Below are 57,671 nucleotides of genomic sequence, written 5' to 3'. Positions count from 1 at the left end.
GCGAGAGTGCGTTCCGCTTCGGCCCGAACCGTGACGCATCCGGCGCACCAGCCGACCCGCTCGGTTTGAAGGACCCCTTCCGGACTCCGCTTGGCGCGGATCAGGATCGTGGTCCGGGTCCGCTTGGCCAGCGCCGTCGGACCGGCGGGCGTCGGTTCATGCCGCCCGCACCGTCGCCAGGAAGCGGGTCACCTCCGCGGAGAGCTGCTCGGATTGCCGCGACAGATCGGACGCCGCGCTCAGGACCTCCCCGGCGGCGGCCCCCGTCTCCTCCGATGCCTGCGCGACGCCCGAGATGGTGCCGGTGACCTCGCTCGTTCCCATCGCGGCATGGCCGACATTCCGCACGATTTCCTGCGTCGCCTCGCCTTGCTGCGTCACGGCTGCCGCGATTGATGCCGTCATGCCGTCGATCTCGCGGATCCGGCCGGTGATGCCGCCGATCGCCGAGACGGCGAGATCGGTCGCGCTCTGCGCCTCGCCGATCTGCCGGGTGATGTCCTCGGTCACCTTGGCGGTCTGCTCGGCCAGTGCCTTGACCTCGGCGGCCACCACGGCGAAGCCGCGCCCTGCCGCGCCGGCCCGGGCCGCCTCGATCGTGGCGTTGAGCGCCAGCAGGTTGGTCTGCGCGGCGATCGACGAGATCAGGCCCACCATGTCGCCGATCTTGGCCGAGCTGGACCGCAGGGTCTGCACGAGCGCCGTCGTCTGGTCGGCATCCTCGACCGCCGACCGGGCGAGCTGGGCCGAGCCGCCGACCTGCCGGCCGATCTCCTGCACCGAGGCTCCCAATTCCTCGGCCGCCGCCGCCACCGTGTGGACGTTGGAGGCTGCTTCCTCGGCGGCTGCGGCCACCGTGGCGGACTGGCTCGCCGTCTCGGTCGCCGTGGCGGTCATGGCCTGGGCCGTCGCTTGAAGGCGGTTTGCGGAGGACGATACGCGGCCGACGATGCCGCCGATCGCCTGCTCGAAGCCCCGCGCGATCTCGTCCATCGCCTGCCGGCGCCGGGTCCCGCTCTCCTGACGGGCCGCCGCGTCGCGGGCCAGTTCTTCGAGGGCGCGGGACCGCAGGCCGTCGCGCAGCGAGACGACCGCCGACGCGATCTGCCCGACCTCATCCCGGCGCCCGGCACCGGCGATCTCGGCATCGAGTTCGCCGCGGGCGAGACGCTGCATGGAGAGGGTGAGACCGCCGAGCGGCTTGGCGACGCTCCGGCCGATGACGACGGCGAGGAGCACGAACAGGACCGCCGCAGGCGCCAGCTTCATGCCGAGATGCGTGATCTGCTGCCACAGAAGGGCATCGACGTCGTACAGGTGCAGGCCGGCCAGTACGAAGATGCGCCATTCCGGGATGGCGATGGTGTACGAGATTTTGAGCGTTTCCCGATCGTCCCCGGGCTTCTTCCAATAATATTCTGTAAATCCAGCGCCCGGACCCGAGGCCACCTTGATCATGTCGCGGATGATCGGCGTGCCGAATTTGTCCTTGAGATCGATGTTGTTCTTCCCCTCCAGATCCGCGCGGATCGGGTGCATCAAGGTCGTGCCGTCGAAAGCGTACATCAGGAAGTAGTTGCCGCCGTCGAAGCGCGCCGACTTGAGGACTTGCGCCGCGCGCATCCGTGCCTCCGCCTCGGTCATCTCGCCCGACTTGGATCGTTTCAGGTAGGATTCCGTGATCGTCGCCGCAGCCTCGACGCTGTGGCGAATCTCCTCGCGCTTCTGGTCCAGCATGATGGTTCGGATCTGCCAGAGTGTGAGCCCGAGCGATCCAAACGCCAGAACAAGACCCAGGATCGCCAGAGCGGCGACGCGATGCGTGATGCGAAGGTGCCTGAACATGTCCGTCTCCGGAATTTGCCGCCAGGCTTTCACATTATAGTTAATAATCACTTGCCACGTATGCAAACCACTGCTACTTGAACGTCAAATAGAGAAAAATAGACGCATTGTCGGGTCGTCAGTCAAGTCAATCCGGATTGTCCGGCGCAAATGCAGTGACTCGATGAGCGAGAGATATCTGAAATCAGAGACCGGGATGATATTGGATACCTGATGCGTTGGCATCTCAGGCCACCGGTAACATACGCTTTCCGGTCGATCCCTTCGCGATGCGCAAATCGGCTTCGTGCATGCGCCGCGCGGGCTGGTGGTACGCTGTCGGGAAGGACTCTTCCGGAAGTCGCATCGCAGGTCGTCGTCGACGACCGTTAGTCTGATGGAGCCTCCGGACGATCCGGTCGAAAACCAATCAGCAAGCCTGAACGGTGGAATGGGAGGCGCTGCCCGCATCCGCGAACCTGAATCCCTCCGCGCGCGCCGATCGGGCCGACAGCGGATGACGGTCCCCGATTGGGTCGGGCGACAAAAAAGCCCCGCCCGGTCGGGCGAGGCTCGTCGCGGTGTTCAGGTCGCGGCACGTCGCGCCGGGGCGATCAGACGAAGTGCTGGCCGCCGTTGATCGTCAGCGTCGAGCCGGTGATGAAGCCCGCCTGCTCGCCGGCCAGGAACTCGACCGCGCGGGCGATCTCCTCGGCCTCGCCGAGGCGACCGACCGGGATGTGCGGCAGGATCTTGGCCTTCAGCACCTCCTCGGGGATCGCCTTCACCATCTCGGTGGCGATGTAGCCCGGCGCGATCACGTTGACGGTGATGCCCTTGTTGGCGTTCTCCTGCGCCAGCGCCTTGGCGAAGCCGATCACGCCGGCCTTCGCGGCCGAGTAGTTGGTCTGGCCCATCTGGCCCTTCTGGCCGTTGATGGACGAGATCAGGATGATGCGGCCGAAGCCGCGCGCACGCATGCCGTCGATCAGCGGACGGGTGCAGGTGAACATCGAGTCGAGGTTGGTGCGGATCACCGCCTGCCACTGCTCGAAGGTCATCTTGTGGAACATGCCGTCGCGGGTGATGCCGGCATTGTTGACCAGGATGTCGATCGGGCCAAGCTCGGCCTCCGCCGCCCGGATGCCGGCCTCGCAGGCTGCGGCGTCACCGACGTCGAACTTGAAGACGGGGATGCCGGTCTCGTTCTTGAAGGCTTGGGCGGCGTCGTCGTTGCCGCCGTAATTGGCCGCAACCTTGTACCCGGCGTCCTTCAGACCTTTCGAGATCGCAGCGCCGATCCCGCGCGTGCCCCCGGTGACCAGTGCGACGCGTTCTGCCATGTGCCCTCTCCTTGATGAGCGTTCGAGCGATCCGTCCCTCGGCGCGTTTCCGTGGATACTTTACGGAAAGCGGCCGTTCCACCGTGAAGGCGGGCTTAGTCCCGCTTCTTTTAGTCCTAACTGCAACGGAGCGGCCGGGCTCCCGGCCGCTCCTCGGTTCAGGCGTAATATTTCAGCGGAACCGAGCGCACGTTGCGCTGAGCGCTCGAGGCATCTTACCGCTCAAGGCACATGGCGACGCCCATGCCGCCGCCGATGCACAGGGTGGCGAGGCCCTTCTTGGCGTCGCGGCGCTGCATCTCGTGGAGCAGGGTGACGAGGACGCGGGCGCCCGAGGCGCCGATCGGGTGACCGATGGCAATGGCGCCGCCGTTCACGTTCACCTTCGAATCGTCGAAGCCGAGGTCCTTGTTGACCGCGAGCGCCTGGGCCGCGAACGCCTCGTTGGCCTCGATCAGGTCGAGGTCGGAGGCTTTCCAGCCGGCCTTCTCGAGGGCCTTGCGCGAGGCCGGGATCGGGCCGGTGCCCATGATCTTCGGGTCGACGCCGGCGGTGGCCCAGGAGGCGATGCGGGCGAGCGGCTTCAGGCCGCGCTTCTCGGCTTCCGCCGCCGACATCAGCACCAGGGCGGCGGCGCCGTCGTTGATGCCCGAGGCGTTGCCGGCGGTGACCGTGCCGTCCTTCGAGAAGGCGGGCTTCAGCTTGGCCATGCCCTCGACCGTCGCACCCTCGCGGATGTACTCGTCGGCATCGACCACCACGTCGCCCTTGCGGCCGGGCACCGTGACCGGAACGATCTCGTCCTTGAAGCGGCCTTCCTTCTTGGCCGCCTCGGCCTTGTTCTGCGAGCGGGCCGCGAAGGCGTCCTGCTCCTCGCGGGTGAGCTGCCACTGCTGGGCGATGTTCTCGGCGGTGTTGCCCATGTGGTAGCCGTTGAAGGCGTCCATCAGGCCGTCCTTCAGCATCGTGTCGATGAGCTTGAGGTCGCCCATCTTCTGGCCGCCGCGCAGGTACTGCGCGTGCGGGGCCATCGACATCGATTCCTGGCCGCCGGCCACGATGATGGTGGCGTCCCCGTTGGCGATCTGCTGCATGCCGACGGCGACGGTGCGCAGGCCGGAGCCGCAGAGCTGGTTGAGGCCCCAGGCGGTCTTCTCCTGCGGGATGCCGGCGGCCATGGCGGCCTGGCGGGCCGGGTTCTGGCCCTCGCCGGCGGCGAGCACCTGGCCGAAGATCACCTCGTCGACCTCCTCGGGGGAGACCTGGGCCCGCTCCAGGGCCGCCTTGATGGCGACGGCGCCGAGCTTGTGGGCCGGCACGGTGGCGAAGGCCCCGTTGAACGAGCCCACCGGGGTGCGGGCCGCCCCCACGATGACGATATCTGCCTTCTCGGCCATGCGCCTCTCCTCTCGATCCGCTCCCGGCGTCGCGGCATGCCGGCCGGCACCCCCGCGCGCTTTGGCGTGGATGAAAGCGTTGCCCCGCGCGAAGTCAAGGCGTGCACGGCCGGTTCTCGCACTGGCAGCGCGGCCAGTTTGCGTGGACGGCGCGCAGATAGCTATTTTCGCCAGCGCACGAACGCCTTAAGGTTCGATCATGAGAACCGGTAACAATTCGGCTCGCCCGGCGCCGCCCAGTTCCCGCCGGGCTGGCCAAGAGGTTGGCAAAGTGGGAGGCCACACACCGATGGCGGAGAGCGGCAAGTCGACACCCACCGTCATCAAGAAGTACGCCAACCGGCGTCTCTACCACACGGGCACATCGACCTACGTGACCCTCGAGGACCTCGCCGCGATGGTGCAGGCCGGCGAGGATTTCGTGGTCTACGACGCGAAATCGGGCGAGGACATCACCCGCTCGGTGCTGACCCAGATCATCTTCGAGCAGGAGAACAAGGCCGGCGCCGAGAACCTTCTGCCGGTGGCCTTCCTGCGCCAGCTCATCCGCTTCTACGGCGACAGCATGCGGGCGATGGTGCCGAGCTTCCTCGAATATTCGATGAATCACCTCACCCGTGAGCAGGACGGCCTGCGCGAGAAGATGTCCCAGACCTTCGGCCCGACCGCCTTCCAGCACGCCATGGAAGAGCAGGTGCGCGCCAACATGAGCTTCTTCAGCGAGGCCATGCGGATGTTCTCGCCGTTCGGTCCCGGCGGGCAGCCGGCCACGGGCGACAAGCCGGCCGAGGCGCCGGTGCCCGTCGCCACCGCCCCGAAGGCTCCCGTCGCCGCTCCCAAGGGTGAACTGGACGATCTCAAGCGCCAGATGGCCGAGATGCAGAGCCGGCTTGAGGCCCTGGCGAAGAAGTAGCGGCCGCGGGGGAGGGGATACGGCAGGCGGCTTGCGACGTTGGTCCGAGATCGCCGCCCGGAGCCGCCGCCATGTCCCAGCCCGACACGCCCGTCCCGGACCCGGCTTCGCCGGGACGGGCCCTCGTCCCGATCGAGGTCTCCGCCCCGGCTCGTGCGGTGCCGGCCCGGCCGCTCGCTCCGTTCCTGGTCCAGCTCATCGACGGGCCGGACGGGGATCTGCGACCCTCCCGCCGCCACCGCTCGCAGATGGCGTCGGCGCGGTATGCTGCCGGTGAGACGATGGTCGTTCGGCGGTAGGCCCCGGTGGGCGACCACGCATCGTCTATCCGGTGCCAGGCTGATCTTGACGCCCCTGAGCATAGCCCCGCTGCGACACGGAAGAGGGAAGCAGCGCCCTTGGTCTGTCCCGGACGGCCATGGACGGTGCGGGACGAGGAGGGCGCGGCCGTCGGGCCAGCCCGTCCCGTTGCGCCACGCCCTCACCACCCGGCATGCGGCGTCGAGCCCCGCACCCGCGCCACCGCCGCCTCCAGCCCCGGCCATTCCGGCGCATCGGGCGCGTAGCGGGCGCGGGTATAGGCGACGACCTCCGCCACCTGCCGGTCGGTGAGGGTGTCGCGGAACGCCGGCATCGCGGCGGGCGGCGCCGAGGGATCGGGGTTCGGGAAGCGCTCGGCCGCCGCCGCGACGCCGTTGAGGACGGCCTGGATCAGGTTGGCCGGATAGGCGCTGTGCACCGCGGTGACGAGGCCGAGGGGCACCAGTTCGCCCCCGGCCCCGCCTTCGTGGCAGGAGGCGCAGGCGCCCTGGAACAGGGTGGCGGATCCGCGCGGGGCCGCGACGGCGGCAGCGCGGCGAGGGTGGGGCGACGGCGCCTCGCCGACGAGGCTCGCGAGGTAGACCGCCATGGCGCGGATGTCGGCATCCGGCAGGGGCGCCAGGGAGGCGACCACGGCCGCCATCGGGCCGGCGGCGCTGCCGTGGCGCGGCGAGCGGCCAGTGCGCAGGTAGGCGTAGAGATCGTCCTCGGTCCAGGGCAGGGGCGCGCGGGACAGGCCGGTCAGGGCCGGCGCCTCCCAGCCATCGGCGAAGCCGCCGGCCAGGCGCGCCTCGCCCCGGCGCTCCGCCCCGAGGGCATTGCGGGGGCTGTGGCAGGCGCCGCAATGGCCGAGCGCCTCGACGAGGTAGGCGCCGCGGTTCCAGTCCGGGCCGCGGGCCGGATCGGCGAATGACACGGGGCGGTGGAACAGGGCGTTCCAGCCCGCCATCAGCGGCCGGATCCCAAAGGGAGGCCGCAGGCGGGTCTCCGGGACCGGGTTCGCCACCGGCCGCTGCGCCATCAGGTAGGCGTAGAGCGCCTGAAGGTCGCGCTCCCCGATGCCGGAGAAGCTCGGATAGGGATGGGCCGGATAGAGGTGGTGCCCGTCGCGCGACACGCCCTCGCGCATCGCCCGGGCGAAGGCGGGATAGGACCAGGCGCCGATGCCGGCCGCCGCATCCGGGGTGATGTTCGAGGCGTAGACCGTGCCGAATGGCGTCTCGAGCCCGCGCCCGCCGGCGAAGGACCGGCCGTCCGGCCCGGCATGGCAGACGAGGCAGGCGCCCGCCGCCGCGACGAGGCGCCCCTGGGCGATCGTGGCGGCGGAATAGGCCGCAGGGTCCGGCCGCTCGATCGACGGATACGCCGGGCGCCAGGGCAGGAGGGTGAGGCTGAGCGCGAGCGCCCCGGCGCCGGCCCCGAACAGCCCCGCGAGAAAGCCGCGGCGCCGGCGCGTCGGCGCGTCGGGGCCGGCGATCCGCGGCGGGTTGAGGGCGGCGCGCACCGCCTCGGCGGTGAGCGGCAAGTCCCGGAAGCGGATGCCGGTGGCGTCGAACAGCGCGTTGGTGATCGCCGCGGCGCTCGGCACCGAGGCCGATTCGCCGGCCCCGAGCGGCGGATCGTTCGGCCGCGGCACCATCAGCACGTCGATGTCCGGCACCTGCGGGAAGGCGAGGATCGGATAGCTACCCCATTCCCGGCTCGTCACCCCGGTGGCGTCGAACCCGACCGATTCCTTCAGCACCCGGCTCGTCGACTGGATGACGTTGCCGTGGATCTGGTGGCGCACCCCGTCCGGATTGATCATCAGGCCGGAATCCTGGCCCACCACCACCCGGGTGACGGCGACCTCGCCGGTGACCCGGTTGACCGCGACATCCGCCACCCAGGCGGCCCAGGCGGCGGCCTTGCCGGGAAACGGCCCGTGGACATAGACCGCGTAGGCAAAGCCCCGCCCGTACAGGATGTCGCCGGAGCCGCCATGGGTGCCGGGCCGGGTATGCGGCACCCAGGCGGCCCGCTCGGCGACCGCGCGCACGAGATCGGCGGCGCGGGCATCGGGCAGGTAGCGCAGCCGGTAGGCGATCGGGTCGACGCCGGCCGCACTCGCCAGCTCGTCGATGTAGGATTCGTGCGCGAAGGTGTTCGGCAGGGCCGAGACGCCGCGCAGCCAGGAGGCGCGGGCGATCGGCGGCATGTCGTGCACCGTCACCCGGGCATGGCCGAAGGCGTAGGGCGGCACAGCCGTCCGGTCGCCCATCGGGTACACTGCCGGCTGGCTCGCGACCTTGCCGGTGAGGATCAGCGCCAGCGTCGGCGCGCCGTTCGAGGGATAGCGGGTCTCGAAATCGTAGGCCGCCGGGCCGCCCTCGGCATCGAGGCCGCCGCGCACGTCCATCACTTGCGCGGCGCCCTTCGGCTCCCAGGCATGTTCCTGCTCGCGGGTGAGCTGCACCCGCACCGGCCGGCCGACGGCGCGGGCCAGCAGCGCGGCATCGGCCGCGACGTCGTCGGCGCAGTTGCGGCCGTAGCAGCCCGCCGCCTCGTGGCGCTCGATCGCGATCCTCTCCTCCGGCATGTCGAGGAGGAGCGCGAGGTCGCTTTGCAGGACGTGCGGGTTCTGGGTGCCGGACCACACGACCAGAGTGCCGTCCCGGAACTCCGCCACGGCGCAGGACGGTCCGATCGAGCCGTGCATCTGATAGGGCCAGACATAGGTGCGGTCGAGCCGCTCCTGCGCATGGGCCAGCGCCCGCTCGACGTCGCCGCGGTCGAGGAGCCGGCGCGCCGTCGCGGGGTTGTCGCGGAGCGCCGCCTCGGGCCGGTTGAGATCGGGGAGCCCCGCCCAGGGGCGCCACGTGACGGAAAGGCAGCGCGCCGCCTCGGCGGCGTTCTCCTCGCGTTCGGCGACCACGCCGACGAAGTCGCCGATCACCACCACCGCGACGAGGCCCGGGATATGGGCGACCGAGGCGTCGTCGATGGCCGCCAGCCTCCCGCCGAGGGCGGAATCGACCCCCGGAACCGGCGGCCGGACCACGCGGCCATGCACCATGCCGGGCACCCGCACGTCGTGCACGTAGGTCCAGGCGCCGGTCGCCTTGGCGGGGATGTCGACCCGCGGCACCGGCCGGCCGACGATGCCATAATCCGCCACCGGCTTGACGGGGGCGTCGGGATCGAGGGTCAGCTCGGTGCGTGCGCCCCGCACGAGGTCGCCGTAGGGAATGCCGAGATCCGGCTCTGCCGCGACCCGGACGGTGCCGGACGCGACGACCAGTTCCGCGATGCCGCGGTTGAGCCGGCGCGAGGCCGCCTCGACGAGGTGGCGGCGGGCGGTGGCGGCGGCCTGGCGCAGGGGCACGGCCGCGATCTGGATCGTCTCGCTCGCGATGGTGCCGCCCTGGTCGGGGGCCGTCGCGGTGCTGCCGAGGTCCATCGTGACGTCGGCCAGCGGCACGTCGAGTTCCTCGGCGACGATCTGGGCCAAGGCCGTGCGGATGCCGGTGCCGAGATCGACATGGCCGTTGAAGGCGGTGACCCGGCCCTCGCCGTCGACCACGAGGTAGAGCGCCCGTTGCGGCCCCGCCGCCAGGGCGGCCCCCGGCGCGTCGCCGAGGCGGGGCGGGCGGCCGATCGTCTCGCGGTAGACGAGCAGCACGTCGCCCGTCTCCTGCCAGTGCCGGCGGCGCGCGGCGGGATCCGGTCTCATGCCGCGTCTCCCCGGGACCGCATCCGCGCGGCGGCGGCCCGCACCGCGCGCAGGATCTCGACATGGGTGCCACAGCGGCACAGGTTGCCCTGGAGAGCCGACCGGATCTCGGCCTCGCTCGGGTCCGGGTTGGCGGAGAGCAACGCCACCGTGGTCATGATCATGCCGTTCAGGCAGTAGCCGCATTGCGCCGCGTTCTCGGCGATGAAGGCGTCCTGCACCGGGTGCAGCCGGTCGCCTTGCGCCAGCCCCTCCAGGGTGGTGATCCGGCGGCCGATCGCGGCGCGCAGCGGAATCGCGCAGGAGCGCAGGGCCCGGCCGTCGACCAGGACCGTGCAGCTGCCGCACTGGCCGAGGCCGCAGCCATATTTCGGGCCGTTCAGCGCCAGGTCGTTGCGCAGCACGTAGAGGAGGCGGGTGCCGGGCGCGGCCTCCACCGCCACGCTCCGGCCGTTGACCGTGAGCACGTGTCGCGAAGCCGCAAGCCGCGCGGTGGTGGCGATCGGCCGCCGATCGTCCTGCATGTGGTCCTGTCCCGCCCCGCCCCGGCTGTCCCGCCGGCTGGCTTGAGTTCTCACAGATTTCGGCCGGGACCGTAAACCCCGCCTGCGCGTGTCGTGGCTTGCAAGAGCGTGGCCAGAGGCGTTTGGCCGTGCGGAACGGGACGCATCGCAGCCCCCCGACGCTTGCAGTGCGGCCCGACTCCGCTACCTCCCTGATACTTGGGGGGAGTGACCAATGCAGCAGCGCTGGCCGGACCGGATCTGGATCGTGCGGCACGGCGAGAGCGCCGGCAACGTCGCCCGCGACGCCGCCGATGCGGCCGGGCACACCCATATCGACATTGCCGAGCGCGACGTCGACGTGCCGTTGAGCCCTCTCGGCGAGCGCCAGGCCGCGGCGGTCGGGCGGTGGTTCTCGGAGATGCCCGCCTCCGCGCGGCCCGACGTGGTGCTGACCTCGCCCTATCGCCGGGCCGTGTCCACCGCCCGGCTGATCCGCGCGGCCGGAGGCGTCGCCGAACCGCTGCTCGACGAGGTCGCCGACGAGCGCCTGCGCGAGAAGGAGTCCGGGATCCTCGATCGGCTCACCCGCGAGGGCATCACCCGGCTCCACCCCGACCAGGCCGAGTTCCGCCGCCTGCTCGGCAAGTTCTACCACCGGCCGCCGGGCGGCGAGAGCTGGTGCGACGTGATCCTGCGGCTGCGCAGCGCCCTCGACACCGTTTCGCTGCATTACGGTGGGCGGCGCGTGCTGGTGGTGGGGCACCAGGTCGTGGTGCTGTGCCTGCGCTACCTCATCGAGGGCATGACCGAGGACGAGATCTTGGGCATCGACCGGGAGGGCGACGTCGCCAATTGCGCGGTGACCGAATACGCCTTCGATCCGCATCGCGGCAGCAGCGGCAAGCTCGTCCTGAAGCAGTACAACTTCGTGACACCGCTGACACGCGCCGGTGCTCCGGTGACGGCCGAGCCCGACGCCACGGGAGCCGCCCGATGACCATCGCGATCACCGCCGACACCTTGCGCGGCCTGCCCCTGCCGGATTCCGGCAACGGCAGCAAGGAGGCGCGCGGCAGCGCCCTCGTCATTGCCGGCTCGGTCGAGGTGCCGGGCGCCGCGATCCTGGCCGGCACCGCGGCGCTCCGGGCCGGCGCCGGCAAGCTCCAGATGTCGATTGCCGCCGGCACCGCCCCGCACGCCGCCCTCGCGGTGCCGGAGGCCCTGGTGGTGCGGCTGCCGGACGGTGAGGACGGCCATGTCGATCACCGTGTCGCCGCCGAGGTGCTGCTGCCGCGCACCGAGCGGGCCGCCGCGATCCTGATCGGCGCCGGCATGGCGTCGGGCGAGCCGACCCGCGCATTGACCGCCGCCCTCCTGACCGGCCCGGCCCAGGCGCCGTTCGTCCTTGATGCCGCGAGCATCGACGGGCTGTGCGCGCAGGCCGAGGCGGTGCGGGCGCGAGGAGGCCAGGTGGTGCTCACGCCCCATGCCGGCGAGATGGCGCGCTGCCTCGGCTGCGACCGCGACGCGGTCGAGGCCGATCCCCTCGGGGCGGCGCGGAAGGCTGCCGAAATCCTGGGCGCCGTCGTGGTGATGAAGGGGGCGGAGACCTGGATCGTCGATCCGGCGGGTGAGACCTGGCATTATGCGGGTGGGGGCGCCGGCCTCGCCACCTCGGGCTCGGGTGACGTCCTCGCCGGCCTCATCGTCGGACTGCTCGCCCGCGGCACCACGCCCGCCGCGGCGGCGGCCTGGGGCGTCTTCCTGCACGGCGAGGCGGGACGGCGCCTCGCGCAGACATGCGGGCCGATCGGGTTCCTGGCCCGGGAGCTGGCGGGAGAGGTGCCGGGGCTGATGCGGGATGTGGCGGACGCGGTGTTCTAAGCAGACTTGCGTTGGCAGGCCAACGCTTCGTCCGCTTAGGGCCTTATTTGATTGCAGATTTTGCCTCCGAACCGGTGACCCCTTCGGCGAAATCGGCTTAGGGCACTGCCCGGTCACGTTGCACTCGGGCAGTGCTCAGGGTCTTTGATTTTGCCGCAGTCTCTGCGACCAACCGGTGTACACTTGGTCTGAAAAGTCCTCATTGATGAGTTCAAGCACCATCTGCCGCAGCAACGTAAGACATAATGGAGTAATCTGGTCTTCTGGTGGCCACGATGCTGGAAGTCCGTAGCGCCAACCGGATGGATCCGGCAGCGTCTCGGTTCTCGCCGGCTGGAGCGGGTCTCCACGGCGCTAAGCAGATTTCGCCGACGTGGTCACCGGTTCGGCGGCTCGTCGGCGGCATTGTCGGACAGGTCGCGGCCGCCGCCACCAAGCTTCAGGCCACGGCCGCGAACATGACCGATGGTGCCACCCAGACCGCCGGACGCTCCACCGCCGTCGCCGTTGCCGCCGGCACTGCCGGCCACATGTGCGCGCTGAGCGAGGCGGCCCGCGCCGGAGCGGCGGCCACGCAGGTCCTGGCGGCCTCCTCCGAGCTGTCGCGGCAATCCGAGCAGCTCTCGGCCGAGCTGACGCGGTTCCTCGCCACCGTCCGGGCAGCCTGATCGCTCACCCGGTTCGCTGAGGCGCGTCACGGTGGCGAGGCAAGGACGGGCGCCTCGTCGAGGCGCCCGTCGTCGTCAGAACCGCGTGCCCGGGTTGGTCGGGCCGCCCGGCAGGTAATCCGGCTCGGAGCCCGGCCCGGCCGGGTCGGTGATGCCCGGGTCGTTCACCGGATAGGGCGAGCGCGGCCCGGTCGGGCCGATATCGGGCAGATCGTCGGGGGCGACCGGCGGCGGGATGTCACCCGGGATGCCGCCGCCCGGGGTCGGCTCGTGGCCGGGCAGGCCGGGATTGGCCATCTCCTGATGGGCCATGTCGTGCCTCCTCTCGGGTTGGGGTGTGGCAGGTCAACCGGCCCGAGCCACGGCAGTTCCGTGGCGGCTGGGCGCCGGAACCGGCCAGATGCCGGGTCGTTGCCAGGGCATCCGGACCCCCAACTGTTCCCTTGGAGAACAACCCGATGCCCGACATCACCCAGGCCAAGATCCTCATCATGGCGACCGACGGCTTCGAGCAGTCCGAACTCGACGTGCCGAAGGCCAAGCTCGCTGAGGCCGGCGCGCAGGTGACGGTGGCGGCGCCCCGGTCGCGCCAGACGCCTGACAGCATCCGTGGCTGGGACAAGACCGATTGGGGCCGGCCGGTGGCGGTCGATGCCGATATCGAGAGCATCGATGCGACGGCTTACGATGCCCTCGTGCTGCCCGGCGGCCAGATCAACCCGGACAAGCTGCGGCTGGAGCCGAAAGCACTCGAGATCCTGCGCAGCTTCCTGTCGAGCGGCAAGGTCGTCGCCGCGATCTGCCACGCGCCCTGGCTGCTGGTCGAGGTCGGCGCCGCCAAGGGCCGCAAGATGACGTCGTTCGCCTCGATCAGGACCGACGTGATCAATGCCGGCGCCGAGTGGCACGACCTGCCGGTGGTCACCGACAAGGGCATCGTGACCAGCCGCAACCCCGGCGATCTCGACGCCTTCTCGGCCAAGATCATCGAGGAGGTCCAGGAAGGCCGCCACGGCCGCGCCGCCGCCTGACCGGCCGCGATCGACGGACACGGTGCCAACGACAAAGACCCGTGCGGCTAATGCCGCACGGGTCTTTGTCCCGAGGGGGCGACCCGGGAGAACCCGGGCCGCGTGGTGTCGCGAAGCGGGCTTACCCGACGTTGAGGGCGCCGAAGGTGGTGTCGCCGAAGGTCGAGCGGCCCTCCGTCGCGCCGTATTGCAGGTAGTGCTGCATCGGGTCGAGCCGAGCCTGCGCCACGTCGCCGTAGGCCGCCAGATACGCCGTCGAGTCGAAGCGCGTCGACGGATCGCGGCCTTCCTTCCAGCCATACTGGTCGTAGTGCATCAGCGGGTCGATCCCGGCCGCCCGGACGTCGCCATAGGCGTTCAGATAGCCCTTGGTGTCGAACACCGCGTTGGGGTCGCGCCCCTCCTTCCAGCCATAGGTCTGGTAGTGCTCGTAGGCATAGGCGAAGGGGTTCTTGCCGGACGCCGTCGCGGCGCGCGCCACGTCGGCATACGAGAGCAGGTAGAACTCGGCGTCGAAGCCCGGATGCGCCGCGAGGTCGGCGGTCTTGCCGATTGCCGCGTAGATCTGCCGGCCCTCGCCCTGGCCGTACTCGATATAGTGCTTGAGCGGGTCGATACCGGCGGCCTTCACGTCCGCGTTGCGGGCGAGATACTGCTCGTTGTCGAAGGCCGCCGACGGGTCGCGGCCCTCCTTCCAGCCATACTGGTCGTAGTGCTGGAGCGGGTTGAGGCCGGCAGCGCGGACATCGGCATTGGCGGCGAGGTAGCCGGTGGTGGAGAACAGCGCGTTGGGATCGCGGCCTTCCCTCCAGCCATAGGTGGCGTAGTGGGTGTCGGCGTCCTGGCCGGCGGCGAGCACGTCCTTGTTGTTCGCCAGGTAGAACAGGTCGTCGACGAGCGGGGCGCCGTCCGCCACCGTCACGGTCGTGTCGGTGAACTGGTAGCGCTCGAAGCCGGTGACCCGGTCCTGGCCCTCCGGCCCGACGATCAGCGTGTAGGCGCCGTCGCGGGTGACGGTGGTGTCGGCCAGCCGCGAGTTGAACACCAGGGTGTCGATGCCGGTCGAGCCGTCGGCGTTGCGCCCGCCGAGCAGGAGGTCGTTGCCAGCCGAGTTGGTGATCGTGTCGTTGCCGGCGCTGCCGGTGATGATGTCGTCGTAGGGGGTGCCGGTCAGCGCGTCGTCGCCGCTCGTGCCGTTCCGAACGACGCCGCGGGCCAGCACCGTGTCGCTGCGGGCGGCGAGGTTCTGGATCCGGGTGTCGCCGGCTGGCGTGGTGTCGGCGGTGCCGTAGGGCGTGGTGCCGTAGAAGGCACGCAGGTACTCCGCCATCGCGTCCTGCTCGGTGCCCTGGCCTGCGAAGGTCGCGGTGTTGGGCAGCGAGGCGCCGGGCGTGGCGGAGGCCAGCGCCACCTTGTTCTCGCCATAGGCCGGGAACGGGTAGTTGTCGCCGCCCAGGCCCGGCGCGGCGGCGGTGCCGGTCGCCAGGAAGTCGAGGGTGACCGTGCGGATGCCGCGGTTCGGGTCGCCGACGAGCTGGCCGTTCTGGACCAGGGTGTCGAGGATCCGGCCGTTCTCGTCGATGATCGCGGCGTTGAGGATCCGCTGGCCCTCGCGGGTGACGTTGCCGTTCGCGTCGAGGGTCTGGGCAGTCTTGGTGGTGTCGAAGGAGAAGCTCAGGCCCCCGATCTGCGGGAACTGGCCCGGAGTCGCGCCGGCGGCGGTGGCCGAGACCGCATGCTCCAGGAGCCGCTTCATCTCCAGCGCCGAGACCGTGGTGACGGCGAGCGCGTTGTTGAAGCGCAGCGAGTTGGTGACGTCGAGCTGCGAGATGTCACCCGCCTGCTTGCCCGCGGAGGGGTTCGCCGCCGGGGGCAGCTCGGCGGTGCCGCCGCCCGCGGTCGAGAACGAGCCGATCGAGTCGCGGATGCCGCCGCCGTTCTTGATCGAGACCGCCACCGTGGGGTCGTACTGCTTGGCGTACCAGAGGTTGGCGTCGGCGGAGAGGTCGCCGAGATTGGTCTCCTCGGTGCGGACCTCGCCGCGGCGTCCCTCGAGATAGACGCTGGAGCGGCCGAGGATGTTGCCGTCCTGCTGGCGGATGATGTCGGCGACGCCGGCGGTCTCCTGGATGCCGTCGTTGTTGACGTCGAGGCCCTCGATCATCTCCCGCACGAGGTAGCCCTTGGTGCCGGGCGCGAAGGCCGCGGCGGTCGAGCCCCAGAGCTGGGCCACGCTGGTGTCGTCGACCGCCACCGCGCCGGAATTCTGCGGCGTGATCGAGTTGCGGATGACGTTGCCCTGGTCGTCGAAGGTGACGGTCAGGCGGCCGACATAGGAGTATTCGGAGGCGGTGTTGACCAGCGCCAGGGTCTGGCCCGAGGCGTTGGTGAAGAATTGCGGGTAGGCGCCGCCCGAGGTGTCGCCGGTCAGGAGCCGGTCGTTCGAGTCGGAGAGCAGCGTGTGCGAGCCGCCGCCGATCAGCACGTCGACGTTGCGCAGGAGCGGGGCCAGCGCCTGCTCGTTCGCCAGCTGCTGCAGGTGGGTGCCGACGATGACCTTGTTGAGGCCCGGATTGGCCGCGAGCACCCGGTCGACCTCGGCGTTGATCTGCTCGGCGAGCAGCGGGATCTCGTCGCGGCCGGTGAAGCCGTCGACGGTGACGTTGCCGAGCGTCGTCAGGAGCGGGTCAAGCTGGGTGGTGGCGCCGATGAAGGCGATCTTCTCGCCGTTTTCGGTGATGATCGTCGACTTGGCGATCTTGTCGGCGCCGGTCCCGGTCTGGGTCGAGGTCGGGCCGGTCTCGGCGAAGGTGGCGGCGTCGCCGTCCCGATGGACGAGGCCGGAGAGCGAGGATTCGCGCGAGAAGTTCAGGTTCGTCGACAGGTAGGGGAACTGCGACCCGACCCAGGTGTCGTCTGCCGCACCCGGGGCCGAGCCGAGATTGGCGCCGATGATGTTGGCGGCCTCGGTCGGGCCGGAGTCGAACTCGTGGTTGCCGAACACCGCGGCCTGGACGCCGATGACGTTCTGGATCGTGATGTCGGCCCGGCCCGGCGAGGCGGCGAGCCGGCTATAGGCATTGGCGCCCGACAGCCCGTAATACTGGTTGTAGATGCCGTTATAGGTCGCGTTCAGCTGCGGGTCGGCGCCGGCGATGAAGAACGGGCTCGGGATCCAGCCGTCGCCGGTCGAGAGGGTGATCGAGTTCGGGGTCGAATCCTCGAGCTTGTCGACAATCGCCGCGAAGTTCGACGCGCGCTGGGTCGCGAGGAGGCCCGCCTCCCAGTCGGAGGCGTGCAGGATCTGGAGCGTGTAGGTCATCGGGGCAGCCTGCTGGGTGGTGAAGTCGAGCTGGTCCTGGGCGAGGCCCGCGAAGGCGTTGCCGGCCGTATCGGTGAAGGCGCCCGTCGGCACGGTCACGTCGTAGGCCGTGCCCGCCTTGAGGTCGGCGCTCGGGTTGATCGTCACGGTGTCGCCCGAGATGGCGACCTGGGCGGTGTCGGAGACCGCGATCGTGCGGGTGTCGCCCGCCCCGTCGGTGATCGTGATCGCACCGGTGCCGGCCTTCACCGCCTCGCTGAAGCGTAAGGAGATGTTGGCGCCCGGGGCCACGCCGGTGGCGTTGTCGGCGGGCGTGGCGGCGACGAGGGTCGGGGCGGTCTGGTCGAGCGTGAGGCCGACCAGCACCGGGTCGTGGTCGGATTCGCGCGCCGCGACCGTGCCGTCGAAATAGGACGGGGACCGGCCGAAATCGAGGTTGTAGTCGATCGCGTCCGCCTCGTCGGCATTGACGTGCCACTCGGTCACGCCGGTGACCTGCCCGTTCAGGCTGGCAGTGGCGAAGGCGTGGTCGAGGGCGCCGTAAGCCCCGTCGAAGACGTAGGAATACGGGTCGGCGAGGCGGTCCTCGGCGAGGTTGGTGAAGCCGCCGGCCTTGATCGTGTCGAGGGCGTCCTCCTTCAGGTAGGCGTTGAAGTCGCCGAGCAGGATCACGTCGGAATCCTGGGTGCCGGTCGGCTTCGTCGCCACCCACTCGGTCAGCGCCTTGGCGGCCAGTTCGCGCTGCTGCTGCCAGTTGCCCTGGCCGTCGCCCTGGTCGGCATCGGCTCCGGTGCCGGTCCCGCTCTTCGACTTCAGGTGGTTGATGACCGCCGTGAAGTCCTCGCCGCTGGCGATTTCGTGGAACGTCACCGCGAGCGACGCGCGGCTGGTATTCACCCCGTTGAAGAGGTGGCCGATCGTGCTCTGCTGCAAGAGCGCCGGATCGATCCGCGCCACGTCCGCGTCGTCGAGCTTCTCGATCGTGGTGTTGAGCGCGACGCTGACCTTGGTCGGCTTGTAGATGAAGCCGACCGCGATGGCGTCGCCGCCGAGGAACTGGCCCTGATCGAGCTGGCTGCCCGGGTTGACGTAGGCGTAGGTGCCGGCGCCGGCCCGGGCGTTGAGCTGGCCGACGAGGTATTCGAGCGCGTTGCCCGGATTGCCCGGCTGGAACTGGTTCTCCAGTTCGGTGAGGCCGAGCAGGTCGGCCCCGGTCCCGATGAGCGTGGTGACGAGCTTGTCGGTCTGGCGCGCCAGCTCCTCCGCCGAATTGGCGCCGCGCGGCTGCTGGCCGATCGCCGTCAGCGAGCTCGACGACGTGTTGAGGGTGGTGAAGTAGTTGAGGACGTTGAGGCTGCCGACCTTCAGCGTGCCGCCGACCGGGTCCGGGCTGGCGGGACGCGGGTTGGCCTTCGCGAAGGTGTTGGAGCCGTCCTCGATCGACCGGACGCGGAAGGCGTTGGTCGGGCCGAAGCCCAGCGTGCCGGTGAGGCCGGTCACGGTGTCGCCCATGCGGGGCGCCGTCGCGGTGGAATAGGTCGGCCCGAAACCGTCGAGAGTCTCGATCGGCAGGTTCTGGCTGTTCGACCCGTCGTCATAGGTGATCGAGCGCGCCGCGGTCTGGGCGAGGGAGGCGGCGTAATCGGCCGCGTTCGGCTCGAAGGCGTTGGTGAAGGTCTCGGGCCGCCCGCCCGCCGCGAGGCGGATCTCGTTGAAGCGGTCGAGGTTGAACTGCTCGGAGATCGACAGGGTCTCCGGGAACCGGACCAGCATGCCCTCGTAGCGCTCGAGGTCGGGCTGCGCCGTCGTGCCGGTGCCGATCGTGCCCGCCGCCGGCAGGCTGACATCGACGGCCTGCGCCTTCACCTCGGCCGGCGTCACGGCGCCGGCCTGGACGACCTGGATGCCGGAGGCGGCGTTGACGGTGATCTGCGTCTCGCCGTTGAACTCGGTGACCGTGCCGGTGACCCGGACCCGGTCGCCCTCGTTCACGTCGACGAGGCGGTTGCCGGTGCCCTCGTAGACGAACAGCCCTTCCGAGGTCAGCGGGTTGGCATCCTGGTCGGCCTTCTCCTCCTGGAGGTAGAAGCCGCCGAGGTTGCGCTTGGCGTCGGCGTCGCCGTTCTGGAAGTCGCCGACGACCAGCGCCTCGACCGTGACGGTCTGGCCGACGAGCGGGCTGGCGCTGCCGGCGCCTTGCACCGCCGAGATCAGGATCACGTCGTCGTTGACGATGGTGCCGGTGGCGGTGGCGTTGCTGGCGCTCACTGCCGCGGTGAGACCGGCCTGGTTCGAACTGGCGCCGGTGAGCGTCAGCGCGAAGGTCTCGTTCGGCTCAGGGGTCGCGTCGCCCTGGACCGTGACGGTAACCACCGTCGAGGCGGCGCCCGCCGGGATCGTACCGGTGATGCTGAGCGGCAGGGTGGGGCTGCCGGCGAAGTCGGCGGAACTGGCCGGGTTTGTGCCGGTGGCGGAGAGCGCGGCGGTGAAGGCGACGGCACCAAGCGTGCCGTTCGTGCGCTGGACCGTGAAGCTGAGGCTGGTGGTCCCGCCATTGCCCTCGGCTCGGCTCAGGTTGAGCGAATCGGGCGCGAAGGAGATTTCCTGCGTCGTGCCCCGCGGCAGAGCGGCGTAGAGGGTCGCGCCGCCATTCGCCACCTCGTTGGCCGAGACCACCAGGTTCGTGCCGGTCGGGTTGCGGTCGGCGGGGATGAAGGTGAGCACCTCCGGGCCGAGATCGGCGGGCGACCCGGCAAGCGGCGGCACGTAGGAAACGTAACTGGCATTTGCCGGATCGGTCACGTCGTAGACCAGGACGCCGCTCTGGCGCTCCAGGCCGACGAAGGCGTAAATGCGCCCATTCACCGTGCCGACCGTGATGCCCTCCGGCTCCGGCCCCTTGTTGTCGGAACGGTCGTCGGGCGTGTTGGCGACGGTCTGGTCGTTGTTGAAGCGCTCCGGTGCGATCTGGGCGAAGATCTTTTCGAATTCGCCGCCGGTCTCCCGCACCTTGGTGATCGTGCCGTCCTGGTTCTGGCGGAAGATCGAGATGCCGCGCCCGCCCAGCGTGTTGAGCTGGTCGATCACCCCGTCATTGTCGGTGTCGCCGCTGCGCAGGAGCACGTTGAGCCGGGCATAGGCCGGATCGGATTTGAGCGCCTGGAGCGCCGGAGTGAGGCGGCTGTTCGGCACCGCGCTCAGGCGCGCGACGTCGTTGCCGTCGTCGGCACCGCCGATGACCCGCTGGTCGCCCTCGTTGGCGGTGACGAAGTAGGTCGCCCCACCGCTGGTGAACGACGCGATGCTGTCGGGCTGGAGCAAACCGTAGATCGGGGTGCCGGCGGGCGTCGCGGCGATCCGGATCGACGCGGTGCCGTTCGGCCCGTCGCGGTCGGAGGCGTCGAACTCGTTGCCGGCGAGCGAATGGTTGACCGCGCCCAGCGGCTGGATCGCGATCGGCGCCGTCCCGGGATTGGTGAGGTCGATCACCGCGACGCCGTTCACCTCCTGAAGGGTGACGTAGGCGAAGCGGTTGTCGGGGGAGATCGCGATGTATTCGGGCTCGATATCGGCGGAGGCGGCCGCGCCGGGCGTGATCGCCAGGCCCCGGGCCCGCAACGCTGCCTCGGCGCCGTCGAGCCCGCCGAACCCGACCGTCGCCGCGACGCTGGCGTTGGCCGCCCCGCCCGAGACGTCGATGATCGAGACGCTGCCGACCGGGTTGCTGGCGGCGGTCGCCTGCTCGCCCTCGTTGGCGGCGAGGAGGCGCGTGCCGTCGCGGGTGAAGACCAGCTGGTCGGGCCCGACCCCGACGGTGAGCGAGCGCTGGAGCACGCCGTCGGCGTTGAACAGCGCGACGCGGCCGGGCGCGTCCCCGGTCGCGTTGGCGTAGGCCACCGCCACGAGGCCGTTGAAGACCGCGACCGAGTTCACCGCGCCGTACTGCTCGAGGCCCGACAGCAGGATCTCGCCGCTCTTGCGCAGGGAGCCGGCGGCGTCGAGCGCCACGATCTCGATGCGGTTCTCGTTGGTGTTCTGGACGTAGAGCCGGCTCGTCGAGGAATCGTAGGCGACGACCTCGGCGTTCGGCGCGGCCTGCGTCGCCGGATCGTTGGTGGTGGCGTAGGCGCCCAGCCGCACGAGCTGGAGCGCGTTGGTGGCGGTCGGCGGGGTCGTGCTGGTCGCGCCCGACAGGCCCTGGAGCGAGGGCGCGGCGTCGAAGATCGCCGTGCCGCCGATCCGGGTGCCGGTGTCGTCGTTGAGGATCGTGCCGGTACCCTGGCCCTTCGCCACGGTCGCGCCCGAGACGTTCGCGACCGTCACCGTGAAGGTCTCGGTCGGCTCCACCACCGTGTCGCCGGTGATGCCGACCGCGAAGGTGGCGCTGGTCTGGCCGGCCGCGATGGTCTGGCGGCTGAGGCTGCGGGCCGTGTAGTCGCTGCCCGCCGTGGCGCTGCCATCCGCGGTGGCGATATCGAAGGTCACGCCGCCGGCGGGCGCCGCCGCGCTCAGCGACACCGTGAAGGTGAGCGACTTCGTGCCCGAATCACCCTCGGCGACCTGGACGTCGTCGATCGACAGGGTCGGCAGGGATTGCGGCGCCGTCACCGTGAAGGCGTCGTAGTTCCCCGCGCCGACCCGCGTGGTGTTGTTCTGGGTCCAGGACGAGGTCGTGCCGATCGCCGCCAGGATCTGGTCGCGGGTGCCGGAGGTCGGGCCGGCATAGCGGCCATTGGTGGAGGGCAGGGCGACGGCCGTCTGGCCGAGGGTCAGGCCCGGCGGCAGGGCCGAGGTGCTGGCGCTCGTGGCGTTGGCGGCAAACGCCGTGCCGCCATCCGCGAAGTTGATCGCATACAGGAAGGTCGGGCTCGCCGCGGCGCCCTGATAGGCCAGGATCTGGTCGCCCGAGGCGTTCAGCGCGAAATTCTGTGCCGTGAAGACGGGGGCATTGGTGCCCGCGGCCGTGGCGTCCGTGGTCGGACGGATCACCGTGCCGGCGACGAGCGCCGACGGCGCCGTGTAGGTGTAGGTGCCCTCGCCGGTACGGAAGGCGTTGGTGCTGGAATTCCAGCCGTTGTCGGTGAAGCTGATGGCGGTGCCGGCCTCGATGTCGCGCAGAACCACGAAGGCGAAATCGTCGGGATTGGTGGCGTCGTAGCCGACAAGGGCGATGTCGCCGGCGGCAAGCGTCGTGGCCATGGGTCTTGGTGTCTCCGGGCGCGCACGAACGGTGGCGGCGCCCAGGCGGCGCCACCCTCCAGCGCGAGGCTGTTAGGGCTTATCGAGGCGGAGAAAGCGCGCGGCGGCACAAGGCTCGCCCGCGATCGTTCGGCGTGTCGGACCGGTCGGAGAGCGTACCTGGGTTACAGTTATGTTTCGGACTGTGTTCGCTCTGTATGGGTGTTTTGCGACAATGCCGTGAAGGTTGCCGGGGGGAGCAATGGCGCGTCGGCGCGGGGGCTGGGCGCAGGCCCCGCCGCGAGGGGATGGCGCCGGCCCGACCGGTTTTTAGGCCCACCCGCATGGCGGGCGGCAGGCTTCCGTCGGATCGTGTCCCGATCCCGGTTGCGAGGTGATCGCGTCCTGTCGAACGCCGCGTCGGGGCGGCGATCCGGCGTGCGGGTCATCCCAACGGTCGTCGGAAACGACCTTTTGGTCCGTTCTCGAGTCTTCGCCAAGACTCTGACTTGGCATCGAACTTGCCTGGTCTTGAACTTGGCATCGAAAACTCGAGATGGGTCAACGGCCCGATGCGTCAGCATCGTGGGCCGTTGGAGTCAGTACCAGCCGCGGGCCGGGGCGGCCTCTGTCGGAAGGGTGTCGAGGCTGGGGGCGGTGGTCCGGTCGCGTCCGATGGAGGACCTGTGCGACGCAGCCCGCACCAGTCTCCATGACAGCCGGACGGCGGCCTCCTGTCCGGCGGGCCTCGGCCGCCTCACGGGGTCACGGCGATGGCCGAGACGAGCCGGCCGTAATCGGCCTCCGCCCGATGGGTGGTCCGGCGGTAGCTGAAGAAGCGGTCCGGGTCGGCATAGGTGCACAGGTTCAGGTTCGCCACCTCGCCGAGGCCGGCCCGGGTCAGCCGCGCCACGATATAGGCCGGCAGATCGAACAGGCTGTGGGACGCGCGCTCCGGGCTGGCCGTGAAGTAGCGCGCATTGTCCGGATCCGCCGCCTCGAACCGCTCGCGGAATTCCGGGCCGACCTCGTAGGCCGCCGCGCCGATCGTAGGCCCGAGCACCGCGACGATGCCGGTGCGGTCGGCGCCCAGGCCCTCCATGGCCGTGATGGTCGCCTCGATCACGCCGGTGAGCGCACCCTTCCAGCCGGCATGGGCGGCCCCCACCACCCGGTTGACCGGATCGGCGAACAGAATCGGTCCGCAATCGGCCGTGAGGATGCCGAGCGCGAGGCCGGGCTCCCGGGTCACCATCGCGTCGGCGCGGGGGCGCTCGGCGAAGGGCGCCTCGACCACCACGGCCTCTGCCGAGTGGATCTGGTAGAGGCTCACCAGAGTCTCCGGCGGCAGCGCGAGCTGTGCCGTCATGCGGCGGCGGTTCTCCCGCACCCGGGCCGGGTCGTCGCCCGAGCCGAGGCCGCCGTTGAGGGACGCATAGAGCCCCTCCGACACGCCGCCCTGCCGGGTGAAGAAGGCGTGGCGGATGCCGGAATGGGAACTCAGCGCGGGCGCTTCGATGAACATGGCGGGGTCGTCCTGGGGCGGGGCGTCCCGCAGGATCGCCGGACAATCGTGTCGAAAGCGGGAAAGGTCTCAAAGGCCCGGCAGGGCCGGCTGGTTCGGTCCCGCGATTCCGATCACCTTGAACAGGTGACCCATGCCGCGGGGGCTGCGGTCGATCAGGCGGTCGGCCCCGGCTTTCACCGCTTCGGCCTGGCCCGGGCTTGCCCGGGCCGCCAGCCGCTCCGCCCGCTGGGCGAGGCCGAGCGCCAGAAGGAAATCGGCCTGCGTCACCGGCCCGTGCACCACGGCGCCTGCCCCCGCGGCGCCGCGGGCGAGGGCCGCGAAATCGACCTGGGTGGTCAGGTCGGTCTCGCCCGGGGCTTCCAGGGGATCGGCGAAACGGTGGCGTGCCACCGCCTGGAGCGTGTCGGCGGTGCCGCCATAGAGATCGCCGTAATCGATGGCCAGCAGCGCGCCGCCCGCCCGGGCGAGGCGACCGGCGATCCGGCGGGTGAGGTCGAGGGAGACGGCCGGCAGGGTGAGGATCGCGCCGGGCGTTCCGTCCGCGGCGATCTCCGGCGTCGGGTCCGGGCTCAGGCCGAAGGCGAGGGTATCGCCATCGAGGCCGATCCGGCGCTCGCACCAGCCGCGCGCGGTGCGCTGGTACTGGCGCACCGGCAGGGCGTCGAAGAATTCGTTGGCGAGCAGGATCGCCGGGCCGTCCGGCAGGGTGTCGATGGCTTCGTGCCAGTGCGGCGCCACGGCCGCGAGCGCACGGCCTTGCGCCGCCCGCAAGGTGGGGCTGGTCTCGACGAGGTGGAGGTCGGCTGCCGCCAGGCAGTCGGGCGCCGCCGCCTTGAGCGCGCGCACCGCATCCGCCATCAGCGTGCCGCGGCCGGGGCCCAGTTCGATCAGGCGGAACGGAGCCGGGCGACCGAGCCCGTGCCAGACCTCGGCCGTCCATAGGCCGAGCAACTCGCCGAAGATTTGGCTGATCTCCGGCGCGGTGGTGAAGTCGCCGGCGGCCCCGAGCGGATCGCGGGTCCGGTAATAGCCGTGGACCGGATGGCCGAGGCAGAGCGCCATGTAGCGCTCGATGGTGATCGGCCCCTCCACGGCGATCAGGCGGCGCAACTCGCCGAGGAGCGGCGTCCCGCTCACGCGGACGTCACTTCCGCTGAATCGGCGGCGCTCCCGTCGAGCCGCGGACGGGGTCTCGTGTCGCCGCGCAGGGCCCGCACGATGAAGACGGCGCCGGCCAGCACCATCGGCACGCAGAGCAGCATCCCCATGGTGATGCCGCCGCCGAGCGCCCCGACATGGGTGCCGAACAGGAAGCCGAGCTGCGGGTCGGGCTCGCGGAAGAACTCGCAGGTGGTGCGGGCGAGGGCGTAGCCGACGACGAACAGGCCGCCCAGAAGGCCGGGGCGGCGGAAGCCGCAGGCCCGCACCGCGATCGCCATCAGGACGAACAGCACCAGCCCCTCGCCGAAGGCTTCGTAGAGCTGGCTCGGATGGCGCGGCAGCGGCCCGCCATTCGGGAACACGATGGCGTAAGGAAAGTCCGGCGCCGGCCGGCCCCACAATTCGCCGTTCACGAAATTGGCGATGCGGCCGAAGAACAGCCCGATCGGTACCACCACGGAGGCGAGATCGAGCATCGCGTAGGTGTTGAGGCCGCGGCGGCGGGCAAACAGCACCAGGGCCAGCACTGCCCCGAGGAAGCCGCCATGGAACGACATGCCGCCCCGCCAGATCGCCAGGATCTCGGCCGGGTGGGCCAGATAGGCGGCGAGGTTGTAGAACAGCACGTAGCCGATGCGCCCGCCGAGCACGACGCCGAGCGCCACCCAGACGATCAGGTCGTCGATGTCGAGGGGGTTGGGCCGGCGCACCGCGCCCCAGAGCGACGGGGCCGAGACCAGGCGCTTGGCATAGTACCAGCCGCCCACCAGGCCCACGATGTAGGCGAGGGCGTACCACTTGATCTGCAACGGCCCGATCGCGACCGCGACGGGGTCGATGGCGGGGAAGGGCAGGGCGAGGAGCGGAGGCATCGGGCGGGAGAGGTGAACCTGTGGCGGGGCGGCGTCAAGGCCGCTCTCCTAGCGCGAAAGCGTGTCGGTCGTGCGGCGTGACGGTGACGGGTGTCGGGCTGTCTCGATCCGGTCCGACACCGCAGAGGCGCGGGATCCTCACTCTCGGGTGACGATGCCTTGGGAAGACAGGGGGGGCGGGTTCACCCTCTCCCCCGGCAGCGGGCCGAGGGTACGCCGCCTCGGGCGGGCGTCACGCCGCTGGCGCCACCGCCGCCGCATGGGACGCTACCTCCCGCGGCTGCCCGTCGAGGAACAGCCGGTAGGCGGCGTTGTCGGTCTCGTCGACATGCTCGTAGCCAAGATCCGCCAGCGCCGCGGCGAACTGGCCGCGCTCGACCTCCGGCACCTGGATGCCGGCGAGCACGCGGCCGTAATCGGCGCCGTGATTGCGGTAATGGAACAGCGAGATGTTCCAGGTCACGCCGAGGCTGTCGAGGAACTTCAGGAGCGCGCCCGGCCGCTCCGGGAACTCGAAGCGCAGCAGCCGCTCGTCGGCGAGGCCGGGCACCCGGCCGCCGACCATGTAGCGGACATGAAGCTTCGCCACCTCGTTGTCGGTGAGGTCGACGAGCGGGTAGCCGAGACTGCGCAGCTCCGCGATCAGCGCCTCCTTCTCGGGCCGGCCCCCGGCGAGCTGCACGCCGACGAAGATGTGGGCTTCGGCGCCCGGCGCGTATCGGTAGTTGAACTCCGTGATGGCGCGCCGGCCGAGCGCCCGGATGAAGGCGCGGTAGCTGCCCGCCCGCTCCGGGATGGTGACGGCGAACAGGGCCTCGCGGCGCTCGCCGATCTCGGCCCGCTCGGCGATGTGGCGCAGGCGGTCGAAGTTGAGATTGGCGCCGCTGTTGATCGCCACCAGGGCGCCGGAACCGGCCTGTCCGCGCGCGACGTATTCCTTCAGGCCCGCCACCGCGAGGGCGCCGGAGGGCTCGGACATCACGCGGGTGTCGTCGAACACGTCCTTGACCGCGGCGCAGATCGCGTCGGTATCGACGGTGATCACCTCGTCGATGTACTCGCGGCAGAGCCGGAAGGTCTCGGCCCCGGCCTGGCGCACGGCGACGCCGTCGGCGAAGAGGCCGACCGTGTCGAGGACCACTCGGTCATCGGCCTCGATCGCCGCCTTCATGCTGGCGGCATCCGCCGGCTCGACGCCGATGACCTTGGTCTCCGGCCGCATGAACTTGATGAAGGTCGCGACCCCCGCCGCGAGGCCGCCGCCGCCGACCGGCACGAACACCGCCTCGATCGGGTCGCCGTGCTGGCGCAGGATCTCGAGGCCGATCGTGCCCTGGCCGGCGATCACGTCCGGATCGTCGTAGGGATGGATGAAGGTCAGGCCCTGCTCGGCCTCCAGCGTCTTGGCATGGGCATAGGCCTCGTCGAAGGCGTCGCCGTGCAGCACCACCTGGCCACCGCGGGACTTCACGCCCTCGACCTTGATCGCCGGGGTGGTGCGCGGCATCACGATCACCGCGGTAACGCCCAGTTTCTTGGCGGCGAGCGCCACCCCTTGCGCATGGTTGCCGGCCGAGGCGCAGATCACCCCGCGGGCCAGCGCCGCCGCCGGCAGCCCCGCCATCTTGTTGTAGGCGCCGCGGATCTTGAACGAGAAGACCGGCTGGAGATCCTCGCGCTTGAGCAGCACCTTGGCGCCGAGGCGCTGCGACAGCCGCGGCATCGGGTCGAGCGGGCTCTCGATGGCGACGTCGTAGACGCGGGCCCCGAGGATCTTCTTGATGTAGTCGTGCACGGCGTCAGGTCATGATCTGAGGGCGAGGGGCGCCTCGCCGGAGGCGCCGCAATAGCGGGTTTCGCTGCGGGATGCGAGCTTGACCGCTGCGCGGCTGAGTCAGCGGGCGGTCTCGCCGACGCTGCGGGAGATCCACTTCGCCACCATCGGGCCGGTGACGATGACCACGAGGAGCCGCAGGGTCTGCACGGCCAGGACGAAGGACACGTCCGAATGGGTGCCGATCGCGATGATCGCCACCGAATCGAGCCCGCCCGGGCTCGTCGCCAGGAAGGCGGTGAGAAGGTCGATCGGCAGCAGGAAGGTGAGCCCGAAGGCCCACAGGCCGCACAGCGCGATCAGCCCGAAGGTCGCCACCAGCACGCCCGGCAGCGCAAACAGCGTCGCCCGCACGGTGGCGGGGGTGAAGCGCAGGCCCACCGTCCAGCCGATCGCCGCATAGGCGAGCGCGAGCAGCCAGGACGGCAGGGCCAGGTCGGCGAGCCCGGCAGCGTGGAGCGTGGCGCCGAGGACGAGCGGGCCGATCATCGCCCCGGCTGGGATGCGCAGGCGCAGGCCCAGCCACGCGCCGAGGCCGGCGATCGCCAGGGTGGCGAGGACCGCGAGCGGCGCCGGATCCATGCCGGAGCCGGGGGCTGCGGCGCTGCCGCCGGCGAGGAAGCGGGCGACCAGCGAGGCGGTGAGCGCCACGCAGGCGACCCGGACATATTGCATGACGGCGACGAGGCGCGGATCGGCGCCGAACTCCTCCGCCATCGCCACCATGGCGGAGGCGCCCCCCGGGGAGGAGCCCCAGGCCGCGGTGGTGCCGGGCAGCAGGCGGATGCGGGTGAGGACCCAGCCGGTGAGGGAGGCCGCCACCATGGTGACCCCGACCACCGCCAGGATCAAGAACCCGTCCTCCAGCAACGTCGCGGCGATCGAGGCATTGACCGCGTGGGCGACGAGGCAGCCGACCATTGCCTGCGCCGCCTGGAAGCCGCGCTTCGGCACCCGGATCGGCGCACCCCGCACCCCGAACACGATGCCGGCCAGCATCGGCCCGAGCAGCAGCGCGGCCGGGAAGCCGGCAAGATGAAACACCCCGGACAGCGCTCCCGAGGCCAGGACGAGGCCCGCCCACAGGGCCACGGCGCGGGGCAGCGAGCGGCGTGGATCCGGCGGGGCGGGAGGCATGGCGTCCTGTGGCGTGAGGCAATCGCGTCCGGTCGCTACACGGGAATCGCCGTCCTGTCGCGACCGGCCCCCGGCTCGTCCGGCTGCCCGAGAGGCAGCGTTGCGTGCGGCGCATGCTGGCGGAAGAAGGCGGCGAGATCGGCCAGGCCCTCCACCCGCGGATCGCTGGCGCGCCACGCCAGCGCGATGGTGCGGCACGGCCCCTCGGGCCCGAAGCGGCGGCAGACCGTGAGTCCGGTCGGGTCCGGTCCGGGCGGGGCGGCGAGGGCCGGCAGCAGGGTATAGCCGGCTCCCGCCGCCACCATCGAGCGCAGGGTCTCCAGGCTGGTGGCGTGGCGCCCGCTCGCCGGCCCGCCGCCGCAGGCGGCGACCGTCTGGTCGCGCAGGCAATTGCCCTCGTCGAGGAGCAGCAGGTCGGGCCCGGCGAGATCGCCGGGGAGCGGCGGCGGTCCGGCCGCGAAGGCATGCTCGACCGGGCAGGCGAGCAGGAACGGCTCGTCGAACAGCGGCACCACCGTCAGCCCGGATTCGGGGATCGGCAGGGAGATCAGGGCCGCATCGGCCCGCCCCTCGCGCAAGGCGTCGAGAATCTCGGCCGTGCGCCCCTCGCTGAGCGCCAGGGCGAGATGCGGGAAAGCCTGGCGCAGGCCACGCAGCACCCGGGGAAACAGGTAGGGCCCCAGCGTCTGGATCGCCGCGAGCACGAGGCGGCCGCGCAGGCCGTGTCCGGCCCCCTCCCGGGCGAGCAGCAGGAGCGCCCTCGCTTCCGCCAGCACCGCACGGGCCTGGCGCACGACTGCCTGGCCGCTCGGGGTGAGCAGCACCCGGCGGTTCGAGCGCTCGAACAGGACGAGGCCCAAAGCCTCCTCCAGCTTGCGCACCTGGACGCTCAAGGTCGGCTGGCTCACGGCGCAACGCTCGGCGGCGCGGCCGAAATGGCCTTCCTCCGCCACGGCGACGACGTATTCGAGGTCCCGCAGGGACAGGCCGGAGACATTCATAGGCCCCGTCTATCAGACGCTTCGCAACGATGCATTTGTTTTGAGGGCGCGCGACGGCCATACGCTGGAGCCGGACCAGTTCCAGGGTGTTGGCTGGCCGGCCGGCACCCCATGTGAGTGGTCCTCGCACGGTGTCCCCCCCGTCCCGGCACGCCGTGCCTGCACGTCAGAGGAGTTCCCATGAGCGACCAACGCCCGATCCTGACGACCCGCCAGGGCCATCCGGTCCGCGACAATCAGAGCCTGCGCACGGTCGGCGAGCGTGGCCCGGCGACCCTCGAGAACTACCAGTTCATCGAGAAGATCACCCATTTCGACCGTGAGCGGATCCCCGAGCGCGTGGTGCACGCCCGCGGCGCCGGCGCCCACGGTTGGTTCGAGGCTTACGGCACGATCGGCGACGAGCCGGCCTCCAAGTACACCCGCGCCCGCGTCCTCAACGAGACCGGCGTGAAGACGCCGATGTTCGTGCGCTTCTCGACCGTGGCCGGCGCCAAGGAGAGTCCGGAGACCGCCCGCGACCCGCGCGGCTTCGCGGTGAAATTCAAGACCGTCGACGGCAACTGGGACCTCGTCGGCAACAATCTCAAGGTCTTCTTCATCCGGGACGCGATCAAGTTCCCGGACATGATCCACGCCTTCAAGCCCGATCCGGTGACCAACCGCCAGGAAGCCTGGCGCTTCTTCGACTTCGTGGCGGCCCACCCCGAGTCGATCCACATGGTGACGCACCTCAAGTCGCCCTGGGGCATCCCGGCCAATTATCGCGAGATGGAAGGTTCGGGCGTCAACACCTACAAGCTGGTCAACGACCAGGGCGTGGCGCATCTCTGCAAGTTCCACTGGATCCCGAAGCAGGGCGTGCGCAACCTGACCTCGGCCCAGGCGGCCGAGATCCAGGGCCGTGACGTCGGCCACGCGACCAAGGACCTGTACGACAATATCGCCGCCGGCAACTTCCCCGAATGGGAGTTCGCGGTGCAGATCATGCCGGACGGCCCGAACGACCACCTGTCCTTCGATCCGCTCGACGACACCAAGCTGTGGCCGGTGGACCAGTTCCCGCTGCTGCCCTGCGGCCGCATGGTGCTCGACCGGGTGCCGGACAACTTTTTCGCCGATGTCGAGCAGTCGGCCTTCGGCACCGGCGTGCTGGTCGACGGGATCGACTTCTCGGACGACAAGATGCTCCAGGGGCGCACCCTGTCCTACTCGGACACCCAGCGTTACCGCGTCGGCCCGAACTACCTGCAACTGCCGATCAACGCGCCGGCGCCGGGCGTGAAGACCTCGACCAACCAGCGCGACGGCCAGATGACGTTCTACGTCGACGGCGTCGGCGAGAACAAGCACATCAACTACGAGCCGAGCACGATCGGCCAGGGCCTGCGCGAGGCGCCCAAGCCGGCGAAGGAGTACCACCAGCCGGTCGAGGGCCAGCTCGGCCGTTACCAGACCAGCCGCACCGAGGACGACTACACCCAGGCTGGCGTGCGCTACCGCTCCTTCGAGGCGTGGGAGCGTGAGGACCTGATCGCCAACCTCGTCGCCGACATGAAGGAATGCCCCGAGGCGATCCAGCTCCGGATGGTCTGGCACTTCTGGCACGCCGACGAGGATTACGGCCGCCGCGTTGCCGAGGGCGCCGGCATCGACCTCGAGAAGGCCAAGGCCCTGCCGCCGCTCCCGGGCCGCGCCGCCCCGGGCCAGCGCCTGACGGCCGAGACCTACACCGACGGCTCGCAGGCCCATAAGGTTGCGGCCGAGTAAGATCGACACAACTTCTGCGTGATATACTGACGAGCCCTGTCCGGATACTGTCCGGGCGGGGTTTTCCGTAAGGAAAGCATGGTGGTGCGGTGGTCGCGATGGTACCGTCCGCGTTGCGCGGTCGCGTGATCGGATGCCTCGTATGCCCGTAGCCAGTTCCAGTACGATGACGCTCGGTCGTGCTCTGCGGGATGACATGGATGAGCGGTCCCGGTCCTGCTGCGAGCCGGAGATCGTCGAGGCGCCACCAAGCCAGCACGCGACCCGATCCGACGTAAAGGCGTGCGAATCGGCTTTGCGGACCGAGATCAAGACGATCGAGACGGCCTTGCGCAGCGAGATCCGGTCTCAGGTCTCCGAGGCGCGGGGCGATCTCATCAAATGGCTGGCCTGCGTGGTCGGGCTTCAGACCGTTGTCCTGGTTGGTGCGATCGTCGCCCTCGTCTGCGTCGTCGGGTCCTGAAACCGGCTGTCTCCCGGCCTTCCGCCGAGGAGCCCCGCCAGCGACGACGCCCCCGACCCCGGCGCCGCGATCGACGCCGCCACTTCGGGCGCACTCGCCGGCATGTCGGCTGGAGCGCGGTGGGGGCCTATTGTTTCCGTGCGACGAATCGGGAGGACAGGACATGCGACGGCGGATCGAGGGCGGTTCGAGCTTCGAGCGCGACTACGGCTATTCCCGTGCGGTGGTGCAGAACGGCTTCGTGTTCGTGGCCGGAACCACCGGCTACGACTACGCCGCGATGACGATGCCGGAGGATGCCGGGGCGCAGGCCGAGGCGTGCTGGCGCACGATCGCGGGCGTGCTGGACCAGGCCGGCTCGTCGCTCGATCAGGTGGTGCGGGCGACCTACTACGTCACCGACCGGACCGACGCCGAGGCGGTGCTGACGGTCTGCGGCCGGGTCCTGCGAGACGTTCGCCCGGCCGCCACCCTGGTGGTGGTGGCCGGCTTGCTGCGCCCGGAGATGAAGGTGGAGATCGAGGTCACGGCGGTGATGACCGGCACGATCTCGACGATCTGAGAGCCGTGGTCGTCGAACACCCCGGTTCGGATCACTCCTCCGCCGCGCACCGCGCCGCGCCCGATTCCGCCGCGTCGCACCACTCCTGGCCGGTCCACAGCCGCACCTGAACGGTGGCGACGCCGTTCTCCACGGTGATCCGGTTATAGGCGTTGGGCTCGTTGCCGCGCAGGCGGGTCGAGGTGGCGGAGCCGGCCTGGACCGCGAGCAGCCGCCGGCCGGTCGCCTTGGCCTCCGGCCGGTCGATCTCGGCCTTCGGGCCGTCCGGCGTCGGCTCGGCGAAGCGGGCATAGCCGCGGTGGAGATGGCCCGCCAGCGTCAGACCGACGCCGTGGCGCTGAAAGGCGTCGAGCGCCTCGTCGGCCCGCCCGACCAGGCGCGCCTCCTCGTCCCAAGGCGGCGGCATGAACGGATGGTGGCCGACCACGATGCGAAACAGTCCCGGCGGCAGGGCGTCGAGCTTCGCCTCGGTGCGCCGGATCTGTGCGTGGGTGATCTTGCCCTGCGACCAATCGGTCTCCGGCGCCCAGGTCCGCACGGTGTTGAGGCAGATCACCGCGATCTCGTCGTCCTGGAAGACCGGCTCGGTCTCGGGCGCGACGTAGCGCTTGTAGCGCCGGAACGGATGGAAGAAGCGCTGCCAGAGCCGGAACGGCGAGATGTCGTGGTTGCCCGGCACGGCGATCCAGGGATGCGGCAGCCGGTCGAGGAAGGCTTTGGCGTCGAGGTATTCCCGGGTGCGGGCGCGCATGGTGAAGTCGCCCGAGATGATGATGAGGTCAGGGCGGTCGCGGGTCAGCTCCGCCACCAGCCCTTCGACCACTGCCGGGTCGGTGCGGCCGAAATGCAGGTCCGAGATATGGGCGATCCGCTTCATCGGGGATTCTCCGCCGGCACGAGGACCCGCAGGGAGCCGGGGCGGAGGCGATAGCGCAGGGGTGGGGCGATCAGCACGACCTCTCCGTCATTCATCACCCGCACGGCGCGGCCGCGGGCATCAAGGGTCAGGGCATCGGTCTCGTGCCGCTCCAGCTCGGGCAGGCGGCGCCACTCGCCGATTGCGAAGCCGAGCCCGAGCCGCACGAGCCGCGCCGCCGACAGGGTCTCGACGAGGTAGAGCGTGAAGTGCCCGCCGTCGACGCCCGCCCGGGACAGAACCTGCCCCACGCCTTCCCGATAGTCGCCGCAGACGACGGCGAGCGTTCGGAAACGCACCCGCCGGGTCTCGCCCCCGAGGGTGAGCAAAGCCCGGTCCCGCGGATAGCGGCCGAGATGGCGCAGGAGCCCGGCGGCCATGCGGACCATGTCGAGGAGTCCCATCCGGCCCCGCTTCGCCTCGCGGTGGCGCGCCATCCGGGCCGGCATGCCCAGCACCGAGTTGATCAGGAAGACATGCCCGTTGACCTCGCCGGCATCGATCGCCCGCACATGGCCCTGCGCCAGCACCGCGATGGCGGCGTCGAGGTCGACCGGAACTCCGAGATCCTTGGCGAGCAGGTTCATGGTGCCGAGCGGCAGGATGCCGAGGGGGATGTCCTGGCCGGTGAGCGCCTGCGCGGCGCAGGCCAGGGTCCCGTCGCCGCCCGCGACGGCCACGGCGTCGATGCCGGGCGCCTCCGCTGCCGCCGCCAGCCGCTCGGGCAGGGGGGCATCGGGGCGCGGCTCGGCCACAACCTCCAGTCCCGCCGATTCCAGGCGCTCCCGCAGGGCCTCCGGGGTCAAGCCGCCATCGACCAGGGAGCCCGCCGCGACATTCGCCACCAGCACGACCCGGCGGGTGGGCGCTTCACTGTTCTGATTCGTCACGCGGTTGCCCCGGGCGGCGAGGGTGCCGCCCGGGGAGGATGCCGGCCCTGCATCTCAGGCAGATGGCAGAACCGGACGATCTCACGTCGGCGCTGATCTGAGGCCCGTTTCACCCCACCCTCGACCTCATCCTGAGGTCGAGGGTGGGGTGAGATCAGACAATCGGATCGACCCTGTCTTCACGCGGCCTGCCTGGCCGCCTCGCCGTAGAAAGTCCCGCCCGTCTCGGCCATCGCCACCAGCGTCGCCGGTGCGGCGAAGCGGGCGCCGTGCTTGGCCTCCAACCTGCGGCACAGCTCCACGAACCGCGCCGCGCCCATGCCGTCGATGTAGGACAGGGCGCCCCCGGTGAACGGCGCGAAGCCGAAGCCGAGGATCGAGCCGACATCGGCCTCGCGCGGGTCGGTGACCACGCCTTCGCCGAATGTACGGGCCGCTTCCAGCGCCTGGGTGACGAGGAGGCGCTGCTTCACCTCCGAAAAATCCACCGCATCCGGGTCGAGCCTCGTCTCCTGGAGGTCGCGCAGGCCCGGCCAGAGCTTCTTCGAACCTTGCTCGGGGTAGTCGTAGAAGCCCTTGCGGTTCTTGCGGCCGAGCCGGCCCTCGCCCTCGACGAGGGCGGTGAGGACCTTCTCCTGAACCGGGTTCACCGCCGCCTCGCCGACCTGAGCCTTGGTCGCCTTCACGATCTTGAGGGCGAGGTCGACGCCGACCTCGTCGTTGAGCGAGAGCGGGCCGACCGGCATGCCGGCCTGACGCCCGGCATTCTCGATCATCGCGGCCGGTATCCCTTCGGCCAGCATCAGGTGGCCTTCCAGGATATAGGCGCCGACGCAGCGGTTGGCGAAGAAGCCACGGGCGTCGTTGACCACGATCGGAGTCTTCTTGATCGCCCGCACATAGTCGAGGGCAACGGCCAGCGCGCGCTCGCCCGTCGCCTTGCCCATGATGATCTCGACCAGCATCATCTTCTCGACCGGCGAGAAGAAGTGGATGCCGATGAACTGCTCAGGACGCGACGACGACTTGGCGAGCCCGCTGATCGGCAGGGTCGAGGTGTTGGAGGCGAAGATCGCATCCGGCCCGATCACCGCCTCGACCTTGGCGATCACCTCGGCCTTGACCTTCGGGTCCTCGAACACCGCCTCGACGACGAGGTCGCATCCGGCGAGCGCCGCGTAATCACCGGTCGCGGTGATGCGCGCGAGGAGCGCCTCGCGGTCGGCGGTCTTGGCGCGGCCTTTCATGATCTGGTCGGAGACCAGCTTGTGCGCGTAAGCCTTGCCCTTCTCGGCCGCTTCAGCGGACTGGTCGACCAGCACCACCTCGAGCCCGGCCTGGGCCGAGACATAGGCGATGCCCGCCCCCATGAAGCCGGCGCCGACGACGCCGACCTTCTTCAACGGCACGGCGCCGACGCCTTTGGGCCGCCTTGCGCCCTTGTTCAGCTCGCCCATCGACAGGAACAGGGTGCGGATCATCGCCGCCGCTTCCGGCGAGCGCAGGATCTTGGCGAAGTACCGGCTCTCGACCTTGAGCGCCAGGTCCATCGGCAGTTGCAGGCCCTCGTAGACGGCGTGCAGGATCGCCTTGGCGGCCGGATAGTTGTCGTGGGTCTCGCGGCGGTAGATGGCGTTGGCTGGCGGCCAGGTCATCATGCCGGCGGGCGAATAGACCTTGCCCGATGGCGCCTTGAATTTCGGCTGGTCCCAAGGAGCCACGGCCGAGCCGCCGGCCTTGATCCATTCACGCGCCTTCGCGACGATGTCGCCGCGCGGCGCGACGGCGTGGACGAGGCCCATGTTGCGGGCCATGAGCGGGCGGATCTGCTCGCCCTTGAACAGCATCTGGAGGGCATCGCCGGTCTGCATCAGGCGGGCGACGCGCTGGGTGCCGCCGGCGCCCGGAAACAGCCCGACCTTGATCTCGGGAAGGCCGACCCGGGTCTTGTCGTCGTCGGACAGGATCCGGTGGTGGCAGGCGAGCGCCAGCTCGAAGGCGCCGCCGAGGCAGGTGCCGTGCACGGCCGCCGCGAACGGCTTCCCGCAGGTCTCGAGCTTGCGGTAGAGCAGGGTGAGCCGGCGCGATTCCTCGAAGAAGAAGGTCATCGCCTCCTCCTCGCCGCGCTCGCGGGCGAGCCGCGCATAGGCGGCGCCGAGCCCTTGCAGCATGGTCAGGTCGGCGCCGCCCGAGAAGGTGTCTTTACCCGAGGCGATCACGCAGCCGTTGATGGCGGCATCCGCCACCACGGCGTCGATGATCTGGTTCAGCTCGTCCATCACCTCCGGGGTGACGACGTTCATCGAGCGGCCGGGCATGTCCCAGGTGGCGAGCGCCACGCCGTCGGCATCGGTCTCGAAGCGGAAATTCGTGAGGTTCATGGTGAGGGCCTCGTGAGATCGATTACGGCTTGGCCGGGGCCGGGGCGGGGGCAGGCGCCGGCGTCGGTGCCGGCACGCCTTGCGGCGGCGTCTGGCCGTTGCCCTGCTGCGACATCGCCGCCAGCGAGAGCAGGTTCATCATCCTGGTCACCGCGTCCTTGGTGATCGTGGTGACCATCGAGGTCGGATCGGCGTTGAGCGCCTGGAACTTCTGGTAGACAGGATCGTCGTAGATTCCCGCCAGCCGCTTCAGCTCGGCCGCATCGAACTTCTGGGCGTATTCCTTCGACAGGCCGTCGACGAGGGTGTCGCGCTCCTGCGCGAAGGTCTTGTCGAGTTCCGGTCGCATCTTGCCGGCCTGCTCGGCGCTCAGCGAGGCGAGGGTCTTCTCCTCGGCCTGCTTGAACGCCTGCGTCAGGTTGCGGGCGACGGTCTTGGTGACGATGTCGCGGGCGAGGGTCAGGCGCTCGTCGTCGGCCCGGGCGGCGCCGGCCAGCACGAGGCCGAGGGCGAGCCCTGCGACGAGGCGGGGGAGGGGACGCATCATGCTCACACCCGCTCGATGATGGTGGCGGTACCCATGCCGGCGCCGATGCACAGCGTGACGAGCGCCGTCTGCTTGCCGGTGCGCTCCAGCTCGTCGAGCACGGTGCCGAGGATCATCGCGCCCGTGGCGCCGAGCGGATGGCCGAGCGCGATGGCGCCGCCATTGACGTTGACCTTGGCCGGATCGACGTCGAAAGCCTGGAGGAACCGGAGCACCACCGCGGCGAACGCCTCGTTGACCTCGAACAGGTCGATGTCACTGACGCTCAGCCCGGCGCGCGCGAGCACCTTGCGGGTGACGTCGACAGGGCCGGTCAGCATCAGGGCCGGGTCCGAGCCGATATTGGCGAAGGCCCGGATGCGGGCACGGGGCTTCAGGCCCGCCTTCGCGCCGGCAGCGTGCGAGCCGATCAGCACCGCGGCGGCGCCGTCGACGATGCCCGAGGAATTGCCGGCATGATGGACGTGCTCCACCGCCTCGACATCCGGATGCGCGTCGATGGCGACGGCATCGAAACCGCCCATCTGGCCCATCTGGACGAAGGAGGGCTTCAGGCTCGCCAGCGACTGCATGTCGGTGCTCGGGCGCCGGTGCTCGTCATGGTCGAGGAGCGTCAGGCCGTTGACGTCGCGCACCGGCACGACCGATTGCTTGAAACGGCCGTCCTCCCAGGAGCGGGCGGCGCGCTTCTGCGACTCGACGGCATAAGCGTCGCACTCGTCGCGGGTGAAGCCGTACTTGGTGGCGATCAGGTCGGCCGAGACGCCCTGGGGCATGAAGTACGACTTGATGGCAATGGCCGGATCGACCGGCCAGGCGCCGCCGGAGGCGCCGATGCCGATGCGGCTCATCGATTCGACGCCGCCGCCGACCGCCATGTCGTGCTGGCCGCTCATCACCTGGGCGGCGGCGAAGTTCACCGCGTCGAGGCCGGAGGCGCAGAACCGGTTGATCTGCACGCCCGGCACGTGGTTGCCGTAATCGGCCACGAGGGCGGCAGCCCGCGCGATGTCGCCGCCGGCCTCGCCGACCGGATCGACGCAGCCGAGGATGACGTCGTCGACGAGCGTCGTGTCGAGGGCGTTGCGGTCCTTGAGGGCACGCAAGGCGGTTTCGGCGAGGCGAAGCGCCGTCACCTCGTGCAGCGAGCCGTCGGGCTTGCCGCGGCCGCGGGGGGTGCGGACGTGGTCGTAGATGTAGGCGTCGGGCATGGGGCGTCTTCCCGGAGGTGTCGTGCGGCGGCTCCCGAGGGGAGGGCGCCGGGGAGGGGGAGCGCGCCGGTCAGGCGCGCTCCGCGTCGATGCGGGCGATGCGGCGCTCGTGGTCGTCGAGGCGATGGCCGAGGGCCCCGAAGGCGGCCACGACCGCGTGGGTCAGGCCGGTCACGCGGGTATCAAGCTCGTCGATGCGGGCTTCGACGTGGTCGAACCGACTCTCGACCTTGGCTTCCAGCCGCTCGACCTTGCGGTCGAGCGGTTCGATCGACCCGCGGATGGCGCGGAGATGTTCGAGGACCAGGTTCTCGAGTTCGGCCATCGGGGTGGCTCCGTGGGTACGGGTCGGAGCCTAGAACAGCTCCGCCGGCACTGCCATGACGGCGTCCGACCCGGCCGAGATCCGGGCCAGCCGCGTACCAGTCTCCGGCAGCACGCGCTCGACGTAGAAGCGGCCGGTGGCGAGACGCGCGTCGAGGCGCTCGGCGATGCCCTCGCCGGATGTCTTCTTCTCGGCCGTCGCCTTGGCGATCCGGCCCCACATGTAGCCCAGGGCGACGAGGCCCATCAGGTGCATGTAGTCGGTCGCAGCGGCGCCGGCATTGTCGGGCTTGGCCATGGCGTTCTGCATCAGCCACATCGTCGCCTGCTGGAGATGGCCGAGGCTCTTCATCAGGGGCGCGCAGAACGCCTTGAGCGTCTCGTCCTCGGCGTTCTCCTTGCAGAAGCCTTCGACCTCGGCGAGGAACCGCATCATCGCCCGGCCGCCGTCGCGCGGCAGCTTGCGGCCGACGAGGTCCATCGCCTGGATGCCGTTGGCGCCCTCGTAGATCTGGGCGATGCGGGCGTCGCGCACGAACTGCGACATCCCCCATTCCTCGATGTAGCCATGGCCCCCGAACATCTGCTGGGCGTCGACCGCGTTGGCGAAACCCCGGTCGGTCAGCACGCCCTTCACCACCGGGGTGAGGAGGCCCATATGGTCCTCCGCCGCCTGGCGGGCGGCCGGGTCCTCGGAGCGGTGGGCGATGTCGGCCTGGAGCGCGGTCCAGATGACGAGGGCCCGGGCCGCCTCGTTGAAGGCGCGGATGGTCAGGAGCGTCCGGCGCACGTCCGGGTGGACGATGATCGGGTCGGCGGGCTTCTCGGGCGCCTTGGCGCCGGTCAGCGCCCGGCCCTGGAGCCGGTCGCGGGCATAGGCCACGGCGTTCTGGTAGGCGACCTCGGACTGGCCGAGGCCCTGGATGCCGACCGCGAGGCGGGCCTCGTTCATCATCACGAACATCGCGTTGAGGCCGCGATTGGCCTCGCCGACGAGCCAGCCGGTGGCGCCGTCGTAGTTCATCACGCAGGTGGCGTTGCCGTGGATGCCCATCTTGTGCTCGATGGCGCCGCACGACACCCCGTTGCGGGCGCCAAGCGCACCGTCGGGCCCGACCAGGAATTTCGGCACCACGAAGAGCGAGATGCCCTTGGTGCCGGCCGGCGCACCCTCGATCCGGGCGAGCACCAGATGGACGATGTTCTCCGACAGGTCGTGCTCGCCGGCCGAGATGAAGATCTTGGTGCCGGTCAGTGCGTAGGAGCCGTCGCCGTTCGGGACGGCCTTTGTCTTGAGCAGGCCGAGATCCGTGCCGCAATGCGGCTCGGTCAGGTTCATCGTCCCGGTCCAGGTGCCCTCGATCATCTTCGGGAGATAGGTTTGCTTCTGCTCCTCGGAGCCGTGCACCAGGAGAGCGGCCATGGCGCCCTGGGTCAGGCCCGGATACATCCCGAGCGCGATGTTGGCGCCGGAGACGAATTCCTGCATCACGCTGTTGAGGGTGTGGGGCAGGCCCTGGCCGCCATACTCGGTCGGCATCGACAGGCCCATCCAGCCGCCGCCCGCATAGGCATCATAGCCGGCCTTGAAGCCCTTCGGCGTCGTCACGCGGCCATCCGGATGGCGGGTACAGCCCTCGGTGTCGCCGACCCGGTTGAGAGGGGCCAGCACCTCCTCGCAGAGCTTCGCGCCTTCGGCGATCACCGCCTCGACCACGTCGGGCGTCGCCTCGGCGAAGCCGGGCAGGTTGCTGTAGCGCGCGAATCCGAACACGTCGTTGAGGAGGAACAGCACGTCCTCCACCGGCGCCTTGTAGCTCGGCATGTTTCCCCCGCTCCCACGTTTGGTCCGCGGCAACTCCCGCGGCGAGATAGTTCATATGTAAACTATCTGGGTGCGGAACGGCAAGGGGCAGCCGGCGCGCGGCCGGGTTTCACGGGTGAAAGGGTTGACGATTCGATCCTGGCGGCGCCCGCCCCCGCAGGGCGCCGCCCGGTCCGTGTCGTGCCCCGTCAGGCGCTCGTCACCGGCTTGCCGTAGCCCCGCAGCGCCTCGAGGGCCCGCTCGATCTCCGCCTTCTGGTTCTCCAGATGGGTGATCTGCTCGGCGACCTGGGCCGGGGACAGGGCGAGGGTCGCCCCGGCTTCGGCCAGTTCGTCGCCATCGACCATCGCGGCGATCTCGCGCAGGGTGAAGCCCAGCTCCTTGCCGCGCAGGATCGTGGCGAGGCGCGAGCGGTCGTCCTCGGTGTAGAGCCGGGTCGTGCCGCGGCGCTGCGGATGCAGCAGGCCCTTCGCCTCGTAGAAGCGCAGCGCCCGCAGCGTCACGCCGAACTCCTCGGCGAGGTCGCCGATGGTGAGCGTCGCCGGAGTGGCCGAGCGGCCGGCCGGCCGGCCGGTGCGCGAACCGGACCCGCCGGAGCGAGCGGGTGCCCCCCTGCTGCTCTCGGTCTGCCGATCATGAGCCATAGCCGTTTCCCCCGTTCAGAGACGCGATCGTCCAACCAGCGGCGCCACTCGGGCCCCTCTGTGACACAAAGAAGGTCAAATGACCTACCTAAGGGAAAGGTAACGTCAACTTGAGCGTGTGTTACTTACGGTAAAAAATCATAAATCTCAATGACTTGCATCGGAAATCACATTACCGTTACAGGGCCGGAAAACGCCAAGAACGGCTCAGGATGCGGTTCTTGGCGCCGAAAAGTCACTCGGAAGTTGTGAGCAAAAATTGACCATGATGGGGTTGCGCGTGCAACGAACAAGCCTGTGCCGTTGCCTCGCGCGCGTCGCACGCGCGCGTCGCGCGCGACGCTAAAGAGGCGAAGCCGTGCGACCCTGCCGCCCCCAACCCATCCTCACACCGACGTCAGGTCGATGCTTAACTGCTTGTTTACCGTGCGGATCGAAAGTGCCGTCAGGAACCTTCAAGGCTGCTGCCACTGACCGGATCTTCAGGATCGAGCAGGGCGCCAGGTTCCTGCCGGTGACGAGCCGGCGCCTATCCGCGAGATCCTCAGGCCCCTTGCGCAGAGCCCGCTATGAGACGGACCGCTCCAACCCTCGATGCCTTCGACCCGGAGTTGCGTGATGCCGCCCGCGAGGCGGCACGCCGCGCCGGGTTGTCGGTCGACGAGTGGCTCGCCGAGGCCATCAGTGAGGGCTCGGCCCGCGCCGGCGTGCGCCAGTCCCGCCGATCATCGGGCTCCCGGCGCATGCGGCAGGACGTGTTCCCGGGAACCGACCTGGCCGAGTCCCGGCGCGCGGACCGGGCATGGCCGCAGGAATCGCGGCCGCAGCGTTCGCGTCACGGGCGGTCCCACGGCGTCGACCACGCCCCCGACCCTGCACCGCCCCAGGCCGATCCGGCTCAGGCCGCGGCGATCCCGGCGGCCCTGGGCCAGCCCGTCCTGCCCGCCATCCCTCCGGCCGACGACCCCCGGCTGATCGAGGCGGTGGCGGCGATCGGCCGGCGCCTGGACGCGATCGACGAACGCATCAGCGCAAGCCGCGACGCCACCGACGAGGCCGTCGCCAAGGCCGTGCACGGCATCGAGGCGCGCCTTGCCGACAATGCGCCGCGGGAGACCGCCTCGCGGCCGGCGGGCCGGCGCGGTCGCCCGGCCCCCAACAGCCTTGCCGCCGCGGTGGCGGAGATCCGCCAGCGCCAGCAGCAGCTCGACGACGGCCCATCCGTGGAGGACCAGGAGATCCTGGTCGACGGCCTGCGGCGGGATCTCGCCCGGGTGATGGAGACGACCGAAGCCGCCGCCGACAAGCTCTCCCCGGCGATCGCCGGCCTTCAGGCCGAGACCTCGCGCCTGCGCGACTCGATTGGTACCCTCGCCACGAGCGGCGATGTCGGGACCCTCGAACAGGCGGTCCGCACCCTCGCAGACGAGGTGCAGCGGGCTCGCGAGCCGGCCGACCTCGTCGCCGTGGCGGGGCCGATCGACCTGATGCGGGTCCAGGTCGGCCGCCTCGCCGAGGATGTCGCCGCCAACGTGCATGCCCGGGTGGCCCAGGACGTCGAGCGCCTGGCGCAACAGGTCGACGGGGCGCTGGGCGCCGACCGGACCGGGCTCGCCGACCGCGACGCCATCGCCAAGCTGTTCGGCGAACTCGACGAGATCCGCGGCCGCCTCTCGGCGCTCGCCGAGCCGGCCCGGGTGCAGAGCCTGGCCCGCTCGGTCGACGAGCTGACGGAGACCGTGGCCCGGCTCGGCAGCAGCATGCTCGACAGCCCCGCCTTGATGAAGGAGCTGCGGCCTCTTCTGGAGGAGATCCGCGAGGGGGTGCGCGCCCCGGCCGCCGACGCGCCGGCCCTGGCCCAGGGCATCGCCGATCTCGACCGCAAGCTCGACGACCTGCGCGCCGAGCGCCGCGAGCAGCCGAACGCGACCGGCGCCATCCTCGGCCGGATCGACGCGCTCTCGGCCAAGGTCGATCAGGTCGCGGCGGTGAGCACCGTGGGCGACGTGATGGATCGCCTGGAGCAGATCGGCGATGCCCTGCGTCAGCCGGCGCTGCCGAGCAGCGACCTCGCGTCGATCCACGGCATGCTGCGCAGCCTCGCCGACAAGCTCGACCGGGTCGGTCAGGGCGCGGGCAGCGAGGCCCTGGACGGCCTCGAGCGGCAGGTCCTGGCGCTCGCCGGCCGCATCGACACCCGCGGCAGCGACCCGGCCCTGGCGGGCCTGGAGCGCACCATGGGCGATCTCCTGGCCCAGGTCGCGCTGCTGCGCGACGAGGCGCCGATCCAGGCCGCGGCGGAGCGCGCCGCCCGCAGCGTCGCCGATTCGATCGGGGCCGAGACCAAGGGCGCGGCGGTGTCCGACGGCCTCGGCGGCCTCCAGGCGGTGCTGGCCGACATGCAGGCGCAGCAGGCCGCCGCCGACAAGCGGCTCCAGGCCACGATGGAGGGGGTGCATTCCGCCCTCGAGCAGCTGGTGTCCCGGCTTGCCCTTCTCGACGGCGAGCGCCGCAGCGAGGCGGTTCCCCCGGCCGCCACGGTGGCGGCCCCGCGCGCCGCGCGCCCGCTGCGCGACTCCCTGCGCGAAACCACCGCCCCGTCTCAGGCTCCGGTCGCGGAGCCGCGCGCGGCCCGGCGTCCGGAGGCGCTCCGCGCCGCTCCGCCGAGCCCGGCGGACGAGATGATCGAGCCCGGCGCCGTCCGTCCGCACCCGAAGCAGGGCGAGGCCAAGACCGCCCCGAGGATGCCCGCGCCGAAGATGCCGGCCCCGGACATGCCCGATGCGGAGATGCCCGCAGGCGACATCAAGGCGAGCTTCATCGCGGCAGCGCGCCGCGCGGCCCAGGCCGCCGCGGCCGAGGCCGCCGGCGCGAGCCAGTCCCCGTCCATCGTCGAGCGCAGCGGCGAGGCCAAGGGCAGCCTGGTCGAGCGGCTGCGGGCCGCAATCGAGCGCCGCCGCCGGCCGCTGCTCCTCGGCATCGCGGCGATCGTGCTCGCACTCGGGACCTTGCAGGCCCTCCAGGGGGCCGGCTCGCGCGGGACCGCACCGGCGGCGGTCTCCCACGAGGCGACGGCACCGGTCGACCCGGCAACGACCCAGGCCACCGGCGCGCGCGCCCTGCCCAGGAGCACGCCCTCGGTCGCCGCGCCCGCCGCATCGGCGCCGGATGCCAAGGTCGCCGAGACGAAAGGGCCTGACACGAAGGCGTCCGACGCGAAAAGCGCGGACACCAGGGCCGCGGACGCGAAGTCCGTGGATGCGAAGCCAGCGCCCGCCAAGCCCGAGGCCGCCCCCCAGAAGGGAGCGGAGACGGGTGCGGAAGCGGCCAAGCCCGCCCTTGCGGCCAAGCCCACGCTCGCGGCCAAGCCGGGACTGCCGCGGGTGAGCGACATGGCGTCGCTCAGCCACGACCTCGCCGGTGTCCCGGCCGGAGCCTCGTCCCTGCGCCAGGCGGCGCTCGACGGTGACGGCTCTGCGATCTACGAGCTGGCCAGCCGCTCCGTCGACGGTCGCGGCCTGCCGCGGGACACCGCGCTTGCCGCCAAGCTGTTCGACCGTCTGGCCGGGGCCGGCTACGCCCCGGCGCAGTACCGCCTCGGCAGCCAGTACGAGAAGGGCCTCGGCCTCGTCCGCGACCAGGAGAAGGCACGGCTCTGGTATGGCCGCGCGGCGATGCAGGGCCATGTCCGGGCGATGCACAACCTCGCGGTGATGCTGGCGGAATCCGGCGCCGCCGGCGGCAAGCCCGACTATACCTCCGCGGCGACCTGGTTCCGCAAGGCCGCCGAGTACGGGGTGCGCGACAGCCAGTACAACCTCGCGGTGCTGCTCGCCCGCGGGCTCGGCGTCACCCAGGACCTGCCCCAGGCGTATGGCTGGTTCGCCGCCGCCGCGGCCCAGGGCGACGACGATGCCGGCCGCAAGCGCGACGAGGTGGCGGGCAAGCTGACGCCGAAGGATCTGGCTGTGGCCCGCAGTGCCGCCGACGCCTGGAAGCCGAAGACGTCCGACCCGACGGTGAACGATCCGCCGCCGGCCCGCGTCGAGACCGCGGCGAATCCGGGCGCCATGTCGCTGATCGGAGCGCCGCCGCCCCTCAGCGTCGGCCGCAGCACCGGCAAGGTGTGATCGCCGGCACCTCGGCACATCGACGGGCGCGGATCGGAGACGGTCCGCGCCCGTCCGCGTCGCGGTTTCCCTCGGCGGGCAAACATGGTCTAGATCGGGGACCCCGCCGTCCCGGACCGTCCCGTCGTTGCAGATCTACCTTCCGATTGCCGAGATGCCGGTCAGCGTCCTGGTCCTGATCGGGCTCGGCGCGGCGGTCGGCTTCGTGTCGGGGCTGTTCGGCATCGGCGGCGGCTTCCTGATGACGCCGATCCTGATCGTCATGGGGATCCCCCCGGCGGTTGCCGTCGCGACCCAGACTGCCCCGATCGTCGCTTCCTCGGCCACCAGCGTCCTGGCGGCGTTCCGGCGCAACGCCCTCGACCTGCGGCTCGGCGTCGTCCTGGTCCTCGGCGGCTTCGTCGGCACCAGCCTCGGCGTCTGGTTCTTCGCCGCGATGCGGCGGGCCGGTCAGCTCGATCTCGTCATCACGGTCGCCTACGTCACCCTGTTCACGGTGGTGGGCGGGCTGATGCTGGCCGAGAGCGTCCGCAGCACCTGGGCGCGGCATCGCGGCCGGCCCCGCCCGCCGCGGCTCGGCGGCGACCATGCCGCCTACATGGCCTGGCCGCTGCGGATGCGCTTTCCGCGCTCCCGCCTCTATGCGAGCGTGATCCCGATCCTCGGCCTCGCCCTGTTCGTGGGCTTCGTCGGGGCGGTGCTGGGCATCGGCGGCGGCTTCATCCTGGTCCCGGCTTTGCTCTACCTGATGCGAGTGCCGACCGGCGTGGTCGTCGGGACCTCGCAGTTCCAGATTCTGTGCACCAGCTTCGTCGCGCTGGTGCTGCACGCGGTGCAGAACCAGGCGGTCGATATCGTGCTGGCGGTGATCCTGATCGTCGGGGGCGTGTTCGGGGCGCAGTTCGGCGCGCGGGCCGGGCGCAACTTGCGCTCGGAGTATTTTCGGTTCCTCCTCGCCATCCTGGTCCTGGCGGTGGGCCTGCGCTTCGCGGTCGAGCTGATGCTGCGCCCCGAGGAGCCGTTCTCGATCGTGGTCCAGGAGACGCGCTGATGCGCGTGCGCCTCGCGGTCATTCTGGGCTTCCTCGCCGTCATTCTGGGCTTCCTCGCCATCAGTCCGGCCTCGGCGGAATCCCTGGTGGTCAGCCTGTCCTTCAACCGCCTCGCGGTCACCTCGACCTATACCGGCACCTCGGTGGCGGTGTTCGGCGCCATCGAGCGCGACGGGCAGGCCGGCGCGCGCTCGGGGGGCTATGACGTGGTCGTGACGATCCGCGGCCCGCGCCAGGCCCTGACGGTGCGCGAGAAGGCGGCCATGGGACCGGTCTGGATCAATCGCGCCCAGCAGAAATTCGCCGAGGTGCCGAGCTTCCTGGCGGTCCTGTCCTCGCGCCCGCTGTCCGAGATCGCCGACGAGGCGACGCGCCGCCGCCTGCGTCTCGGCCTCAAGGCCATCGTCGCGGCCCCCGACATGACTCTCGCTGCACCGGCGCCGGACGACCCCTTCCGCGAGGCCCTGCTGCGCCTGCGCCGGCGCGAGCGCCTGTTCACCGAGAGCGAGGCGGGGGTGCGGTTCCTGTCGCCCTCGGTCTTCCGCAGCACCGCACCGCTCCCGGCCACCGCGCCGGTCGGCGCCTACGACGTCGAGGTGCTGCTGCTCGCCGGCGGCGTGCCCCTGGCGCGGCACGAGGCGCGGTTCGACCTCGTCAAATCGGGCGTCGAGCAGAGCCTCGCGACGTTCGCCCGCGAGTGGTCGCTGGCCTATGGGCTTGCCGTCGGCGCGCTCGCACTCATCTCCGGCTGGCTCGCCAGCGTGATCTTCCGGAGAGACTGATGCCCCGCACCACGCTTCCCGCCGCCCTGGTCCTCGGCGGCGCGGGCCTGATCCCGTTCTTAGGCTTGAGCGCCCTGGTGATTCTGGGCCAGCCGCTCGCAGGGCTGGCGCCGCGCCCGCTGCTTGCGGCTTACGGCGCCGTGATCGCCTCGTTCCTCGGCGGCCTGCGCTGGGGCGCGGCCGCCGCCTCGCCCGAGGGGCGGGGGGCCGATTATGGCGTGTCGGTCATTCCATCGCTCATCGCCTGGGCGGCCCTGTTCGCGCCCGCGCCCTGGGACCTGCGGGTCCTTGGCGCCCTGGTCCTCGCCTGGGGCCTCGTCGACCAGGACCTGCCGCGGCGTGGGCTGGTGCCGGCGTGGCTCGGGCGGTTGCGGCTGGTCCTGTCGGGAGTGGCGGGGCTAACCTTGCTGGCGGCTGGGTTTTGGGGGACTGTTTAACATTCATTTGGCAATCGCCGGATCAGGGCATGCCGAAGGCGCCCCGCTCACGTGTGAAACCAACGGTCGTTGAAAACGACCTTTGGTTCCGTTCTCCGATTTTTGCTAAGCCTTTGGCTTAGTATCGAAAATTTGAGATGGTTCATCGGCCCGATGCGTCAGCATCTTGGGCCGAGGGTATGAGCGATCGGATCCACACGTCTTCTCTGAGAGCTTAATCCAAGCCACCCTCATCCCTTTCCCAAACGGGAGAGAGGACCCCGCTCGACGTGCATACGCCGTAGACTTCGACGATTGCTGTTCATTCCCGCGTCAGCATCGTCCGGCTGATCGCAAAAACCCGCCCATCCCCGATCAGGTGAGCCGTGAACCCGCCGGGGAAGAGCGTGTCGAACCTGTCCGAGCGCACGTTGAGCCCGCCGGTGAGCGCACCGAAGGCCGGCATCACCAGGCGCGTCGCATCGAGAACGAAGCAGCGCCGGCGCACGGCACGGCCGCGCATCGCCACCTTGCCGACCGGGTGGTAGTGGCCGGCCACCTCCCCGGTCTCGGGCGCGTCGGCGGGTTCGTGCCGGAGCGTCAGAGCGCCGACCGTCAGGGTGTCGGCGAAACGGCCGCCGATGCCGTCCTGAACCGCCCGGTCGTGGTTGCCGGAGATCCAGACCCAGTCACGGCCCTCCTGGAGGGTGGCGATCAGGGCGCGGTCGGCCACGTCGAGGCGGGCGGGCCCTTGGGCGTCGTGGAAGGAATCGCCGAGGCACACGACCCGGGCCGGATCGAGCCGGGCCAGCGCCTCGTGCAGGCAGGCCAGGGTCTCGCGGGTGTCGTAGGGTGGCAGGAACTGGCCCGAGCGGGCCGCATAGGCCGAGCCCTTCTCCAGGTGCAGGTCGGAGACCACGAGCGTCCGGTGCTCGGGCAGCCACAGGGCGCCGCTGAGGTCGAGGACGAGGGTTTCGCCCGCGAGCGTCACGCCCGGGGTCTTGGGGGTCTTCTCGAGCTTCAGCGACACGGCCACGATGATCGTCTTCCTGTGCCGGAGCGGGGCGGCCTCCGGTCTCGTCTGTGTCACGCCAGCGCCTCGCCGAGCAAAGCCGCCTCGGCCTCGGCCAGGATCTCGTCCGCCCCCTCGCCGTAGACACGCTCGCGCCCGATCTCGAGCATCACGTTCACGGCGAGCGGCGAGACCCGGTCGAGGGCCTTGTGGATGATTCGCCCCTGGATCCGCGCAAGCATCACACCGAGGCGGGCCACGTCGAGGAGTCCGGTTGCCGCATCCTGCCGCGCCGCCCGCAGCAGCAGGTGGCCGGGCTGGTGCTTGCGCAGCACGTCGTAGATCAGGTCGGTCGAGATCGTCACTTGCCGCCCTGTCTTGCGCTGGCCCGGATGACGGCGCTCGATCAGCCCGGCGATCACCGCGCATTGCCGGAAGGTGCGCTTCATCATCGCGGACTCGTCGAGCCATTCCTCCAGGTCGTCGCCCAGCATGTCCTCGGCGAACAGCCCGTCGAGGAAGGCGGGCTCGCGGGCGATGCGTTCCGACAGGTCGCGGGTGCCGAACACCGCCAAACCGTAATCGTTGGCGGCAAACCCCAAGGGCCGCATGCCGGCCCGCTCCAGCCGCCGGGTCAGCAGCATCCCGAGGGTCTGGTGGGCGAGCCGCCCCTCGAATGGGAAGCACGCGAGGTAATACCGGTTGGCGCGCGGGAAGGTCTCGACCAGGAGGTCGCGGGGGCCGGGCAGCACGGAGCGGCGGCGCTGCTGGGCCAGGTAGTCGGCGACCTGCGCCGGCAGCCGGTCCCACGCGACCGGATCGGCGATCAGCGCCCGCACCCGGGCGGCCAGGAAGGTCGAGAGCGGGAATTTCGAGCCGCCATAGCTCGGGATCGCCGGATCGGTGCCGGGAGGGCCGCGGGTGACCAGCGCCTCGTCCTCGTGCAGGCTCTCGAAACGCAGGATCTCGCCGGCGAACAGGAAGGTGTCGCCGACCGTCAGCGTCTCGGCGAAATCCTCCTCGATCTCGCCGAGCACGCGCCCGCCCGCCGGCAGCACGCTGCCGGGCTTGGCCCGGTTGCGCCGGGCGAGCCGGACCTTGACGGTGGTCGACTCGATGATCGTGCCGACATTCATCCGGTATGCTTGAGCGGTCCGGGCGTCGCGCACCCGCCACAGCCCGTCCGGCCCGCGCAGGATCTTGGCGAAGCGCTCATAGGCCCGGAGCGCATAGCCGCCGGTCGCGACGTAATCGAGGACGAGCAGAAAATCGTCCCGCGTCAGGTCGGCATAGGGGGAGGCGGCCCGCACCTCGTCGTAGAGATCGTCCTCGGAGAACGGGCCGGCGCAGGCCATGCCGAGCACGTGCTGGGCCAGTACGTCGAGGGCGCCGAGGCGCGGATCGGGCGTGTCCTGCGCCGCCTCCTCCACGGCATCGAGGGCGGCGCGGCATTCCAGCATCTCGAAGCGGTTGGCCGGGACGAGATACGCCTTCGACGGCTCGTCCATGCGGTGGTTGGCGCGGCCGATCCGCTGCATGATCCGGCTCGCGCCCTTCGGGGCGCCGATATTGATCACGAGGTCGACGTCGCCCCAGTCGATGCCGAGATCGAGGGTCGCGGTGCAGACCACGGCGCGGAGCAACCCCGCCGCCATCGCCGCCTCGACCTTCCGGCGCTGGGTCGCGTCGAGGGAGCCGTGATGGAGGGCGATCGGCAAGCCGTCGTCGTTGAGATTCCAGAGTTCCTGGAACGTGTATTCGGCCTGGAGCCGGGTGTTGACGAAGACCAGCACCAGCTTGTGCCGCCGGATCAGGTCGTAGACCGCCGGCATCGACGTATGCGCCGTGTGCCCGGCGAGCGGCAGGGTGCGGCCGGTCTCGAGCATGCGCAGGTCGGCCCGCGCTCCGCCCTCGACGGTGATGAGGTCGGCCATCGCCGCTTCCGGGACCTGCGGCACCAGGTAGCGGCGCAGCGCATCGGGCTCGCGCACCGTCGCCGACAGGCCGGCCGTGGCGAGGCCCGGCGCCAGGCGGTGCAGCCGGGCGAGGGCCAGGCTCAGGAGGTCGCCGCGCTTCGAGGTGACGAGCGCATGCAGCTCGTCGAGCACCACGCGCTTGAGGCCGCGAAAGAGGTCCGCCGCCTCGCGATGGGCGATGAGCAGCGCCAGCTGCTCGGGCGTGGTCAGCAGGATGTGCGGCGGGCGCGCGACCTGGCGGCTGCGCTTGTGCGACGGTGTGTCGCCCGTGCGGGTCTCGATCCGGATTCTTTGCTCCAGCCCGATCCCGGCGACCGGTGCGTCGAGGTTGCGGGCGATGTCGACCGCGAGCGCCTTGAGCGGCGAGATGTAGAGGGTGTGCAACCCGCCCTTGCCATCCGCCTCGGCCAGATCGACCAGGGTCGGCAGGAATCCCGCCAGGGTCTTGCCGGCCCCGGTCGGGGCCACCAGCAGGGCCGAGCGTCCGGCCTGCGCCGCCGCCAGCAGGGCGAGCTGGTGCGGCCGCGGCGCCCAGCCGCGCCCGGCGAACCAGGCCGCGAAGGCGGCGGGGAGGGCGGCGGTCTCGGAGGATGACCCGGGGGAGCGTTTCTTCGGCACGCCCCCGATGTAGCGCACGCGACCGTTTCGTGGGATGCCGGCGCCGCCGAACGTCGTCTCGCCAGCTTTTTCTCGGGAGAGCCAGCCGTGGGTCTCGAATGCACGCCCTGGATCACCCTCGACGAATCCGAACTGGAGGAAAGCTTCGTGCGCGCCTCCGGCCCGGGCGGCCAGAACGTCAACAAGGTCTCGAGCGCCGTCCAGTTGCGCTTCGACGTCCGCCGCTCGCCCTCGCTGCCGAACGCCGTGGCGATCCGCCTGATGAAGCTCGCCGGTCGGCGGCTCACGGCGGAGGGCGTCCTGGTGATCACCGCGCAGACCCACCGCACCCAGGAGCGCAACCGCGCCGAGGCGCGGGAGCGCCTGGCCGACCTCGTCCGCGAGGCCGCGGTGCCCCCGACCCCGCGCCGCCCGACCCGCCCGACGCTGGCATCGAAGAAGAGACGGCTGGAGGAGAAGGGCCGGCGTGGGGACGTCAAGAAACTCCGGGGCGGCAAGCCTGGAATGGACTGAGCGACGCGGGCAACTGCATCGTTCGCCGATCCCATGACGATTGCATCGACAATTATTCGTGAGGTCACACGACACGGCACGACGCTGGTGCTGGGCTTGCGCAGCGACGGTCTGGTGGCACCGCACCTGCGCCGCGGCGCGATGACCGGAGCGGCGTTCCTGACCTGCGTGCGGGAGGAGTTGGCGCCGACATTGCGCCCAGGCGACACGCTGATCCTGGACAACCTCCAAGCCCACAAGGTAGCGGGGGTGCGCGAGGCAGTTGCCGCGGTGGGAGCGCGGATCCTGTACGTTCCAGCCTATTCGCCCGACTTCAATCCGCTCGAGCAGGTCTTTGCCAAGATCAAGGAGTTGCTGCGCAAAGCGGCCGCGCGCAGCGAAGACGCTCTACACCGGACCATCCAGCGCATCTTGCGCTGCTTTAAGCCACGCGAGTGCCGCCGCATCATCGCAGCAGCCGGCTACGATGCAGACTGAGATGAAAGCTCTGCTATTTCTACTTGAACGGAAAATGCTCTAAGACAGTGAGCGGGCGGCGCGACCCACTCGAAACCTGTGATCGGGTCTGAGAAGCTCTCGCCCGCTGACGAGCCGAATGAATTAGACCGTTTTGCGGAGTGAGGCTGCCACAATAATCCCACTGGACTAGGCCCAAGCGCTAACGCTCGCAATTAGTATAACCCGTTAAACGGCGCCATTAAACTAATTTTTTACAGACGAGCACCAAATCCCCAAGTGTTGGCGCACCTTTTCCATTGTGGTCCTGTGTGCGTGAACGCCCCGTTTCTCGGAGGAACTGAACGTGCTGCGCTTATCCGATATGAGGATCATCACCAAAATCGGGATCCCACTGGTGATTGTGGCCACGGTTGCGTCAGGCATCGTTTACAAGGCGCATACAACGTTCGACGAACTCAACGGCCGAACTCAAGAAATCGTCGACGTTCAGGCAACCCGCCTAAGGAATGTCCTGTCAGTCCGTATCGGCGTCAATGAAGCCGCGGTGCAGGCCAGGAACACAATTCTTGAGCCCCGTGTATCGGAGCGCGACAAATTTAGCAAACGATTTGAGATTGCAGTTCGTGAGACATTCGAAGCGATCGACCAAAACTTAGCACTCGCGACAACTTCAGAGCGTAAGGCTGCGGTCGGGAACATCCGTCAGGCGATGGAGGAGTATGTCGCTGTCGCCTCGCAGTCGAACAAGGCCGCGCTCGCAAGCGATGATGCAACGGCAGCGAAGATCCTGCTCGGTGAGGGCAGCACTGCCCGAGAAAAAATTCGCGTTGCTGTACAAGATCGTATCGATGTACTGACTCGCGAACTGGCCAATGCGAAAATGGATGCGCAGGCGAAGGCGGAAAGCGCCACCCAAGTCTTAGTCGCGCTGGCAGCGCTAGGGCTGCTCGTGGCCCTGGGTCTCGCGCTCGGCATCGCCTATCTCGGGATCGTTCGCCCGAGCAAAAGGCTTGTTTCGGTCCTGCAACGTATGGCGGGCGGCGACATCGATGCTGACATCAAAGAAGCGTCCCGTCGCGACGAGGTCGGCCAGATCGGCAAGGCGGTTGAGGGTATCAAGGCGCTGGTCGCCCAGAAGGCGGCCGAGCAAGCTGAGATCAAGCGCATTGCCGAGGAGGCCGCGACGGTCGAGCGGCGTCGCGCCACTGTCGAACTCGCCGACGCCTTCGAGAAGTCGATCGGTGGCATTGTCGGCATGGTGTCGGCCTCCGCGACGGAGTTGCAGGCGACCGCCTCCACGATGACGGCGACTGCCACCGAGACTGCCTCGCAGTCCACCACCGTCGCCGCCGCAGCCGAGGAGGCCGCCTCCAACGTGAGCACCGTGGCAGCAGCTTCCGAGGAGCTAGGCGCCTCGGTGCAGGAGATCGCCCGGCAGGTGCAGGGCTCGGCCTCTCTCGCCAATACAGCGGTCAGCGAGGCGGATCACACTGCCCGCCTCGTCGACGAACTCACCGCCGCCGTCACGAAGGTCGGCGACGTGGTCGGGCTTATCTCCTCGATCGCCGGACAAACCAACCTGCTCGCCCTGAACGCCACCATCGAGGCGGCGCGCGCCGGTGAGGCGGGCCGAGGCTTCGCGGTCGTCGCTGCCGAGGTGAAGGAACTCGCCTCCCAAACCGCCCGGGCGACTGACGAGATCGGTGGGCACATCGGGCGCATCCAGGGGGTCACAGGTCAGGCGGTCTCAGCCATCGGTTCGATCACGGCACGCATCCGCGAGATCAACACGGTGACCACAACCATCGCCTCTGCCGTCGAGGAGCAGGGGGCTGCAACGCAGGAGATCGTGCGCAACGTTGCCCAGGCGGCCACCGGCACGGCCGAAGTAACGAGCAACATCGCCGGTGTCGCCCAGGCTTCGGAGGATACCGGCGCCGCGGCTAGTCAGGTGCTCGCCTCCGCCTCCGAACTCTCCCGTCAGTCCGAGCACCTCACGAGCGAGGTCCACCGTTTCCTCCAGTCCGTTCGGGCGGCCTGAGAGGCCGCCGTTGGGGCGGGGCGCCTACTTGGGATTGCCCCGTTTGGTTCTTGCTCACTTTGGGTGGATGGCGGTGGATCGCCTCGGGCCGATGATGGTCTGATCCGCCTCCCCATCGTGGGAGGCATGAACATTCCCTTCGCCATCTCCGAGTGCCGCGTTGCGCATCTCGTCGAACGACACGACGATCACCTCGTCGTCCCGGTGCGACTCGACGCAGGCACAGGCTGCTGCCCCGCGTGCGGGCAGGCGAGCCGGTCCGTCCATAGCCGCTACCACCGCCATCCCTCCGATCTGCCACTGTCGACATCGCAGACCAAGCTCCGCATCGAGGTGCGGCGGTTCTCCGGCCTCAACCCGACCTGCCGACGCCGCACCTTCGCGGAGACGCCTACAGACCTCCTCGCACCGCACGCCCGGCGTACGCGGCGACTGGGCGAGGCGCAGGCCAGGGTCGGCCTCGCCTGTGGCGGTGCAGGCGGCGCGCGTCTTCTCGCGCACCTCCACATGCCGGCAAGCCGCGCGACCGTGCTGCGGCTCGTCACCCGCATGCCGATGCCCGACGCGCCGGCTCCCATCCGGGTCGGCATCGACGACTGGGCGATCAGGAAGGGCAGCCGTTACGGCACGATCGTCGTCGACCTCGACCGTCACCGCGTCGTCGATCTCCTCCCGGATCGCACGGCACCCACGGTGGCCGGCTGGCTCGAACGGCACTCCGGCGTCGAACTCGTCGCCCGGGATCGCTCGACCGAGTATGCCCGAGGCGCAAGCCTCGGCGCTCCCAAGGCGCAACAGGTCGCCGATCGCTGGCACCTGCTCACCACCATGCGGCAAGCCGTCGAACGCTGGCTCCACGGCGCCTATGCCCGGTTGCGCAGCCTGCCGCTCCTCCCTGGCTCGACCGCTCGTCCCGCCAGGCGCGACCGCGCCTTTGCCCGCTCTACGACGGAGTTGGAAGCTGGCGCACAGAGCCGGATGCGATGGCAGGCCATCTACGACGAGGTCCGCCGTCGGCACGCCGGCGGGGAGCCCCTGCTCGCGATCGCCCGTGCCCTGGGGCTGGCTCGTGCGACGGTGCGCAAGTATGCCAGCGCCGAAGCGTTCCCGGCGCAGCTGCCTCACGGTGCCGGGCCGAGCCTGCTTGATCCGCACGTCGCATACTTGGCGGGACGGATCGACGAGGGCTGCGAGAACGCCATGGCCCTGTGGCGCGAGATCCGGGAACGGGGCTATCCAGGGACGAGCCGGCAAGTGCATCGCTTCGTCGCCGAGCGCCGGACGAGGCCGGTCCGATCAGGCCGCAAGGCCCGCAGTGCCAAGGCTTCCTCTTCGGAGCCGCCTGGATCGGAAGCCCCGTTGCCGCCAGCACGGCAGCTGGCGTGGCTGCTCGTGCAGCCGACCTCGGTGCTGGATGAGAGCGAAGCGGCTGTGGTGAGCCGCGTCGAGCAGGACGACACCGCGCGGGCCGTCACGGGACTGGCCCGCCGCTTCACCGCACTCGTGCGCGCCGCCGGGAAGAGCAAGCCCTTGGCCGATGATCAGGACGCCGCTGCAGACATCGAGGCTTGGATCACGAAGGCCCGGACCTGTGAGGCTTCTGCGAGTGCGACGTTCGCCTCGGGATTAGAGGCGGACAATCGCTGCCGTTCGGGCTGCTCTCATGGAGCCATGGAGTAGCGGCCAGGCGGAAGGCCAGGTCAACCGGCTCAAGCTCATCAAGCGCCAGTGCTACGGACGGGCAGGCCTCGATCTCCGGAAGCGCCGCATGGTTCTGGCCGCCTGATCCACGCAAAGTGAGCAAGAACCACAGAAACGGGGCAATCTCAATCCCACCCTCCCGCGACAGACCAGGATTGAGCGCCTATGACCCTCGTCTGACACCAGCACCGACGAGGGATCCCATGTCCGACATCCAGGCCCTCGCGGCCACGTTACGTGAACTGGCGAAGCCCGACATGAAGCGGAAGGATCTGATTGCGGCGGTCCGTGACCAGCATCCAAACGCCACGAAGAAGCAGATCGTGCGCGCCGCATTCTACGCGCTGACCCATGGTGTCGATGACGACCCGGAGCAGGCCCAGCATCTGCACGCCTTCGCGCTGACCGAGCGAACTGGCGATGAGCAGGATGCCCCGCCGCCCAAGAGGTCCGGCAAGAATGAGCGGTTCAAGGAGCGCGAGTCGGGGGGCCAGGAGGATCATCAGTGAGGACGTTCCGGCTGCATCGCGGCTGGCGCGAGCCGAACGGCCTTGTGACAGATCACGCCACGCTGGAACGGGTCATCAAGGCCGTTAGTGCCTCCGAGGCGATGAGTGCGGCCCTAGCCGAGGGGGACTTCGTGGTCAGCGACGACACCAATTTAGTGTGGCTCACCGACGATCAGGGTGCACTGGTATGGTCGCTGCGGCTGGACGACGAAAACGTGTCTCCAAGCCCCTGAGGTCGTGCGCACCTGCGTCTACAATGGGTGGAAACCGAACGTGACGGCGAAGCGCGAACTCTCCTTGGCAACGGCCTTCTTCGCTTTGCTGGCCGTGCTCGTTGTTGGCCTCATGCGCCCGCTCGATACAGTCGGATGGGCCTGCCTCGCGACCAGCGTTACCTTCGTCGTGCTCGGGTGCCTCGCTCTCTGGAAGGACAGCATGTCCGCAGCAAGCGAACCAGGTAGCTGGACCGTCGACCAGCCGTTCGGAGGTGACGTGACGGCGCTTGCTCCGACGGCAGTTGCTCCCGAGGAGCTTATCTCGGCTGCGCAAGCCGGCGAGCCAACGAATGAGGAGCGGGTCGTCCTGAAGACGACGATTGAGGCCCTTGTGGAGGCCGACGCGCTCGCCCCCGGCGAGGTCGATGTCATGCTGTTGTGGCGCGCCGCACAGCACGTTGATCCAGGGCGCCCAGTCGGCTCATTCGAGGCACTCTACGCGCTCGCGACCCTGCAGGAGTTTGGCCTGTTCGCACCGCGCCGCCTCGTCTTCGTACCAAGCCACACCGAGTACGACACGGCGCTGCTCGCTGAGATCACGGCGTCAGTGCTGATGGCACTTGGGCATGGCGTTGGCCCGGACGACGTGATCGTCGTGCTTCCGGGCGAGGGTGCGCAAGGCAGAGCCTCGATCACCTTCCCGCTCGATGGCCGTCGCGAGACGATCATGTGCGACTTCCTCTGGAAGTATCCGCCACCCGATCTTTGCGAGGCGCTCATAAATTTTCGTCGCGCCGACGATCCGCGGGAGGTTGTCTGTGCGGACGGCAGTCACGGGATGCTACTGCTTGCAGCGATCCGGCCGGGCAGCCTAGACGCGCTGAACCGGCGCTTTCCAGCGGAAGACCCGCTGTTCGGCCCGCCTTGAGCCATCGCCTCGGTTGGCACAAGCCGCATCCCGTTCCACCTGGTGGTGATCAGACAGGCTGCTATGGGTGGTTTTCGGAAGTTCCCATGGGCGGATCGTCTGTTAATGCGACAGCGCTCGCATGACATCGCTCACTAGAGCATTTTCCGTTCAAG

General features: G+C 70.0%; 43 protein-coding genes and 1 pseudogene (1 of these 44 running past the window's edge). 21 read left to right on the top strand and 23 right to left on the bottom strand.

Annotation, left to right across the window (positions count from 1 at the left end):
* Window positions 1–34, top strand: the final stretch of a protein-coding gene (locus VP06_RS01030) for a hypothetical protein (protein WP_048461968.1). The gene continues 149 nt to the left of window position 1, outside the view; only the last 34 of its 183 coding nucleotides appear in the window; its start codon lies beyond the left edge, outside the window; the stop codon is at window positions 32–34.
* Window positions 35–156: 122 nt separating this feature from the next.
* Here VP06_RS01030 and VP06_RS01025 read toward each other — a convergent pair whose 3' ends face one another.
* From VP06_RS01025 to VP06_RS01015, 3 genes are all read right to left on the bottom strand, one after another.
* Complete coding sequence (locus VP06_RS01025; protein ID WP_245291001.1) at window positions 157–1,911, bottom strand: methyl-accepting chemotaxis protein; 1,755 nt, start codon at window positions 1,909–1,911, stop codon at window positions 157–159.
* Window positions 1,912–2,438: 527 nt separating this feature from the next.
* Complete coding sequence (phbB, locus tag VP06_RS01020) at window positions 2,439–3,167, bottom strand: acetoacetyl-CoA reductase (protein WP_048461966.1); 729 nt, start codon at window positions 3,165–3,167, stop codon at window positions 2,439–2,441.
* Window positions 3,168–3,382: 215 nt separating this feature from the next.
* On the bottom strand, window positions 3,383–4,564 hold the full coding sequence (locus VP06_RS01015) for an acetyl-CoA C-acetyltransferase (RefSeq protein ID WP_048461965.1): 1,182 nt from the start codon (window positions 4,562–4,564) through the stop codon (window positions 3,383–3,385).
* 289 nt (window positions 4,565–4,853) lie between these two features.
* Between VP06_RS01015 and phaR the strand changes: the two genes are divergently transcribed.
* Both phaR and VP06_RS01005 read left to right on the top strand, forming a co-directional pair.
* On the top strand, window positions 4,854–5,477 hold the full coding sequence (gene phaR / locus VP06_RS01010; protein WP_048461964.1) for a polyhydroxyalkanoate synthesis repressor PhaR: 624 nt from the start codon (window positions 4,854–4,856) through the stop codon (window positions 5,475–5,477).
* A 71-nt stretch (window positions 5,478–5,548) separates the two neighbouring features.
* On the top strand, window positions 5,549–5,776 hold the full coding sequence (locus VP06_RS01005) for a hypothetical protein (RefSeq protein WP_048461963.1): 228 nt from the start codon (window positions 5,549–5,551) through the stop codon (window positions 5,774–5,776).
* A 182-nt stretch (window positions 5,777–5,958) separates the two neighbouring features.
* Here VP06_RS01005 and VP06_RS01000 read toward each other — a convergent pair whose 3' ends face one another.
* Together VP06_RS01000 and VP06_RS00995 are read right to left on the bottom strand one after the other, a co-directional pair.
* Window positions 5,959–9,510 (bottom strand): molybdopterin cofactor-binding domain-containing protein, encoded by a 3,552-nt coding sequence (locus VP06_RS01000; protein WP_048461962.1) that lies wholly within the window; start codon window positions 9,508–9,510, stop codon window positions 5,959–5,961.
* The gene (locus VP06_RS00995; RefSeq protein ID WP_048461961.1) at window positions 9,507–10,034 is read right to left on the bottom strand and encodes a (2Fe-2S)-binding protein; all 528 of its coding nucleotides are present in this window, start codon (window positions 10,032–10,034) and stop codon (window positions 9,507–9,509) included. The genes VP06_RS01000 and VP06_RS00995 overlap by 4 nt, the downstream gene beginning before the upstream one ends.
* 214 nt (window positions 10,035–10,248) lie before the next feature.
* Here VP06_RS00995 and VP06_RS00990 point away from each other — a divergent pair, with 214 nt between their 5' ends.
* The 3 genes from VP06_RS00990 (at window position 10,249) to VP06_RS35785 (ending at window position 12,568) form a co-directional block, all read left to right on the top strand.
* Complete coding sequence (locus VP06_RS00990; RefSeq protein ID WP_048461960.1) at window positions 10,249–11,013, top strand: histidine phosphatase family protein; 765 nt, start codon at window positions 10,249–10,251, stop codon at window positions 11,011–11,013.
* The gene (locus VP06_RS00985; RefSeq protein ID WP_048461959.1) at window positions 11,010–11,900 is read left to right on the top strand and encodes an NAD(P)H-hydrate dehydratase; all 891 of its coding nucleotides are present in this window, start codon (window positions 11,010–11,012) and stop codon (window positions 11,898–11,900) included. Before VP06_RS00990 ends, VP06_RS00985 begins: the two co-directional genes overlap by 4 nt.
* A gap of 458 nt (window positions 11,901–12,358) precedes the next feature.
* Window positions 12,359–12,568, top strand: coding sequence for a hypothetical protein (locus tag VP06_RS35785; RefSeq protein ID WP_156295389.1), 210 nt, complete (start codon window positions 12,359–12,361; stop codon window positions 12,566–12,568).
* A 75-nt stretch (window positions 12,569–12,643) separates the two neighbouring features.
* On the opposite strand, the gene VP06_RS00975 is transcribed toward VP06_RS35785, so the two are convergent.
* Entirely contained in the window at window positions 12,644–12,865 is a 222-nt protein-coding gene (locus tag VP06_RS00975; protein WP_048461987.1) for a hypothetical protein, read from the bottom strand.
* Window positions 12,866–13,026: 161 nt separating this feature from the next.
* On the opposite strand from VP06_RS00975, the gene VP06_RS00970 reads away from it, so the two are divergent.
* Window positions 13,027–13,599 (top strand): type 1 glutamine amidotransferase domain-containing protein, encoded by a 573-nt coding sequence (locus VP06_RS00970; protein ID WP_048461957.1) that lies wholly within the window; start codon window positions 13,027–13,029, stop codon window positions 13,597–13,599.
* Window positions 13,600–13,720: 121 nt separating this feature from the next.
* Here the strand turns inward: VP06_RS00970 and VP06_RS00965 are convergent, their stop codons facing one another.
* The 7 genes from VP06_RS00965 to VP06_RS00935 all read right to left on the bottom strand — a co-directional run bounded on the left by VP06_RS00965 (window position 13,721) and on the right by VP06_RS00935 (window position 29,632).
* Window positions 13,721–22,120: an ExeM/NucH family extracellular endonuclease gene (locus VP06_RS00965; protein WP_048461956.1), complete on the bottom strand. Its 8,400-nt coding sequence runs from the start codon at window positions 22,118–22,120 to the stop codon at window positions 13,721–13,723.
* A 736-nt stretch (window positions 22,121–22,856) separates the two neighbouring features.
* Window positions 22,857–23,624, bottom strand: a complete 768-nt coding sequence (gene pgeF, locus VP06_RS00960; RefSeq protein ID WP_048461955.1) for a peptidoglycan editing factor PgeF — start codon at window positions 23,622–23,624, stop codon at window positions 22,857–22,859.
* Window positions 23,625–23,693: 69 nt separating this feature from the next.
* Window positions 23,694–24,764 carry a class I SAM-dependent methyltransferase gene (locus VP06_RS00955; protein WP_048461954.1) on the bottom strand — a complete coding sequence of 357 codons (1,071 nt, stop codon included), beginning with the start codon at window positions 24,762–24,764 and terminating at the stop codon, window positions 23,694–23,696.
* A complete protein-coding gene (gene lgt, locus VP06_RS00950; protein WP_048461953.1) occupies window positions 24,761–25,660 on the bottom strand; it encodes a prolipoprotein diacylglyceryl transferase in 900 nt (299 codons plus the stop codon). The genes VP06_RS00955 and lgt overlap by 4 nt, the downstream gene beginning before the upstream one ends.
* Window positions 25,661–25,892: 232 nt before the next feature.
* Window positions 25,893–27,455 carry a threonine ammonia-lyase, biosynthetic gene (gene ilvA, locus VP06_RS00945; RefSeq protein ID WP_048461952.1) on the bottom strand — a complete coding sequence of 521 codons (1,563 nt, stop codon included), beginning with the start codon at window positions 27,453–27,455 and terminating at the stop codon, window positions 25,893–25,895.
* 99 nt (window positions 27,456–27,554) lie between these two features.
* The gene (locus VP06_RS00940; RefSeq protein WP_048461951.1) at window positions 27,555–28,631 is read right to left on the bottom strand and encodes an AbrB family transcriptional regulator; all 1,077 of its coding nucleotides are present in this window, start codon (window positions 28,629–28,631) and stop codon (window positions 27,555–27,557) included.
* 35 nt (window positions 28,632–28,666) lie between these two features.
* Window positions 28,667–29,632 carry a LysR substrate-binding domain-containing protein gene (locus VP06_RS00935; RefSeq protein WP_048461950.1) on the bottom strand — a complete coding sequence of 322 codons (966 nt, stop codon included), beginning with the start codon at window positions 29,630–29,632 and terminating at the stop codon, window positions 28,667–28,669.
* Between the two features lie 180 nt (window positions 29,633–29,812).
* On the opposite strand from VP06_RS00935, the gene VP06_RS00930 reads away from it, so the two are divergent.
* The 3 genes from VP06_RS00930 to VP06_RS00920 all read left to right on the top strand — a co-directional run bounded on the left by VP06_RS00930 (window position 29,813) and on the right by VP06_RS00920 (window position 32,427).
* Window positions 29,813–31,402, top strand: a complete 1,590-nt coding sequence (locus VP06_RS00930) for a catalase (RefSeq protein ID WP_048461949.1) — start codon at window positions 29,813–29,815, stop codon at window positions 31,400–31,402.
* A 196-nt stretch (window positions 31,403–31,598) separates the two neighbouring features.
* The gene (locus VP06_RS00925) at window positions 31,599–31,865 is read left to right on the top strand and encodes a hypothetical protein (RefSeq protein WP_156295388.1); all 267 of its coding nucleotides are present in this window, start codon (window positions 31,599–31,601) and stop codon (window positions 31,863–31,865) included.
* 163 nt (window positions 31,866–32,028) lie between these two features.
* Entirely contained in the window at window positions 32,029–32,427 is a 399-nt protein-coding gene (locus VP06_RS00920) for a RidA family protein (protein WP_048461947.1), read from the top strand.
* 31 nt (window positions 32,428–32,458) lie between these two features.
* Here the strand turns inward: VP06_RS00920 and VP06_RS00915 are convergent, their stop codons facing one another.
* The 8 genes from VP06_RS00915 to VP06_RS00880 all read right to left on the bottom strand — a co-directional run bounded on the left by VP06_RS00915 (window position 32,459) and on the right by VP06_RS00880 (window position 41,165).
* Window positions 32,459–33,304: a metallophosphoesterase family protein gene (locus tag VP06_RS00915; protein WP_048461946.1), complete on the bottom strand. Its 846-nt coding sequence runs from the start codon at window positions 33,302–33,304 to the stop codon at window positions 32,459–32,461.
* Window positions 33,301–34,233, bottom strand: coding sequence for a diacylglycerol/lipid kinase family protein (locus tag VP06_RS00910; protein ID WP_048461945.1), 933 nt, complete (start codon window positions 34,231–34,233; stop codon window positions 33,301–33,303). Before VP06_RS00910 ends, VP06_RS00915 begins: the two co-directional genes overlap by 4 nt.
* Window positions 34,234–34,412: 179 nt before the next feature.
* Entirely contained in the window at window positions 34,413–36,614 is a 2,202-nt protein-coding gene (locus tag VP06_RS00905) for a 3-hydroxyacyl-CoA dehydrogenase NAD-binding domain-containing protein (RefSeq protein ID WP_048461944.1), read from the bottom strand.
* A gap of 22 nt (window positions 36,615–36,636) precedes the next feature.
* On the bottom strand, window positions 36,637–37,161 hold the full coding sequence (locus VP06_RS00900) for a DUF2059 domain-containing protein (protein WP_048461943.1): 525 nt from the start codon (window positions 37,159–37,161) through the stop codon (window positions 36,637–36,639).
* A 2-nt stretch (window positions 37,162–37,163) separates the two neighbouring features.
* Window positions 37,164–38,372: an acetyl-CoA C-acetyltransferase gene (locus tag VP06_RS00895; RefSeq protein ID WP_048461942.1), complete on the bottom strand. Its 1,209-nt coding sequence runs from the start codon at window positions 38,370–38,372 to the stop codon at window positions 37,164–37,166.
* 70 nt (window positions 38,373–38,442) lie between these two features.
* A complete protein-coding gene (locus VP06_RS00890) occupies window positions 38,443–38,697 on the bottom strand; it encodes a hypothetical protein (RefSeq protein ID WP_048461941.1) in 255 nt (84 codons plus the stop codon).
* A 30-nt stretch (window positions 38,698–38,727) separates the two neighbouring features.
* A complete protein-coding gene (locus tag VP06_RS00885; RefSeq protein WP_048461940.1) occupies window positions 38,728–40,521 on the bottom strand; it encodes an acyl-CoA dehydrogenase C-terminal domain-containing protein in 1,794 nt (597 codons plus the stop codon).
* Between the two features lie 188 nt (window positions 40,522–40,709).
* On the bottom strand, window positions 40,710–41,165 hold the full coding sequence (locus VP06_RS00880; RefSeq protein ID WP_048461939.1) for a MerR family transcriptional regulator: 456 nt from the start codon (window positions 41,163–41,165) through the stop codon (window positions 40,710–40,712).
* A gap of 569 nt (window positions 41,166–41,734) precedes the next feature.
* On the opposite strand from VP06_RS00880, the gene VP06_RS00875 reads away from it, so the two are divergent.
* From VP06_RS00875 to VP06_RS00860, 4 genes are all read left to right on the top strand, one after another.
* Window positions 41,735–45,295: an SEL1-like repeat protein gene (locus VP06_RS00875; RefSeq protein ID WP_048461938.1), complete on the top strand. Its 3,561-nt coding sequence runs from the start codon at window positions 41,735–41,737 to the stop codon at window positions 45,293–45,295.
* A gap of 127 nt (window positions 45,296–45,422) precedes the next feature.
* Window positions 45,423–46,346, top strand: a complete 924-nt coding sequence (locus VP06_RS00870; RefSeq protein WP_048461937.1) for a sulfite exporter TauE/SafE family protein — start codon at window positions 45,423–45,425, stop codon at window positions 46,344–46,346.
* Window positions 46,346–47,128 (top strand): TIGR02186 family protein, encoded by a 783-nt coding sequence (locus tag VP06_RS00865; RefSeq protein ID WP_082167082.1) that lies wholly within the window; start codon window positions 46,346–46,348, stop codon window positions 47,126–47,128. The genes VP06_RS00870 and VP06_RS00865 overlap by 1 nt, the downstream gene beginning before the upstream one ends.
* The gene (locus VP06_RS00860; protein WP_048461936.1) at window positions 47,128–47,565 is read left to right on the top strand and encodes a DUF3429 domain-containing protein; all 438 of its coding nucleotides are present in this window, start codon (window positions 47,128–47,130) and stop codon (window positions 47,563–47,565) included. Before VP06_RS00865 ends, VP06_RS00860 begins: the two co-directional genes overlap by 1 nt.
* A gap of 301 nt (window positions 47,566–47,866) precedes the next feature.
* Here VP06_RS00860 and pdeM read toward each other — a convergent pair whose 3' ends face one another.
* On the bottom strand, window positions 47,867–48,580 hold the full coding sequence (gene pdeM / locus VP06_RS00855; protein WP_048461985.1) for a ligase-associated DNA damage response endonuclease PdeM: 714 nt from the start codon (window positions 48,578–48,580) through the stop codon (window positions 47,867–47,869).
* A gap of 50 nt (window positions 48,581–48,630) precedes the next feature.
* Entirely contained in the window at window positions 48,631–51,159 is a 2,529-nt protein-coding gene (locus tag VP06_RS00850; protein WP_048461984.1) for a ligase-associated DNA damage response DEXH box helicase, read from the bottom strand.
* Between the two features lie 78 nt (window positions 51,160–51,237).
* Between VP06_RS00850 and arfB the strand changes: the two genes are divergently transcribed.
* From arfB to VP06_RS00815, 7 genes and pseudogenes are all read left to right on the top strand, one after another.
* Window positions 51,238–51,663: an alternative ribosome rescue aminoacyl-tRNA hydrolase ArfB gene (gene arfB, locus VP06_RS00845; RefSeq protein WP_048461935.1), complete on the top strand. Its 426-nt coding sequence runs from the start codon at window positions 51,238–51,240 to the stop codon at window positions 51,661–51,663.
* A 33-nt stretch (window positions 51,664–51,696) separates the two neighbouring features.
* Window positions 51,697–52,140 carry a transposase gene (locus VP06_RS00840; protein WP_082167080.1) on the top strand — a complete coding sequence of 148 codons (444 nt, stop codon included), beginning with the start codon at window positions 51,697–51,699 and terminating at the stop codon, window positions 52,138–52,140.
* Window positions 52,141–52,483: 343 nt separating this feature from the next.
* Entirely contained in the window at window positions 52,484–54,163 is a 1,680-nt protein-coding gene (locus VP06_RS00835) for a methyl-accepting chemotaxis protein (RefSeq protein WP_048461934.1), read from the top strand.
* Window positions 54,164–54,289: 126 nt separating this feature from the next.
* Window positions 54,290–55,949: pseudogene (locus tag VP06_RS00830) on the top strand (ISL3 family transposase).
* Window positions 55,950–56,067: 118 nt separating this feature from the next.
* Complete coding sequence (locus VP06_RS00825) at window positions 56,068–56,373, top strand: hypothetical protein (RefSeq protein WP_048461933.1); 306 nt, start codon at window positions 56,068–56,070, stop codon at window positions 56,371–56,373.
* Window positions 56,370–56,606 (top strand): hypothetical protein, encoded by a 237-nt coding sequence (locus VP06_RS00820; protein WP_048461932.1) that lies wholly within the window; start codon window positions 56,370–56,372, stop codon window positions 56,604–56,606. The genes VP06_RS00825 and VP06_RS00820 overlap by 4 nt, the downstream gene beginning before the upstream one ends.
* A gap of 40 nt (window positions 56,607–56,646) precedes the next feature.
* Window positions 56,647–57,516, top strand: a complete 870-nt coding sequence (locus VP06_RS00815; RefSeq protein WP_048461931.1) for a hypothetical protein — start codon at window positions 56,647–56,649, stop codon at window positions 57,514–57,516.
* Window positions 57,517–57,671: the final 155 nt, after the last annotated feature.

Origin of the sequence: Methylobacterium aquaticum (genome assembly GCF_001043915.1) — a bacterium.
GTDB lineage: Bacteria > Pseudomonadota > Alphaproteobacteria > Rhizobiales > Beijerinckiaceae > Methylobacterium > Methylobacterium aquaticum.
The sequence above is the reverse complement of the archived record's forward strand: the minus strand, read 5'-3'. Positions and strand labels throughout refer to the sequence as shown.

Bases quoted from the DNA above. Each gene is read 5' to 3' on its own strand.
- phbB (WP_048461966.1), bottom strand. From the start codon at position 3,167: ATGGCAGAACGCGTCGCACTGGTCACCGGGGGCACGCGCGGGATCGGC.
- VP06_RS01015 (WP_048461965.1), bottom strand. From the start codon at position 4,564: ATGGCCGAGAAGGCAGATATCGTCATCGTGGGGGCGGCCCGCACCCCG.
- phaR (WP_048461964.1), top strand. From the start codon at position 4,854: ATGGCGGAGAGCGGCAAGTCGACACCCACCGTCATCAAGAAGTACGCC.
- VP06_RS01005 (WP_048461963.1), top strand. From the start codon at position 5,549: ATGTCCCAGCCCGACACGCCCGTCCCGGACCCGGCTTCGCCGGGACGG.
- VP06_RS01000 (WP_048461962.1), bottom strand. From the start codon at position 9,510: ATGAGACCGGATCCCGCCGCGCGCCGCCGGCACTGGCAGGAGACGGGC.
- VP06_RS00995 (WP_048461961.1), bottom strand. From the start codon at position 10,034: ATGCAGGACGATCGGCGGCCGATCGCCACCACCGCGCGGCTTGCGGCT.
- VP06_RS00990 (WP_048461960.1), top strand. From the start codon at position 10,249: ATGCAGCAGCGCTGGCCGGACCGGATCTGGATCGTGCGGCACGGCGAG.
- VP06_RS00985 (WP_048461959.1), top strand. From the start codon at position 11,010: ATGACCATCGCGATCACCGCCGACACCTTGCGCGGCCTGCCCCTGCCG.
- VP06_RS35785 (WP_156295389.1), top strand. From the start codon at position 12,359: ATGACCGATGGTGCCACCCAGACCGCCGGACGCTCCACCGCCGTCGCC.
- VP06_RS00975 (WP_048461987.1), bottom strand. From the start codon at position 12,865: ATGGCCAATCCCGGCCTGCCCGGCCACGAGCCGACCCCGGGCGGCGGC.
- VP06_RS00970 (WP_048461957.1), top strand. From the start codon at position 13,027: ATGCCCGACATCACCCAGGCCAAGATCCTCATCATGGCGACCGACGGC.
- VP06_RS00965 (WP_048461956.1), bottom strand. From the start codon at position 22,120: ATGGCCACGACGCTTGCCGCCGGCGACATCGCCCTTGTCGGCTACGAC.
- pgeF (WP_048461955.1), bottom strand. From the start codon at position 23,624: ATGTTCATCGAAGCGCCCGCGCTGAGTTCCCATTCCGGCATCCGCCAC.
- lgt (WP_048461953.1), bottom strand. From the start codon at position 25,660: ATGCCTCCGCTCCTCGCCCTGCCCTTCCCCGCCATCGACCCCGTCGCG.
- VP06_RS00940 (WP_048461951.1), bottom strand. From the start codon at position 28,631: ATGCCTCCCGCCCCGCCGGATCCACGCCGCTCGCTGCCCCGCGCCGTG.
- VP06_RS00935 (WP_048461950.1), bottom strand. From the start codon at position 29,632: ATGAATGTCTCCGGCCTGTCCCTGCGGGACCTCGAATACGTCGTCGCC.
- VP06_RS00930 (WP_048461949.1), top strand. From the start codon at position 29,813: ATGAGCGACCAACGCCCGATCCTGACGACCCGCCAGGGCCATCCGGTC.
- VP06_RS00925 (WP_156295388.1), top strand. From the start codon at position 31,599: ATGGATGAGCGGTCCCGGTCCTGCTGCGAGCCGGAGATCGTCGAGGCG.
- VP06_RS00920 (WP_048461947.1), top strand. From the start codon at position 32,029: ATGCGACGGCGGATCGAGGGCGGTTCGAGCTTCGAGCGCGACTACGGC.
- VP06_RS00915 (WP_048461946.1), bottom strand. From the start codon at position 33,304: ATGAAGCGGATCGCCCATATCTCGGACCTGCATTTCGGCCGCACCGAC.
- VP06_RS00905 (WP_048461944.1), bottom strand. From the start codon at position 36,614: ATGAACCTCACGAATTTCCGCTTCGAGACCGATGCCGACGGCGTGGCG.
- VP06_RS00900 (WP_048461943.1), bottom strand. From the start codon at position 37,161: ATGATGCGTCCCCTCCCCCGCCTCGTCGCAGGGCTCGCCCTCGGCCTC.
- VP06_RS00895 (WP_048461942.1), bottom strand. From the start codon at position 38,372: ATGCCCGACGCCTACATCTACGACCACGTCCGCACCCCCCGCGGCCGC.
- VP06_RS00890 (WP_048461941.1), bottom strand. From the start codon at position 38,697: ATGGCCGAACTCGAGAACCTGGTCCTCGAACATCTCCGCGCCATCCGC.
- VP06_RS00885 (WP_048461940.1), bottom strand. From the start codon at position 40,521: ATGCCGAGCTACAAGGCGCCGGTGGAGGACGTGCTGTTCCTCCTCAAC.
- VP06_RS00880 (WP_048461939.1), bottom strand. From the start codon at position 41,165: ATGGCTCATGATCGGCAGACCGAGAGCAGCAGGGGGGCACCCGCTCGC.
- VP06_RS00875 (WP_048461938.1), top strand. From the start codon at position 41,735: ATGAGACGGACCGCTCCAACCCTCGATGCCTTCGACCCGGAGTTGCGT.
- VP06_RS00865 (WP_082167082.1), top strand. From the start codon at position 46,346: ATGCGCGTGCGCCTCGCGGTCATTCTGGGCTTCCTCGCCGTCATTCTG.
- VP06_RS00860 (WP_048461936.1), top strand. From the start codon at position 47,128: ATGCCCCGCACCACGCTTCCCGCCGCCCTGGTCCTCGGCGGCGCGGGC.
- VP06_RS00840 (WP_082167080.1), top strand. From the start codon at position 51,697: ATGACGATTGCATCGACAATTATTCGTGAGGTCACACGACACGGCACG.
- VP06_RS00835 (WP_048461934.1), top strand. From the start codon at position 52,484: ATGAGGATCATCACCAAAATCGGGATCCCACTGGTGATTGTGGCCACG.
- VP06_RS00825 (WP_048461933.1), top strand. From the start codon at position 56,068: ATGTCCGACATCCAGGCCCTCGCGGCCACGTTACGTGAACTGGCGAAG.